We start from the raw sequence: 57319 nt of genomic DNA on the forward strand, positions 1-57319 counted from the left end.
TCGCCGAGGCCTTTCGGGCCGACCCAAACACGCCGATTTTTCCACTTTAAGGCGGCTCAAGTTTTGGGAGGTGGTCAAGAAGGATTGGAATAGAACAGTGGTGGACCAACGGAAGCGGGCTGTTGTTCACCGTAGCTATTTGCCTGTTCACTAGTGGAGGACTATTGCTACTTAAGGCGCGGCGGTTCGGTCGAGCGGCGTACATCTCAGGATTCGCGGCGCTGTATGTTGCAGGTTATTTTATTGATTTGATCAACGCTGCGGAATATTCTGGTAAAAGCTATCTATATGACCTCCTTTTTGCAGTTTTGCAAGTTGCTGCTCTGAGTGCATATTTGTTCTTAAACCAGCGCGTGAAAAAGTTCCTGGTCGACTAGGAACTTGTTTAAAAGCAAATGAGTCATCTACTCCCAAGTGTAGATGCACGAATTGGCTGTCCTTCTATGGTGGTGGTGACCCACCCCCGAAAACAGCAGATGTGGTCGATCGGACCGGAGAGGTTGTAGGCGACTTGGATGATGTGAAGTCCAAGTGATGTGCCAAATTGGATGTCGGGCCGGAAGGCCAGTGTGCCTCTGACGATGAGCAGGTGAAATATACCGTCTTTTGAACGTTCTCGTGCCACCTTGCGTATTGCTGATGACTTACTCGTACCAGACAAAGTCAGCCGGATGCTGGGGAGTGAACCCACTGATTCTCAGCAAAAGGGTGATGAGATTCTTGGGCGGTCTAGCGGTCAAGTACGGATTGCCAGAACGGGCATGTGGAGGCTAGAGGCGCAGACTCGCGAACCAGAAGATCTGTGTGGGCAGATCGATGAGATCTTGGGCAAATTGACGAATGACCGGGATGTGTGGGCGGACATTCGTCGGAGTTTCAGCGTAGATCTCTTCTGTGGACTCTTTATGGGATCAGGTAATGATGGGATATCTCTGCCGCCGGAGCGCCTGCAGGCTCTAGGCGAGCGTGGCATCGAGCTGGCACTGAACATTTACGACTCGACAGACTGATAAATTGGCATCACTGGTTCAACGCCAAGAGCACATGACATCGGGCTATCGGAGCAGAGAAACGCCCGCCTTGTGCTGGCGTTATTCTTTGAATGAGCGGTTAGATCGGCTTAGCCAGCACAGCCTTGATCGCCGCGTCATCGCGCGACGACAGCGCTTCCGCCTCGTTCTGCGCGTCGATGTAGGCCGAGCGCAACCGCTCGATCTCCTTCTCGCTGCCGACGCCGTGCTTGGGTGATGGTGAAGAAGGCACTTAGGCATAGGCTTCTGCTCGGTACATGGTGCTGCCTGGCGGTCGCCGCTGTTGTCTCTCTCGGCGTAAAGATGGAGCATGCTGCAAAAGTACCTGCGCCTGGAGAGCCAGGAAGGTCACAGCTCGAATCCATTTACGATACTGCAGCAACCGCGATCGGCAGGAGCCCACTGAATCGTCGATCATACTTCCCTCGCGGCGGGGCGGTCGGTTTGGATGGATACGTCTTGGTTGAATCGAAGGCCTCCGCTTTTAAAATACTGACGAAGCAGTTTGTCGACGAACAGTGGGAAGTAAAAGACAACCAGCAGAGAGATGGCGGGACTGTCTACGTGAAGCTCTGTAAGGGTGGCATTGCCACTGTGCTTGATGGGCGGGGCAGCGTTGGCGCTGATTCGCTTTATCTGGGCGTGATTTGGGCGCGCAATTCGAAGCATGTCGCCTGGTGCGAAAAATAAGGGAAAGGGCATGCGCGTATAGGCGAATGGTGAGTTTGCTACGCGTTGCCGTAGCTTGCCCCTCGCTGCTGTGTTACTGATTTACAAATGTCAGTGGACTACCCGCGTTCAATTTCATTTCTTGCGATCAACGGAAGATTAGGTTGGAAAAATCAAAGAATGCCTGGCTACTTGCAGCCTTAGGGGTATTGATGGCTGTCGTTGCTTACGCGCATGTACACGGCTGGCTTATCGACGATACGAAGGGTGTTGTTCCGGGAGGTCGGTTGGCCTCCGAGTGGTCGGCTATTGCGAAGAGACCTGGTGACAGCATGGTGGAAAGCCCCAGGATCTTCGACAAGTTATCGTTGGCCGGAGCAGGCGCGAGTTTTGACTCGTCGGCAACGGATGAGGAAATCTTTGCTTTTTATACCGCCGAGCTGCGCACGTTAGGGTAGTCGCTAAAGCTTAAAATTTCCGTGCGCCGCGAGATTCAATTTTGCAAGGATGGGATTGGAGCCATCGTGCAAATTCAAGAGAATCCGCGGAAGACGTATTACTTCGGTCTGGAATCCGGTAACCAAAAAAAGGTCTTTGAATTACTGCTGGGAGCCAGGCGGTTGAGGAATGTCACGGCTTGACGCGTCATGGCTCAGCGGGGAGATCGAAGGCTTACCCACCCGCCGGACTTCGGCAGTAATCATTGGTCCGGCATATGAGGGCAGGTCATGTGCGCTACATCTTCCATGGCTAGACAACCCGCACGTCATCAGTAAACGTGGTTCGGTCGCGACCGTACCAAACGCTGCACGGATCGCCGTCGCGCACGCGTTTGCGCGTCGCCAGGCCCAGCCAGCCGAAGCCCACGCCCATCGCGATGGCGACGAGGTCGACGCCCAGGACACCATAGCGACCTTCGGCCAGGCTCCGCAGCAGGCGGTCGCCATGCAACGTGATGTCGAGCACGCCGACCGCGGCGCTGGCGAGGGCCGTGGCGAACAGCAGGTCGACGGCCGCGCGTGCCGGGCGGCGTAGGAAGGTCCACACCACCGCGCCGGCCAGCACGATGAAGAACACGGGCTGCACGAAGGCCGTCGGTTCGCTGCCGACGAGGGGGCCCAGCACGTTGGCGACGAAAGCCGCCGAGATCGCAAGGCAGGTGCCGATGCAGATGCCCACCGTGGCCGTCGCCATCGCACGCACCTTCAACGGCTGGTCGGCCTGGCGGCGCTTGCGGCGGGATTCGATGTAGAGCAGGTTGCCCGAATAGAACAGGAAGGCGCCGGCGAGGCCGAGTATGAAGTACAGCCAGCGCAGCGAGACGTTGCCGAAGGTGCCGAAGTGCAGGCCGAAGATGGCCGAGTACGTGGCGTGGTTGGCATCGCGTGCCCCACTCACCTGCACTCGCAGCACGTGGCCGTCCACCGCGTCAAGCGCCACCATCCCGTATTCGCCGAGCGTCTTTGTGGACGTGCCACGTACCTCCGCGGCGGCGCCCCGGTGGCCGTAATGCACGTAGCGCATGTAGTCGGGCTCGAAATCGGCGGCGCCGGCGCCCATGGCGGCACGGCGCGCGCGCGCGCCCAGTTCGGCGGGCGAGAGCATCGCGGCGGTGCCGCCCTTGTCTTGCGTGGACGGCAACGCGCTGGTCATGCGATCGAAGGCGCCCATGAGCTTGCCGTCGAAGGCGACGGTGTTGAACGCCAGCAAGGCCACCGTGGTGAGGCATAGCAATGCCCCGGTCACAGCGAACACGATGTGGAACGGCAGGCTGAGGATGCCGATGACGTTGTGCGCGTCCTGCCACAGGCGCTTGAGGTTGTGCCCGGGGCGCAGCGCGAAGAGGTCGCGCACGAGATGCGGCAGGTGGATCAGCAGGCCGGTGAGCAGGGCCAGGCCGTAGATGACGCTGACGATGCCCATCACGTAGATGCCGATCTCGGGGATGCCGAGGTCGTAGTGCAGTTCGTAGACGAAGTCGGCGAGGCCGTGCTCGTGGTCTTCGGCGTCGTGAGGTGCGCTCTGCGCGAGCGTCTGTGTTTTCCAGCCGTCGCTGTCGAGCCAGTAGGCGGTCACCTGTTGCGATGGGGCCTTGGGTGCGGGATACGTCACGCCGACCTGTTCGCGCGCGGCCGGATGCGCGGCCACGATGCCGTCGAGCATGAGCGCCGCGCGTCGCATGGTGTCGTCGTGCGCGGCTTCCGCCTTCGGCAACGCCCAGGTGTCGATCTCGTCGTGGAACATCGTGAGCGCGCCGGCGTAGAACGCCACGAACAACGCGAAGCCGGCGAGCAGGCCCGTCCAGGTGTGCACGGTGTTGAAGGTGCGGAGGGTGGCGGCTTTCATCGTCACAATCCCGGCAGCAGCTGCTTGGCGGCGAACAGTGCGGCGAATGCCCACGCGTTGGCGGCGGCGAGCCAGGCCCAGGCGCGCGCGCCGTTGCGGAACAGGTAGGTCGCCGCCATGACCGCGACCCACAGCGGGAAGAACGCCACATAGAAGGGCATGACCACCGCCTCGCTCGACCCCGGCCAGATCCAGATGGCCAGCGATATCACGGCCAGCGACAGCGGCAAGCCGAGCACGATGCCGGCGAAGGTCTTGGCGAGCATCAGCGGGGTTTCCGTTGGCCGGCCGGACGGAACAGCCAGAGCAGGTAAGGGAAAATCACTGCGCCAAGCATCAGCGCGCTCAGCGTTGAGAAAATGCCGGGAAGCGTGGTCTCGCTGGCGATCCAGGCGGTGAGTGCGAGAACCGCGAAAAGGCTCGCTCCTACCCTGGCGCCACGCCCCATCGGCCGCGCCAGGGCGCGCTGGTTAGGCGAGGCGAGGTAGACGAGCAGCATGGCAGTAATCGCCGCCACGCAACCGAGGACGTTCATGGGCACGACCGATCAAGGGCTGATTGATAATTGTTATCATTTGCGCCCGTCCGGTCAAATCGAATTGACGTCAGCGACCATTGCCCCGGAGGATCACCTGCATGGTTCGCGATGACACACCTTCGGCGTGCGGGCCGTCGACATAAGCCGGATCCGGCGGTGGCGAACGGTCGCCACCGTCGGCCGCTCCCTGCTCGCGTTCCGCCTTGCGTCGCTTCCAGGCGGCGAACTCCGCGTCGCTCATGTCGGCCGACTTGTAGATGACGGGCTCCGCGGCCTCGGGTCGGGTCACCGCTGGCGGCGTATCGGGCTTGTGCCGCTCGGTACGCTTCCTTGCGACCACGCGCGGTGATTCGGCCACGGGCTTCGTGGCCACGGGCTTCGTGCCGATGGGCGCGGCGGCGGGTTCTGGCGCCTGCACGACCGGTGCGGTCGATGTCGACGAGGTCAGGCGTGCCACGGCATAGCCAATGCCCCCTGCCAAGGCGAGCAAGCACGCCGCCAGGGCCAAGCGATGGCTGCGCCGAGCCACCGGCTTCGAGACCACGGACACGTGGGGTGCGCTGGACACGGATGGTCTGGGCGGCGGCGACGATGGCGCCGTCTCGATATAACGCGGGGCTGGAACCGATGCGATCTTTGGAAAGCGTTCGTGAAAGGCTTCCGAATCGATGCCAAGCTCGGCGCGCAACCGGCGGCTGTCAATCAGCGTCAGGGCACTGTCCGCCGCGATCTCGGACGCCTTTCGGCTGAACCAGCTCGTTGTGATCAGGATGCCTTGATCGACACCGGCCTGGCGCCTGACCACATTGGCGAACTCGTCGACATCTTTCCGCTCCACCGGATGCCTGTTCCATGCTTTGCACTGCACAGCAACCGTTGGCGCATGCGGATCGTCTTCGCGGCGGATGAACAGGTCGATGCCGCCGTCGCCCCGGCGTCCGTCGCCTTGCTGGGAACCGGTGATCGTGACCAGATAGCCACGTTCGCGGTAGGCATGGGCTACTTCTTCCTCGAAGGCCCGTCCCAGCTTGATCCGTCGCTCGCGCTCCGCAGTGAACGTGCCCCTGTCGAACCCCATGGCGATCCCTGCATATGTGGCAAAGGGCGAATCGTAATGGCTTTCGGTGGCCGGCAGGACACCAAAACGGCTGAGCAAGAATTAATCACTGCTCAAGTTTTGACCAACCCGTCCGCTAACTGAATATGGGGGCTGGGTGAAACTGGTGTTAAGGGCCCTCGTTAAATTAGGATTAACACCCCTGTGTGATCATCGACGTGCATCGCTGTCGTGCGCGCCGCCGCAGGAAAAGCCCGTAAGCCGTTGAAGTCGCAATCATGTTGACCAGCCTTCTCATCGCCGCTGTCGTTTCCGCCGCTGCCCTCGCCGCCGCGTCGTTACGCCGGGTGCCCGAGGGCCAGGTCTACAGCGTGCGCCGGGTCGGTCGGGCCCCCGTGCTGCTCACGGCCGGCACCCATCTCGTGCTTCCGCTCCTGGACCGGGTCACCCACAAGATCGACCTCGGTGGGCAGGTGCTGCGCTTTGAGGGCGGCACGATCTACTGGCAGGTACTCGAGCCCGAAGCGGTCGACGCCGTGATCGACGAGGCGCCGGAGCTGATCCGCCGCAACGTCGTGGCCGCCCTGCGAGACACCGCCACGGCGCATTCGGCCGATCGACGTGCGGTGGGCACGCAGCTCAAGCACGCCGTCAACGGTTCGCTGCGCAGCCGGGGCATGCTGGTCACCCGCGTCGAGCTCGACGCCGCCTGAGTCGGTCGTGCTGGCGCCGACGCGCCGGCACTTTCATACTTTGCGGCCCCCACCCGTTACCAGGTGCCGCATGACCGCGCGCGAAGCCCTCCGTGACCAGCTTGAACGCGGTATCGCCGACCTTCGCCTTACCCTGCCCGACGAGGCGGTGGCGCGCCTGCTCGACTATCGCGAGCTGCTGGAGCGCTGGAACGCCGCCTACAATCTCACCGCGATCCGCGACGACCGCGAGATGGTCGCCCGGCACCTGCTCGACTCGCTGACGATCGTGCCCTACGTGCGGGGCCGCTCCCTCGCCGATCTCGGTACCGGGCCAGGGTTGCCCGGCATCCCGCTGGCGATCGCGGAGCCGGCGCGCGAGGTGCTGATGGTGGATTCCAACGGCAAGAAGGTCCGCTTCCTGCGGGAGGCCATCCGCTCGCTGAAGCTCGGCAATGCCAGGGCGCTGCAATGTCGCGTGGAGGAGGTCGAAGGCACCTTCGAATGCATCACGGCGCGGGCCTTCGCCTCGCTGGCCGACATGCTCCGCTGGGGCGGGCACCTGCTGGCGCCGGACGGCGTGTGGCTGGCGATGAAGGGCAAGCATCCCGATGACGAGCTGTCCGGCGTGCCCGAAGGGTTCCGCGTGGAGGCGATCCACACCCTGGCGGTGCCCGGGGTCGAGGGCGAGCGGCACCTGGTGGTCGTGCGCCGCGCCGCGTAGACCGCCCCGCCGCTTCCGTGACCCGAAGCCATCGGTCGACGGATCGCCCGCCGGTAAGCGGGATGCTACGCTAGCGCCCTTTCCGCGCACGGCAGCTATCCACCCTCCATGGCCCGCATCATCGCAGTCGCCAACCAGAAAGGCGGCGTCGGCAAGACCACCACCTCCGTGAACCTCGCCGCGGCCCTCGCCGCGGCGAAGCGCAAGGTGCTGCTCGTCGACTTCGACCCGCAGGGCAACGCCACGATGGCCTCGGGCGTGGACAAGCACGAGGCCAAGCCCAACGGCTGCGAAGTGCTGCTCGACGAGGCGACGATCGACGAGGTGCTGGTGCGCACCGAGGCGGGGTTCGACCTCATGCCGGGCAACGGTGACCTGACCGCGGCCGAACTCAAGCTCATGGACGGCATGGCGCGCGAGCAGCGCCTGAAGGAGCAGCTGGCGACCGTCGCCGAGCGCTACGACACCATCCTCATCGACTGCCCGCCGTCGCTGCACCTGTTGACGCTCAATGCACTGACGGCCGCCGACGGGGTGCTGATCCCGGTGCAGTGCGAATACTTCGCGCTCGAGGGTCTGTCGAGCCTGCTCGATACCATCCAGGCGGTGCGCCAGCGGCTCAACCCGAAGCTAGAGGTCGAAGGCCTGCTGCGGACCATGTACGACGTGCGCAACAACCTCGGCAACGAGGTGTCCGCCCAGCTGACCCAGCATTTCGGCGACCAGGTGCTGCGCTCGATCATCCCGCGCAACGTCCGCCTCGCCGAGGCGCCCAGCCACGGGCAACCGATCCACCTCTACGACCGCGGCTCGCGCGGGGCGATCGCCTACATCGGCCTGGCCGGCGAGATCATCCGCCGTGACCGCGCCCGGACCCAGGGCCCGGGCGACGACGCCGGCGTGGACACCGCGGCGAGCCACGCCGACGACGCGGCACCGACGACGCCTTAAGGAGCACCCATGGCAGCACCGAAGAAACGTGGTCTCGGCCGTGGCCTCGACGCCCTCCTCGGCGGTGGCGCGGGCCCCGACGCTCCGCCCTCGGTGATCGAACAGGAAGGCGAGCTGCGCACCCTGCCGATCCATCACATCCAGGCCGGCAAATACCAGCCGCGCCGCCACTGGAACGACGAGGCGCTCGACGAACTGGCTGCGTCGATCAAGGCCCAGGGCCTGATCCAGCCCGTGGTGGTGCGCGCCATCGGCAAGAACAGCTACGAACTCATCGCGGGCGAGCGCCGCTGGCGCGCCGCCCAGCGCGCCTCGATGAGCGAGATCCCCGCGCTGGTGAAGGACGTGCCCGAGCAGTCCGTGCTGGCGATGGCGCTGATTGAAAACATCCAGCGCCAGGAACTCACCCCGCTGGAAGAGGCCCAGGCGCTGCAGCGGCTGATCGACGAGTTTGATCTCACCCACCAGCAGGCGGCCGACGCCGTCGGCCGGTCGCGCGCGGCGGTGTCCAACCTCCTTCGACTGATGGAGCTGCCGGCGTCCATCAAGCAGCTGCTCGACGAGAGCAAGCTGGAGATGGGCCATGCCCGCGCCCTGCTCACGCTGCCCGCGACGGTGGCCGAGCCGCTGGCGCTGGAAGCCGCCCGACATGGCTGGACGGTGCGCGAACTCGAAGAGGCCGCGCGCAAGGCGCAGATGGCCCCCAAGGGCAAGGCGAAGTCGGCGCTGCCGGCCGATCCCAACATCGCCAATCTCGAGCGTGAGCTGGCCGAGCGCCTCGCGGCGCGGGTGGAGGTCGCCCACGGTCGCGGCGGCAAGGGCAAGCTCGTCATCCATTACCACAGCACCGACGAGCTGGACGGCATCCTCAGCAAGATCCGTTGACGGCTTTGGTGTAAGGAAAGACCGATGGCGCCGGTCCAAGGGAACGTGAACCCGAAACAGCGCCAGTACGAAGCCATGGTGCGCGCCCATTCGGCCGACCTTTACCGGTTCGCCTACTGGTTGTCGCGCTCGGAGACGATCGCCCAGGATCTTGTCCAGGAAACCTTCCTGCGCGCCTGGAAGAATCTCGACGCTCTGCGCGACGCGGACATGGCGCGGCCGTGGCTCGTGACCATCCTGCGCCGGGAACACGCCCGGCTCTACGAGCGCAAACGTTTCGATACCGTGGAATTGGACGACACCGTGCCCGAGGACGCCGCGTTTGCGAGCCCGGAGCGAAGCGGCGACGCCGCCCAGGTGCGCGAGGCCATGCGGCAGCTTCCCGACAAATACCGCGAACCGCTGGCCATGCAGGTGCTCGGTGGCATGAGCTGCGACGAGATCGCCGAGGCCACGGGCCAGCAGCCGGGCGCCGTGATGACGCAGTTGTTTCGCGCGCGCCAGCGCCTCAAGCAGATGCTCGGTGGTGGCCGGGCCAGCGCGGAGGGAGCGCGCCGATGAATTGCCTCGACTTCCGTCGCCGGATCGGCGCCGAACCACGCACCCGCGACGAGCGGTTCATGGCCCACCGTGACGCCTGCGCCGAGGGGTGCGCCGCCTTCTGGCAGCGTGCCCAGCGTTTCGAAGACGACCTCGATGCCGCCCTCGCCGTGCCCGTGCCCGACGGCCTGGCCGATCGCATCCTGCTGGCGCAGGCCACCGCAGAGCGCCGTGGCCAGGTCGGTCGCCGGCGCGCGTGGATGGCGATGGCGGCGTCCGTGCTGATCGCCGTGACGGCGGGTGGCATGTTCTGGCGCCATGTCGACCGCGCGTCGCTGCCCGCCCTCGCGGTGGCGCACATGCCCGTGGAAATGGATTCGCTGGCGATGACCGCCCCGATGAGCGACGCCGCGGTGGCGGCCGGGTTCGCCGGTCGCGCCGCGCCGTTGAAGGGCCCCGCGCCCGCGGGCGTCACCTACGTGCACGATTGCATGGTGGGCCCCTATCCCGCGGTGCATGTCGTCACCCGCATGAACGACGAACCGGTGGTGGCCCTCTATCTGCCGGGCACGATGAGCGACGCCGATGCGAGCTTCCGCCGTGACGGTTGGGAGGGGCGTGAACTGGCCCTGCGCGGGGGCACGCTGGTCGTGATGGCGCAGGACGGCGCAAATCGCCACGCGATGGACGCGGTGGCTCGCGCGTGGCGTTCGGCCATCGAAGGCCCGCTACCCCGCGAGGTCGGCCAGATCTGAACACGCCGGCCAGGCGGCAGCCCCATCCGCCGCCGGTTGGGCGATAATGCCGCCCTTCACCTTACGCCCCGGAACCGCGATGACCGACCTCGCCGTGGTCGTGCCCGTCTTCAACGAGCGCGACAACATCCCGCCCCTCCTCGCCGAGATCGCCTCGGCCCTGCGCGGTCGGATCGACTTCGAGATCATCTACGTCGACGACGACAGCACCGACGACAGCGTCGCGGTGCTCACCGCCGCCCGGGCGACCTATCCCGAACTGCGCATCATTCGCCACGTGACCCGCAGCGGGCAGAGCACGGCGGTGTGGAATGGCGTGCGCGCCGCGCGCGCGCCCTGGGTGGCCACGCTCGACGGCGATGGCCAGAACGACCCCGCCGATATTCCCAAGCTGCTCGCCGCCCGCGACGGCGCGGCGCCCGACCTGAAGCTCTTCGCCGGCTGGCGGGTCACGCGCCGCGACAGCTTCAACAAGCGCATCTCGTCGAAGGTGGCCAACGAGGTGCGCTCGCGCATGCTGCGCGACGACACCCCGGACACCGGCTGTGGCCTGAAGCTGTTCGAACGGGACACGTTCCTTCGCCTGCCCTACTTCGACCACATGCACCGCTACCTGCCAGCGCTGGTCAAGCGCGCGGGTTTCGCCAGCCAGAGCGTGCCCGTGGGCCATCGTCCACGCACGGCCGGCACGTCGAAGTACGGCATGCTCGACCGCCTCTGGGTCGGCCTGGCCGATCTTCGCGGCGTCGCGTGGCTGATGCGCCGGGCCAAGGTGACGCGCACCGAAGAAATCTGAGGCCATCCGCCTCCCCCGATGCCGTTCACGGCGTGGTCCGCGCTGCGCGCCCGAAGGTTCGCGGGCACGATCCGTCGGCAGGAGCCCGACCCGCGGGCGATCAAAGGGCCTGGAGCCGATCGTATCGGCGATTCAGCGCACGGGCAGCGCGCGAGGCTCCCACCGGGCCAGCGCTTCTTCGGTCTTCTCCCGGCCCAGCGCGATCAGTTCGCGGGCCCGGTAGAACTCGTACACCGTCGACACGTTGCGTGGCAGTTCGATGAGCAGATCGGGCTGGTACGCGGCCAGGCGCAGCCGAGACAGGTTGGCCTGCATGAGGTCCATCGCCTGGGTCATGAGCTCGAACGCGCCCGGGTCGCGCACCTTCGGCGCACCCTGGGGCAGTACCTTGCCGATCAGCCGCCCCAGCCGCGACACGTAGCCGGCGTCGGGTACCGCCGTGACGTCTTTCTCCGGCGCCTTCTGCAACTCGGCCGCACCGTCCACGCTCACCGCCATCACGTAGTCGGCGTCTTCGCGCATCAACGGCAACACGGGCAGCGGATTGAGCAGCGCGCCGTCGACGAGACGGCGGCCTTCATGCGCATAGGGGCGAAAGAGCGTCGGAATGGCAATCGACGCCCGGATCGCGTCGAAGAGCGGCCCGCGGGTGAGCCACACCTCGCGCTCGCGGTCGAGGTCGGTGGCCACGGCCGTATAGGGAATCGACAGCCCCTCGATGTTCACCTCGCCGATGAGTTCGCGCAGCGCCGCCATGATGCGGTCGCCCTTGATGAACCCGCCGCCGGAGAAGCTCCAGTCCACCAGGCGCAGCACGTCGAAACGGGCCAGCGTGGAAACCCAGTCGCGATAGACGTCCAGCTTGCCCATGGCGTAGATACCGCCGATGAGCGCCCCCATCGAGGTGCCGGCGACGGCGACGATGTCGAAGCCGCGCTCCTCCAGCACTTCGATCGCGCCGATATGGGCCAGGCCCTTCGCGGCGCCGGCGCCGAGCGCCAGGGCGACACGGGGCTTGCGCGGAAGCGCACGGATGGCCGGGACCGCGCCCGGGTCGGCGATGTCGAAATCACTCATCGAACGGTCAATGCGAGGGGCCAGCCCCGTTCTGGTAACCGGAAAGCGCCAGCTGGAGCAGGATCTTCATCTCTTCGCGCAGGGGTAGCGGCGAGACGATTTCGGCATCGGGGCCGTACTTGAGGACGTCCATCAACAGCTCGCGCGAGTTGGAGTACGGCACCTTCAGTTCATAGCGGCCGTCGGGCATCCACTCGCCCTTCTGCTGCGAATGCCAGTGCTCGTCGGCGACCCAGCGCGCGGCGTGCGACGAGAACCGGATGACCGCCCAGGCCTTGGGCTTGCCGGCGAAGATGCCGTAGCTGGAGGCGAGCAGATCGTTGAGCTCGGCGTCGTCGACGTCGCGTGCCGGCGTGTCCAGTGCCCGCGGCTCGGCGATGCGGTCGACGGCGAAACTGCGCAGCGCCTCGCGGTCGTGGTCCCAGACGTCGAGGTACCAGTTGTCGCGGTAATGGGTCAGGCGTTGCGGCGACACGGTGCGCTTGCTGTCGGCGTTGGTCGTGCGGGCGCGATAGCGGAAGGTCAGCTGCTTGCGTTCGAGCGTGGCGCCGGCCACCACCCGGAACACCTGCTGGTCCATCCGCCGCGCACCCCAGGAAATCACCCGGATGCGATCGACCGGCAACGACTTGCCGCTGCCGTGGTCGGACAGCAGCCGCTCGATGCGCGCCTTGAACGGGGCGAGCGCCCCGGCGAGCACGCCGGGATCGGAGCGGCCGATGAGCTCGTTCAGGGCCATCAGCGCGGCCAGCTCGTCGCTGGTCAGCCACAGGCCCGGCAACTCGAAGCTGTCGCCCTCGCCCGCCTCGTAGCGAAACGAGGCCTGCTCGCCCGCCACGCTCTGCACCGGCGCGCCCAGGGCGTCGCGCAGGAAGGCCACGTCGCGGTAGAGCGTGGCGCGCGAGCACTCCAGCTCGTCCATCAGGCGGGACAGCGGCACCGGGTAATGGGCCGACTTCAGCAGGCGGTGCAGGGTGAGAATGCGCTCGTAGCGGTCCATGGGTGTCGCCGGCAGGTGGAGCGGGGAAGGATGCGCTGAACAGTGTGACCGAATCGGGTGTGACGCGATTATCTACGAGGGGCAAGCATGGCGGCGGCCGGGGTCGTCCGCAAGGGCGTGGGACGACATAGGTTTGCGCCCGGGGCCGATCGGCGCAAAAATGCTGCTTTGCGATTCGTCCAAGGCCAGCCCCGACCATGGCGGAACCGAACGAAGCGTCGTCCGCCGAATTCGACCGGCACGATATCCACGTCGACGCCAGCCACGCCCAAAGCCTGTTTTCCGTTCCGGTGGCCATCGTGCAGACGGCCACGGCCGCCGGTTACGGCCTGTGGATGGTGCTGGGCGCGTCGCTGGCGCTGGCGCTCTATCCCGACGGTCGCGGCGAGGTACTGGTGCCGCTGGCGATCGGTCTGGTGCTGGCGAGCACGGGACTGCTGGCCACCTGCCTGCGCCTGCGCTTCGCGCCGGCGTGGCACGGCTGGAACCCCGTCAAACGGATGATGCCCACGCGGGAAGGCCTGGTCGCGATGGGCAATTACCTGCCGATGCTGGCCCTGGCCGGGCTGGCGCGCGGGGGGAACGACTTCTGGGCCACGCGCCTGGCCGGCGGGGTGCTTACCCTGTGCAGCCTGGCTACATTGGTCTACACCGCGCGCGCGGCGATGAGGCCGTTGACGCCGGCGCTGGCGGTCATCGCCAACGTGACGCCGCTGGGCCGGACGGTGTCCGCGGCGCTGGCCGGTGGGTTGTGGTTCTGGCTGTGCCTGGCCACCCAGGCGCCTGCCGCGTTGGGCGATCCCTGGCGGATGGTCCTGCTGGGCGTGGCGCTGGCGGCGGGCGTCGCCGAGGGCGCCCGCTGGCGTGCCCTTCGCCGGGTCGCCGCCGAGCGCGGCGTCGAGGCGCGGGTGGTCGGCGGGCGGTGGGGACTGTCGCTGCTGGGCAGCCGCTTCGGCATAGCCGCCCTGTCGGTGGGCCTGCCCTGCGTGCTGCTGGTGGCCCATGGCCAGCACGACCTGCCCTGGCTCCTGGCCGGCGTAGGCACGTTAAGCTGCGCCGTCGGTCAGTGCCTCGAGCAGCGGCTGTATGGCATGGCCTACCTCGCCGTCGCGGCGGAGTAGGCGAAGATGCGGCGCGGAGCGCGCCATCGTTGGCCGTATGGACGGCCGCACGACAATCGGTTTCAAACACACTTCGGGTAGACGATGAAAACACTGCTTATCGCCACGCTCGTCCTCGCCGCGCTGCCGCTCGCCGCGCACGCCCAGGACGCCACCACCACCACCACCGCGCCGGCGCAGGATGCCAACACCAACCCCGCGCAGAACGGGGGCTGGACCGGCTCGGGCGAATTCGGTTTCGCCTCCGCGCGCGGCAACTCGCGTTCGGAAAACGCCAACGCCAAGCTGGGCCTGAGCCAGGAAAACGAGGTCTGGAAGAACAATTTCTTCCTCAACGGCCTGCGGTCGAAGGGTGAGGTGGCGGTCACGGATGCCGCCGGCAACACCATCGACAAGTTCAGCACCACGGCCAACCGGTACGACACGGGTGCCTCGGTCGGTTACAAGTTCGATCCGCGCAGTTACGTGGTGACCGCGGCGCGTTACGAACACGATGATTTCGGCGCCAACCTGTGGCAGGGCATCGTCTCGGTGGGCTACGGTTATATCGCGCTCAAGAACGAGCGCGCCGAGCTTTCGTTCGAAATCGGTCCCGGTTTCAAGCGCTACCAGCCGGCCAAGTCGGACCGCGCCGTGCTCAATCCGGACGGCTCGCCGGTGCTCGACGCCGAGGGCAAGCCGGTGAGCGAGCGCTACACGCCCAACGCGGAAAGCGAGGTGGTGGGTCGTGGCCTTGTCAACGGCAAATACCGCCTGACCGACAACACCGCGCTGGAAGACACGCTGCTGGTCGAAGCCGGCTCGAAGAACCAGTATTACCAGAACGACATCGGCGTCTCGGTGAGCATGACCAAGAAGATGGCGCTGAAGGTCGGTTACCAGATCCGCTACAACAGCGACACGCAGCCGGGCACGGTAAGCACCGACAAGCTGATGACGACGAACCTCGTCTACAACTTCTGAGCCGGTGGCGACGGGCGAGTGAGGCCGCCGCCGTGATGGCGCGGCTGGCAGCCTCACTCGTCCTACGCCGGCTGTCGCCGGATCGCCGATCCGATGGGTGGAGGCGCCCCTCGCACGCGAATCCTCAACGTTGCGGCTTGAGATACGCCCCGGCGCCCTGCGCGAACAGCAACGCCGCCACTTCATGGCCCAGCGCCACCGGCCGGTCGCCCTCGATGGACGCCTGGGCGCGGATCAGGCTGCCGCTCGCCGCGTCGCCCACGAGGCCGTGCAGCGTCAGCCCCCGCTCGCCCAGGACGCACAGCGCGCCGATCGCCACGGCGCAGCTGCCGCCGAGCTGCTCGTTGAGCGCGCGTTCGGCGTCGATCGCGATCTTCGTATGCGCGTCGTCCAGCGCCTTGAGCAGGTCGATGGTGCGCGTATCGCCCACGCGTGCCTCCACGGCGATGGCCCCTTGCCCGGGCGCCGGCAGCCATTCGGGGCTGGCGAGGCGGGTGCGGATGCGATGGCCGAGGCCGAGGCGTTCGACGCCGGCGCAGGCCAGGATGATGGCTTCGTACTGACCGTCGTCGAGCTTGGCCAGGCGCGTGTTCACGTTGCCGCGCAGGTCGAGCAGCTGAAGGTCGGGGCGCAGCGCGCGCACCTGCGCCTGGCGGCGCAGCGACGAGGTGCCCACGCGGGCGCCTTGCGGCAGGTCGGACAGCTTCGCGTACTCGTTGCTGATGAAGGCGTCGGCGGCATCGGCCCGCTCGAGGATCGCGGCGAGGGTGAAGCCCGGCTCCAGCTCCGCGGGCACGTCCTTGAGCGAGTGCACGGCGATGTCCGCGCGGCCCTCCTGCATCGCGACCTCGAGCTCTTTGAGGAACAACCCCTTGCCGCCAATGGTCGCGAGCGATCGATCGAGAATCTCATCGCCCCGGGTGGACAGCGGCACCAGCTCGACCGCGAGTTCCGGATGGGCCTGCCCCAGCAGCCGGGCGACGTGTTCGGCTTGCCAGAGGGCCAGCGCGCTCTTGCGCGTGGCGATGCGAAGCGGTGCGGTCATGGGGGTCCTGAAGTGGCGCGTCGGTGTCGCGCTATTGTCCCCCAATCGTCCCCGCCGCGCCTCCGCCGCGAAGCAGTTGGCGTATCGCGGGCAGGTTGCGCCGGCTCACCTCGGGGGTGACCTCGCTGCCGTCGAGGCGGGCCAGCACCCGGCCGTCCGGCAACGTCTTCAGGCCGAGCAGGCGCTGGCGCGGCACCAGGCAATTGCGGTGCAGGCGCACCAGCCGGTCGCCGTGCGCGGTCTCGAGCTGGCGCAGCGAGTCGTCGATGAGGTGGGTTCCCCCGGCATGGTGCACTTCGACGTATTTCTCGTCGGCCAACAGGTAGACCACGTCGGCCAGCGCGATGCGCCACTCGCCGTTGCCGCTGCGCGCGCGCAACCACGCGTCCGGCGACGCGGCCGGCGCGGTCCGCGCGGCGACACGACGCAGGGCTTCGTCCAGGCGCTCGGCGCGCACCGGCTTGAGCAGGTAATCGGTGGCGCCCAGGTCGAAGGCGCGCAGCGCGTGCTGCTCGTATGCGGTGCAGAACACCACCTGCGGCCGCGTGGGCAGCGCGGCCAGCCGCTGCGCCGCGTCGGTACCGCTAAGGCCCGGCATCTCGATGTCCAGCAGCACGAGGTCGGGTCGCAGCGTGGTACAGGCCGACAGCACCGCCTCGCCGTCCGCGACGCTGCCGATCACCTCCACGTCGGCATGGCGGGCGAGCAGCGCGGCCAGCCGCGTGCGCGCGAGCGGTTCGTCATCGGCGATCAGGACGCGCATGGGCAAGATCCGGCAGGAAGACGGTGACGACGAAGCGTTGGTCGCGCACGTCGTCGCGCACCTCGGCGCGATCGCCGTAGTGGTAGCGCACCCGCTCGCGTACGTTGCGCAGGCCATGGCCGGTACCCGACGGGGCGGGCGACGGCGGCAGCGGGTTGTCGACGCACAACTGGGCACCCCCGGGAACACGGCGCGCGACGATGCGCAGCAGTCCGCCGTCCACCCGCGGCTGGATGCCGTGACGGATCGCGTTCTCGACCAGGGGCTGAAGCAGCAGGTGCGGCAAGGGCAGGGTTTCCGCCACGTCGAGGTGGCGCTCCACCCGCAGGCGGTCCCCCAGGCGAAGCGCCTCGATCTCGAGGTAGCGCTCGACCAGCCGCCACTCGTCGCCGAGCGTGCCCATGCCCTCGCGCTCGTCGCCCAGCGCCGCGCGGAACAGTTCGGCGAGGTTCTCCACGGTGCGCTCGGCCGCGACCGGATCGACGGCGATCAGCGCGGCCACCGTGTTCATGCTGTTGAAGAGGAAGTGCGGACGGATGCGCGCCTGCAAGGCGGCCACCTGCGCCTGGGCCTCGGCGGCCACGCGGGCCTGCCACTGGGCCACCACGTAGAAGTAGCGCAACAGGCACGCCCCGAGCAGCCCGGCGGCGAGGCTGGCCTGGAGCGTGAACCGGGACGGATCCGCCGGGCCGACGCCCAGGGCGAGCCCCACGTCGAGCCAGCCCAGCAAGGCCGTCGCGAACGCGGTGAGCGCCACCAGCAGCAGCCACACGGCCGCGTAAGGCCAATGACCCGGCAAGCGCTGCATGGACGCGCGCAGCTTGCACAACGCGACGGTGAGCAGGATCGCCAGCCAGCTGGTGAACAGCACGCCCGCGCTGTAGGCGCTCCAGCCGCCGGAGGCCTCCGGCCCCAGGCGCATCAGCGTTACCGTGAGCGCGCCGACGACGAGCAACGCGAACAGCACGGGCAGGCTGCAGAAATCGGGCAGGGGCGTGGACGGGCGCGGCGCGGCGGGCATGCGGCGAGTATGCCGGATGCCCGCCGCGCCGGGGATCACGCGGTGGTGAAGCGCGCCGTGAGCCAGGCCTTGATGTCGTGGATCTCCGGCAGGCTCACCTGGTGGGCCATCGGGTAGGTGTGCCAGTCGATACGGTACCCCAGCGATTCGAGCCGTTCGCGCGACTGCTGGCCCAGCGCGAGCGGCACCACGGGGTCGGCCGTGCCGTGGCCCCAGAACAGCGGCGTGTCGTGGTTCGCGACGTGGCGTTCGGCGTCGATCGTGTCGTGCAGGGGCAGGTAGGCCGAAAGCACGAGCAGGCCGGCCAGCGCCTCGCGATGGCGTAGCCCGGCCGACAGCGTCATCGCGCCGCCCTGCGAGAACCCGGCCAGCACGATGTGCGACGTGGGCACGCCGCGCGCGTTTTCCTGTGCGATGAGCGCGTCGACCTCGGCGATGGAGGCGCGGATGCCTTCCGCGTCCTGCTTGTCGGCCAGCGCGATGCCCTTGATGTCGTACCACGCACGCATCGGCACGCCGTTGTTGATCGTCACCGGCCGCACGGGGGCATTCGGAAAGACGAAGCGCACGCCGGGCCACGACGGATCGACGAGCTCGGGCACGATCGGCACGAAGTCGTTGCCGTCGGCGCCGAGGCCGTGCAGCCAGATCACCGACCAGGTGGGCGAGGCGTGGGTTTCGTGTTCGACGCTGGGCAGGGGCATGGCGTTTCGTCCGGTGGGCGGCAACCTGCCATCCTAGCGGAACCGGTGCGGCACGAAGCAGCTCGTGTTGCGGGTGATGCGGTCGTCGTCTTCGCGCATGCCGATGCCCGCCGGCGTGTCGCCGACGACCCACGAACCGACGAGGGCATGTCGACCGTCGAACACCGGCAGCGGCGCGAGGGCCTGGTAGATGCGCTGCGGTGCCAGCACGGCCCCCTGGCGCGCATCGAGGATGGCGATGCCCTCGCCTTCGCGTCCCCAATACGGCTTCGCCACGGCAGCGCCGTCGATGTCCTCGCGGCGCCGGCTGGCCGGCAGCAGGTTCGGGTGCCCGGGGAAGAACTCCCACAATAGGGGAAGGATGGCCTTGTTCGAGAGCAGCATCTTCCATGGCGGTTCGACCCAGCGCGTGCCCGCACCGGGAAGATGCGCGGCGAACGGCTCGGCGAGCAGCCATTCCCAAGGGTAGAGCTTGAACAGGCGGTCGATCGGGCGATCGGCGAGGTCGATGAAATCGCGGCCGGACCAGCCGATCTCCTCGATGTCGAGCGCCTGCACGTCATGACCGGCCTGCATGCAGGTATCGAGCAGGTAGTCGGTGGTGGTGCCGTCTTCGGGGTTGTCGTAGCACGCGGCGAAATGCACGCGTTGGCCACCGCCGACGAGACGCCAGCGCTCGACCAGCTGTTCGTGGATCGCGTTGAACTGGTCGTCGCCCGGGTAGCACGCCTCGAGCCAGTACCACTGCACCACCGACGCCTCGAACAGCGAGGTGGGCGTGTCCGCGTTGTATTCGAGCAGCTTCGGTGGCGAGGTGCCGTCCCAGGAGAGGTCCATCCGTCCGTAGAGCGCGGGATCGCGGTTCCACCAACTGCGTTCGACGAGATGGGCGGCCCGGGCGTCGATGCCGAGGTCCTCGTAGCGACCTGCCCGCACGATGCGATCGACCGCCTCCAGGCACAGCGCATGCACCTCGGCGGTAGCGGCCTCCACGGCGTCGATCGCCGCCGCGTCGAACACATAGCAGGCGTCTTCGCGCCAGTAGGGCCGGCCGTCGAGGGTGTGGAAGCCGAAACCGAGCGCCTCGACCTCGCGCTCCCAGTTCGGGCGCGGCGCGATGGCCTCACGGCGCATCAACTGCCCCTCGCCGACACGCGGCCGGTCGAGCCGAAGCCGCCGCGCGAACCGAAGTCGAATCCGGTCGGCCCCCGGCTGTTGACGCCGCCCGTGGTCGCGCCGCTCGCGAAGGTCCGCCCCGGACCGGGATCGCCCTTCATCGGGTTCGAGCGCCAATCGCTGCGATACCACGGTCCGTAGTAGTGATAGCCGGTATATCCCACGCCGCTGCCGCCAGTGGACGGCGCATAGGTACATTGCCCCGTGGCGTAATCGTGCTCGCAGTCTTCCTTGCTGGCGTAGCTGTTGCGCTGCACGTCGGTGTCCGGCCACACGAGGTAACCAAACAGGCCGATGACGCCCACGGCAACGGCGGCCGAGCGCATGCGCTTGCCGCGTGCCGGTGACGGGGATCCCGGCGAGAACGACGGGTGCCGGTAACCCGTGGGCAGGTTGAAACGGGCGTCGGGCCGCGCGCCGCCTGGATCGTTGCGGGAGAGTCGCTTGTCGTCCTTGTCCATCGCGAGCCCCTCAGTACGTCATGGCGGCGGCGTTGATCGCGCCGACGCAGGCGGCGATCACCGCGACGAAGACGGCCACCGAACGCACGTCGGCTTCGATCCGGCCAAGCAGGTCGCGCACCAGCAGACGCAGCGCCAGATGCGTGAGCAGTTGCACCGCCCACGCCACCCCGCCCCACAGGGCGAGATCGACGAGGCTGACGCTGTGCGCGATGGCGCTCGCCAAGGGCAGCACGAAGCCGATGGCCGCGCCGCCGAGGCTGATGGCCGCGGCGAGGTTGCCCTCGCGAATCAGAGCCATCTCCCGTTGCGGCGTGATCCAGATGTAGCTGATCACGAACGCCACGAAATAGACCAGGCCCAGGCCGAGGTAGGCCACGAACGCGGGCAGGGTGAAGAGGTCCGGTACGCTCACGATGTTTTCCTCGCCTGGATCAGGTCCCAACCGTTGCCATAGAGATCGTCGAAGACGGCCACCGTACCGTAGGGCTCGTGGCGGGGTGCCTCGCGGAAATGCACGCCGTGCGCGAGCATGTGCGCGTGGTCGGCGGCGAAGTCGTCGGTGTGCAGAAACAGGAACACGCGTCCGCCGCCTTGCTGGCCCACGTGCGCGCGCTGGGTGTCGTTGGCCGCCCTCGCCAGCAGGAGGCGTGCGCCTGCTTGCGGGCCGCGGGGTGCGACGGTGACCCAGCGCTTGCCGTCCCCCTGCGGCACGTCCTCGATCAGGTCGAAGCGCAGCGCACGGGTGAAGAAGGCGATGGCCTCGTCGTAGTCGTGGACCAGGAAGGTGATGGCGCCGAGAGAGGCCATGGCGGGCGTTCCTTGGGATGCTCAGTCGAGGCCGATCACTGGCCCAGCCCGAGTTCGGTGGCGAAGAAGGTCATCGACAGCGCCGCGTTGCCCACCCGCTGGCTGAAGGGGGCGCCGATGCCATGACCGGCGTTCATGCGGGTCAGCAGCAGCACGGGATACCCCGAGGTGGTGGCGCTCTGCAGGGCGGCGGCGAACTTGCGCGACTGCCACGGCGCGACGCGGGGATCGTTCGCGCCGGTGGTGAGCAGCACGGCCGGGTACGCCGTGCCTGGCTTGACGTTGTAGAGCGGCGAGTAGGCAAGCATGGCCTTCGCGATGGCCGGGTCGTTCACCGAACCGTATTCGCTGCGGTTGTACGGACCGTTCGCGAACGCGGTTTCGTGGCGCGGCAGGTCATAGATGCCGACCATCGCGACGACGGCGCGAAATTGCTGCGGATGCTGCACGAGGGAGGCACCCATCAGCAGGCCGCCGTTGCTGCCACCGAGGATGCCCAGGTGCCGCGTGTCGGTCCACCGGTGGTCGATCAGCGCCTGCGAGGCCGCGTAGAAGTCGTCGAAGACGTTTTGTTTGTGCGTTTTCTGGCCCTGCGCATGCCATGCCTCGCCGTACTCGTTGCCGCCGCGCAGGTTGGCATAGGCGAGCACGCCGCCGCGTTCGATCCATGCGAGGTTCGGGCCGATGAACGACGGCGTCACCGGTATGTCGAAACCGCCATAGCTGTACAGGATGGTCGGGCGTCGTCCGTTCGGGGTGACGCCATCCATCGAGATGACGGTGACGGGAATACGGGTGCCGTCTTTCGAGGTACCGTCGATCCGTGTGACACGCACCTTCGAGTAATCCGCCGCGGGTTTCACCTCGAACACGGTCTTGAGCGAGCCGGTGTCGCCGTCGTACTCGGCCCAGTGGGTGGGCACCGTCCAGCCGGTATAGGTGATGAGCGCCTTGGCCTGGCCCTTCTCGGCGGCGACGCCGCCGATGACGATGCCCGTGCGCGGCAGCGGCACGCGACGCACGAAGCCCGCCTTGCCGTCGTACTGGTCGGCCCACCAGTCGGGGCCGGCGCTGCGCACCACGAGAAAGCCGTCGCCGAGCGCGGTGACATGCTGGATCGCGCCGTCGCCCTCGGGCAACACGTCGCTGCGCGTGCCCTTGGCGTCGAACGCGACCAGCTTCCCGCGCGGTGCGCCGGCGAACGTCACGACGAACAGCCGGTCACCGACCCACTCGGCCGAGCGCACGTCGGCGTCGTGGCCAAGCACCTTGCGGAAGGGACCGTCGCCGCTGCGCAGGAACACCTCGGCGGGGCCGCCGTCGCCTTCGTTGGCGAGCAGCGCGGTGGTCTTTCCACCGTTGCCGGTGTGCAGGATGTACTCGGCGATGTCGGAGTATCCCTTGCCGAAGACCACGGTGTCCTTCGACTGCGGCTGGCCCAGCGCGTGGTGGGCCAGGTAGGCGTCGAACTCACGCAGGGGGGTGTCCCGCGTGGGGGTCGCGAAGCGGGCATAGGTGACGCCCTTTTCGTCGGCGTCCCAGGCAAGCGCCTGCGGCGTGGTGCCGCCGCCGGCCCAGGCCAGCTGGTCGGGAAGCGGCTTGCCCGTGGTGGTGTCGAGCACGTGGATGGTGGTCAGTTCGCTGCCGCCTTCGGCCGTGCCGTAGGCGAGGTAGCGCCCGCTGGGCGAAGGCCAGTATTCGGTGATGGCGGTGTTGCCGTCCCCCTGGTTGAGGTCGACCAGCGTGCGCACGGGGCCGTCGGGCCAGGCCTTGGCGACCAGCACCGGCTGGGGCTGGGGCGGCGTGTTTTCGAAGTAGAACAGGGTGCCGCCGGCCAGCGTGGGGGACGAGCGCGTGGTGGAGGTGATGGCCAGTTCGCGGATGCGTGCGCTCAGATCCTTCGCCAGGGGCATCTTGCCGATGGTGGCTTCGGTATAGGCGTTCTGCGCGTCGATCCACTGCGTGACGCCGGGCGCGTCCGGGTTTTCCAGCCACCGGTACGGATCGTTCACCCTCGTGCCGGCGAGCGTGTCCGACACGTCGTGCCGGGGCGTCGGCGGCGGACCGTCGGTGGCATGCGCCGTGCAGGCGATGAGCAGGCTGGCGGCGAGCAGGCGCGGAACGATGGCGCGCATGGCGTGTCCTTGGGAACGAAAGCCAGAGCCTAACAAAGCCATGACCTTCGGCACCCCTGCCGCCAGTAACGGGCACGGGAGTGCACGCATCGCCCATACCCTCCGGTCGACGCATGCGAACGGCGCCGCGCCCCTGTGGGAGCGGATCGTATCCGCGAACCCCTCAGGCCGGGTTCGTGCGAGCGAGGCCGTGACGTGACCGTGCGAGGTCGACACGTCATCCGCCGGCAGCCGATCGCACCAGCGATTCCCGCTATCCTCACCCCTTTGTCGTTCGCGGAATGCCCTGGATGCGCGTACTCGCCGCTGTTCTTCTTACCGCCCTGGCCGCCGCGCCGGCCATCGCCGCCCCGCCGCTGGACATGGAAACGATCATGGCCGATCCCGACTGGATCGGGGCCGCGGTGGAAACGCCTTACTGGAGCGTCGACGGCCATGCGGTCTACTACTCGCTCAAGCGCGATGGCAGCCCCGTGCGCGACCTCTACCGCGTCAGCGCGGGGGGCGGTACCCCCGAGCGGCTGGACCCGGGCGCGGTGGCGGCCGCGGACGGCTCGTCGCCGGTGTTCGACCGGGCGCATCGTCATGCCGCGTTCCTGCGCCATGGCGACGTCTTCGTGCGCGACCTCGCCAGCGGCGCCACCGTGCAGGTCACCCGCAGCACCGCGACCGAGCGCGACCCGCGGTTTTCGCTTGACGGGCGCTGGCTTACCTACCGCAGCGGCAACGACTGGTCGGTGTGGAACGTCGCCGGCGGCGCCGCCGCTCCGGCGGCCCTGCTGAAGGCCGAAGACGATCCGAAGGTGCGCAAGGACGACGACCTCAAGGACGACCAGCAGCAACTGTTCACGACCCTGCGCCAACTGCGTGCCGACCAGGACGCGATGCGCGCCGATGCCGACGCGCTGGCGGCGGCCGACGCGGGCCGTGCGCCGGAGCCGTTCTACCTGGGCAAGAACGTCACGGTGGTGGACACCTCCCTCTCGCCCGACGCCCACTGGATGCTGGTGGTCACGCAGGCCCGGGACGCCGATGTCGGCAAGGTCGCCGACCTTACCCATTACGTGACCGACTCCGGCTATGCGGAAACCGAGGCGACCCGCCCCTACGTCGGCCGCAACGACCCGGCGCCGCAGTCGCTGCGCCTGCTCGACCTGCGCCGGCACCTGAGCTTCGACCTCGACACCTCGACCCTGCCCGGCATCGGCGACGATCCGCTCGCCGCGATCCGCGCGCGGACCGTGGCCGCCCTGCGCAAGGCAGGCAAGGCCGATCAGGCCGATGCGCTCGCCGCGCCGAAGAAGCGCCCGGTGATCGTCAACGGTGAATACAGCCCGGGCATCGTGTGGAGCGACGACGGCGCCAATGTGGCCGTGCAGTTGCGTGCGATCGACAACAAGGATCGCTGGATCGCCACGGTGGACATGGACCGCCACGTGCTGGTGAGCCGTCATCGCCTGACCGACCCGGCCTGGATCAACTGGGACGACAACGACTTCGGCTGGCTGCACGATAACCGCACGCTCTGGTACCTCAGCGAGGAAAGCGGCTTCTCGCAGCTCTACGCACGCCCCCTCGACGGTAGCGCGAAAGCCCTGACACGCGGCCGCTTCGAGGTCGACCACCCGGTGCTCTCGCCCGACGGCAGCACGTTCTTCGTGCGCAGCAACAAGGTGGCTCCGTACAGCTACGACGTGTACCGTGTGCCATCCTCTGGCGGCGAGCTCGCGCGCGTCACCCGTTATGAAGGGATGGACGATTTCACCCTCTCGCCCGACGGCCGGGCGCTGGCCGTGCTGCACTCGTCGCCGTACGTGCCGCCGCAGCTGGCCGTGATCGGCAGCGACGGCGACGGCGCCCACGATCTCACCGACACCCGCAAGCCGGCCTACAAGGCGCGCGAATGGATCGCGCCGCGTATCGTCGCCATCCCGTCCAGCCACGGCGCCGGCACGATCTACGCCAAGCTCTACGCCCGCGGTGACGCCGCCGGCCGTCCCGCCGTGCTGTTCGTGCACGGCGCGGGTTACCTGCAGAACGTGCACCTCTCCTACCCCGCGTATTTCCGCGAGCAGATGTTCCACAACCTGCTGGTGGAGCGCGGTTACGTGGTGCTCGACATGGACTACCGCGCGTCCAAGGGCTACGGCCGCGATTGGCGCACGGCGATCTACCGGAACATGGGCCACCCCGAGCTGGAAGACCTGCTCGACGGCAAAGCCTGGCTGGTGACGCAACATGGCGTGGACCCGCGGCGCGTAGGCATCTACGGCGGCAGCTACGGCGGCTTCATGACCCTGATGGCCCTGCTGCGCGCGCCGGGCGAGTTCGCCGCCGGCGCGGCCCTGCGCCCGGTCAGCGACTGGACCAGCTACAACCACGATTACACCTCGAACATCCTCAACGACCCCCAGCTCGACCCGGAGGCGTACGCCACCAGTTCGCCGATCCGTTATGCCCAGGCGCTGGCCGATCCCCTGCTGATCGAACACGGCCTCATCGACGACAACGTGCTGGCCAGCGATTCGATCCGCCTGTACCAGCGCTTCATCGAACTGCACAAGACGAATTTCTGGATGTCGCTCTACCCGATGGAGCGGCATGGCTTCGTGCACCCGGACTCCTGGTACGACGAATACCGCCGTATCGACGATCTCTTCCGGGAGCGGCTGGAGCGCCGCTGACCGCCCGTTCGCCGGCCCGCGCCAAGGCGGGCCGGCGCCCTTGCGCTGGAAAATTTACGCAAACGTTACGGCCGGCCTTTCCCTGCGATACGCCGTAAATATCCACGACATCGAAAAATACGCGCCGTTATCCCCGACGGACCGCACCCGTGGAATTCCTGTACGTCCTACTCGTCGTCGTGCTCACCGCCGTGACGATCGGCTTCCTCATGATCTGCGACCGTCTGGGTCGTCGCTGAGGACACTGCCATGACTTTAATTTATACCGTGGCCACGGTGATCGCCGTGGCGCTCGCGGGCTACCTGTGCGTGGCCCTGCTCAAGCCGGAGTGGTTCGAATGACCGCGAACGACTTCTTCCAGATCGGCCTGTTCGTCGCCGTGCTCCTGGTTACCGTCAAACCCCTGGGGGCCTACATGGCCCTGGTGTTCGCCGAGACACCCAATCGCGTCACCCGTTTCGGCGCCCGCGCCGAAGGCCTGCTCTACCGCCTGGCCGGCGTCCGCGCCGACGAGGACATGGGCTGGAAGCGCTACGCCATCGCCATGCTGGCGTTCAACGTGGCCGGCCTGGCCCTGGTTTACCTCCTGCAGCGTACCCAACAGTGGTTGCCGCTGAATCCGCAGCACTTCGGTGCCGTGGAGCCGGGCCTGGCGATGAACACCGCCATCAGCTTCGCCAGCAACACGAACTGGCAGGCCTACGGTGGCGAATCGACCATGAGTTACTTCACCCAGGCCACCGGCCTGGCGGTGCAGAACTTCCTCTCGGCCGCCACTGGTATCGCCGTGCTGGTGGCCCTGGTGCGCGGCTTCGTGCGTCGCGGCGCCGACGCGGTCGGCAATTTCTGGGTCGACATGACCCGGGCCACGCTCTACGTGCTGCTGCCGCTTTCGCTCGTGGTCGCCTTGCTGCTGGTGTCCCAGGGCGTGGTGCAGAACGTGTCGGCCTACCTCGACGTCGCCACGGTGCAGCAGGGCACGCAGACCCTGCCGATGGGGCCGGCCGCGTCGCAGATCGCGATCAAGATGCTCGGCACCAACGGCGGCGGCTTCTTCAACGCCAACTCGGCGCACCCGTTCGAGAACCCGACGCCGTTCTCCAACTTCATCGAGATGCTCTCGATCTTCGTCATCCCGGCGGCGCTTTGCTACACCTTCGGCAGCATGGTCGGCGACCGCCGCCAGGGCTGGGCGATCCTGGCCACCATGCTGCTCATTTTCCTGCCTCTCACCGTCGGCCTCGTCGCCGCCGAGCAGGCCGGCAACCCGGCGCTGCACGGCCTGGCCGTCGACGCCCAGGCGTCGGCGCTGCAGAGCGGCGGCAACATGGAAGGCAAGGAAACCCGCTTCGGCATCGCCTCGTCCGGCCTGTTCGCCGCGATCACCACGGCGGCCTCGTGCGGCGCGGTCAACGCGATGCACGACTCGCTCACGCCGCTGGGCGGCCTCGTGCCGATGTGGCTGATGCAACTGGGCGAGGTGATCTTCGGCGGCGTGGGCTCGGGCCTTTACGGCATGCTCGCCTTCGCCGTGGTGGCGGTATTCATCGCCGGGCTCATGGTGGGACGGACGCCGGAATACCTCGGCAAGAAGATCGAGGCGCACGAGATGAAGATGGCGAGCCTGGCCGTACTCATTCCCTGCGCGCTGGTGGTGATCGGCACGGCCGTCGCCGTGATGTCGCCGGCCGGCGTGGCGGGTGTCGCCAACCCCGGCGCCCACGGCTTCAGCGAGATGCTCTACGCCGTGAGTTCGGCCGCCAACAACAACGGCAGCGCGTTCGGCGGACTCTCGGCCAACACGCCGTTCTGGAATGTGCTGCTCGGCATCTGCATGTTCCTGGCGCGGTTCCCGCTGGCCATCGCCATGCTCGCCATGGCCGGTTCGCTCGCGGCGAAGCGCCACGTGCCGCCGTCGGCGGGCACGCTGCCCACGCACACGCCGTTGTTTGTCACCCTGCTCGCCTGCGTCGTCATCGTCGTCGGCGCGCTCACCTTCCTCCCGGCGCTGGCCCTAGGACCGATCGCCGAACAGCTGATGTCCATTTCGGGGCACTGATCCATGACCACCCATGCCCAAACCCCGCGCGGCTTCGACCGCGCGCTGGTGACCCGCGCCCTGCGCGACGCCTTCGTCAAGCTCTCGCCGCGGCTGCAGTTCCGCAATCCGGTGATGTTCGTCGTCTTCGTGTGCAGCGTGCTCACCACGCTGCTCTGGGTGCAGGCCCTCACCGGCCACGGCGAGGCACCCACGACGTTCATCTTCTGGGTCAGCCTGTGGCTGTGGTTCACCCTGTTGTTCGCCAACTTCGCCGAAGCCCTCGCCGAAGGCCGCGGCAAGGCCCAGGCCGACGCCCTGCGCGGTTCGCGCCGTGATGTCGCGGCGAAGAAGCTGCCCTCGGCCGATCGCGACGCCGCCGTGGTGTTCACGCCGTCGAGCGAGCTGCGCGCGGGTCACTTTGTGCTGGTCGAGGCGGGCGACATCGTGCCGGGTGACGGCGAGGTGGTGGTCGGTGCCGCCAGCGTCGACGAAAGCGCGATCACCGGCGAATCCGCGCCGGTGATCCGTGAGTCCGGTGGCGACCGCAGCGCGGTCACCGGCGGTACCCGCGTGCTTTCCGACTGGCTCGTGGTGCGCATCACCAGCAACCCGGGCGAGAGCTTCCTCGACCGGATGATCTCGATGGTGGAAGGTGCCTCGCGGCGCAAGACGCCGAACGAGATCGCGTTGACCATCCTGCTGGCGAAGTTCACCCTGATCTTCCTGCTCGCCTGCGCCACGCTGCTGCCGTATTCGATCTACAGCGTGCAGGCCGCGGGCTCCGGCAACCCGATCACCCTGACGGTGCTCATCGCGCTGCTGGTATGCCTGATCCCGACGACCATCGGTGCCCTGCTTTCGGCCATTGGCATCGCCGGCATGGATCGCATGATCCGCGCCAACGTCATCGCCACCTCGGGCCGCGCGGTGGAGGCGGCGGGTGACGTCGACGTGCTGCTGCTGGACAAGACCGGCACCATCACCCTGGGCAACCGCCAGGCCGTAGCCTTCCATCCCGCACCAGGTATCGAAGAGCGTGAACTGGCCGAAGCCGCCGAACTGGCCTCGCGCGCCGACGAGACGCCGGAAGGCCGCAGCATCGTGGTACTCGCGTCGAAGGCGTTCGGTGGGGAAAGCCGCCGCGGCGACGACCGTCGCGCCGTGTTCGTCCCGTTCACCGCGCAGACGCGCATGAGCGGCGTGGACGTCGGTACGCGGCACATCCGCAAGGGCGCGATGGATGCCGTGGAGCGCTACCTCGATTCGCAGGACAGCCACATGCCGCCGCTGGTCAAGCGCATGGCCGAAGACGTGGCCCGCCGCGGCGCCACGCCGCTGGTGGTGGTCGACGGTGCGCTGACGCTCGGTGTCGTCGAGCTGAAGGACATCGTCAAGGATGGCATCAAGGAGCGCTTCGCCGAGATGCGCCGCATGGGCATCCGCACGGTGATGATCACCGGCGACAACCCGCTCACCGCGGCGGCGATCGCGGCCGAGGCCGGCGTGGACGATTTCCTCGCCGAAGCCACGCCCGAAGCCAAGCTGAAGCTCATCCGCGACATACAGGCCGAAAACCGGCTGGTGGCGATGTGTGGCGACGGCACCAACGACGCGCCGGCGCTCGCCCAGGCGGACGTCGCCGTGGCGATGAACAGCGGCACGCAGGCGGCGAAGGAAGCCGGCAACATGGTCGACCTGGATTCCAACCCGACCAAGCTGATCGAGGTGGTGGGCATCGGCAAGCAGATGCTCATCACCCGCGGCGCGCTGACCACGTTCTCCATCGCCAACGACATCGCCAAGTATTTCGCGATCATCCCCGCGGCGTTCGCCAGCACCTACCCGGCGCTGAACACGCTCAACGTGATGCACCTGGCGACGCCGCAGAGCGCGATTCTGTCCGCGGTGATCTTCAACGCGCTGATCATCATTTTCCTGATTCCGCTGGCGTTGAAGGGCGTGGCTTACCGCGCGCTCGGCGCGGCCGCCCTGCTCCGTCGCAACCTGCTCGTCTACGGACTGGGCGGCGTGGTGGTGCCGTTCATCGGCATCAAGCTCATCGACCTGTTGCTGGTCCTGGTCGGACTGGCCTGACCCGAGGTGTTCCCATGCAGTGCGTCAAGCTCACACTTTTCGTCGAAGAGGGTTCGGACCTCGACATGGAAGTCCATGTCGTGAACGCTGAACAGGCGATGCCGGCCACGCAGGCGGTCCCGTCGCCGGTCACCGCGATGCGCCCCCGGGCCGTAGCCTCCCCCGGCATCGACGACGAGTACGCCCTCGGTGGCTACGCCGGCATCTGACCGGCGTCCTACCTTCTTCTCCCTCGATTTTCCAAAGAAAAGGACGGCCCGCCGCGGCCGCTTTCAGGTACACCCGCATGATGTTCAAGAAGATGCTCCCGTTCGCCCTCTCGCTGCTCCTGCTCCCGGTGGGTAGCGCGGTTGCGGCCGAACTCGCCCCGGTCGCCCATGTGGACGTGTCCGCCACCGACCTGGCCGACACGCCCAGTGGTGCCCTGGTGGCCGCCAGCGGCGACTGCTCGCGCGGGTTTGTCTCCCGCCTCGCGGCGGCGTATCGCGAAGACGCGCAGCCGGCGTCGCCGGATGCCCCTGTCGCCGCACGTCGTGGCATGGATTCGCCGTTCTCGTCGCCGCCGTTTCCCTCGGCGGAATGGCAACTGGGCGGCGTCGAATACCCGGTGGGCGTGCCCAACGAGAATGCACAATATCCGCTGGAGAAGGCGCTGTCGTGCACGAGCCTGGGGCACTGGATGCAGGATAACCGCATCGAAACCTATGGCTGGATCAACCCGTCGATGAACCTCAGTTCGTCCGACCACACCAATTACCCGCTGTCGTACGCCACCCGCCCGAATCGCGTCGAGTTCGACCAGTTCCTGTTCCGCATCCAGCGGGTGCCGGATACGGTGCAGACCGATCACGTCGACTGGGGCTTCCACTTCGACGATCTCTACGGTTACGACTACCACTACACGACCATGAAGGGCGTCACGAGCGACCAGCTCCTGAACCATCCGCGCCCCAACAGCGCGCTCAACGGCAAGATCTACGGCAACGATCCGATGATCGCTTACGTCGACCTGTACATCCCCTGGGTCGCCAAGGGCATGGTGGTCACCGTCGGTCGCTACCTGTCGCTGCCGGACATCGAGGCGCAGTTCTCGCCGAACAACTACCTGTTGACGCATTCGATCCTCTACACCGTCGACGCGTACACCAACATGGGTGTGATCACCACGACCAAGCTCAACGACCAGTGGACGCTTCAGCTCGGCGTGCACGGCGGCGACGATTCGGCCGTCTGGGACGACACCAGCCGGTTGACCGCGCAGGCTTGCGTGCGCTGGGTGTCCAAGTCGAACAACGACATGCTCTATCCCTGCGTGGAGTCGTACAACCATTCACGGCAGACGTATAACAACCTCCAGGAATTCGTGCTGACCTGGGGCCACCGTTTCTCGCCTGACGTGCACATGCTCACGGAGGCCTATCGCATCTACGTGCGCGACCAGTCGCTCGCGACCGATCCGTCGCAGTCGCATGCGCCCACGGGGGTGCCCGGTTATCCCTTGGGTGAGGCGCCGGATTTCCCGCTGGGACACAATTCCGCGTTCGGCATCGTCAATTACCTGAACATCGAGGTGAATCCGACGAACATGCTGTCCATTCGCAACGAGTTCTACAACGACCAGCAAGGTCAGCGCACCGGTTTCGCCACGCGGTATTCCAGCCACACCATCGGCATGACGCACTGGGTCACCCAGGACCTGGAGATCCGTCCGGAACTGCGCTACGAGCACGCCTACGATTTCGCGGCCTACGACGCGGGACGGTCGCACCACCAGACGACGGCGTTGCTCGACGCCATCCTGCATTACTGAGGTGTCAGCCATGATCAAACTGATTCGCCAGGCACTCGTCATGCTGCTGCTGATGACGGCCATCGTCGGCGTCGCGTATCCGGCGGTCATCGGCGGCCTGGGCAACCTGCTGTTTCCGCAGCAGGCCGCCGGAAGCCTCGTGCAACGCGACGGCAAGCCGGTCGGTTCGGCCCTCATTGGCCAGGCCTTCACCGCACCGGGCTATTTCTGGGGCCGTCCGTCGGCGACCACGCCGGGCCCGTACAACGGGGCGTCGTCCACCGGCTCCAACGTCGGCCCGACCAACCCGGCGCTGGCCGACGCGGCGAAGCAGCGCATCGCCGCGTTGCGCGCGGCCGACCCGGGCAACACCGCGCCGGTGCCGGTGGAGCTGGTGACGGCCTCCGGCAGCGGCCTGGACCCCGAGATCAGTCCCGCCGCCGCCGACTTCCAGGTGAGCCGTGTCGCCAGGGCCCGCGGGATGGACCCGGGCAAGGTGCGCGAACTCGTCGCGGCGAACACCCAGGGGCGCCAGTTTGGCGTGCTGGGCGAGCCCCGGGTGAACGTGCTGGCGCTGAACCTCGCGCTGGATCGCTCCCGCTGACCGGTAGGAGCACGCCCTGCGCGCGATGGAGCCCCCATCGCGCGCAGGGCGTGCTCCTACCTGTAATCTCTATGCCGACACGCTTTGGGCAAGCCCGATGAACGACTCCCGAGATGCCCGCGCCGACGCGCTGCTCCATGCCGTGACGCATGACGCCGGACAGCGCCTGAAAGTCTTCCTCGGCGCCGCGCCCGGTGTGGGCAAGACCTTCGCGATGCTTTCCGCCGCGCGCGACCTGCGCCGCCAGGGCATCGACGTCGTGGTCGGGCTGGTCGAGACCCACGGCCGCGCGGAAACCGCCGCCCTGCTCGAAGGCATGGACGTGCTGCCCACCCGCCCGGTGCACTACGCCGGCCGCGATTTCCGCGAGTTCGACCTCGAGGCGGCCCTGGCGCGCAAGCCGGCGGTGATCCTCGTCGACGAACTGGCCCACACCAACCTCCCTGGCGGCCGCCACGCGCGACGCTGGCAGGACATCGCCGAGCTGCTCGACGCGGGTATCGAGGTCTACACCGCGCTTAACGTGCAGCACCTGGAAAGCCTCAACGACCAGGTCCGCCGGATCACCAACGTCGCCGTGCGCGAGACGGTGCCCGACGCCTTCCTCGACCGCGCGCGCGACATCGTGCTGGTCGACCTGCCGCCGCGCGAGCTGATCGGCCGCCTGAAGCAGGGCAAGGTCTACGTACCGGAAACGGCGGCGGTGGCGCTCGACGCTTTCTTCTCGCCGACCAACCTTGCCGCGTTGCGCGAGCTGGCGGTGGAAACCGTGGCCGCGCACGTCGACAGCGACCTGCGCGAACACATGCTCGCCCGCGGCGGCGCGATGCCGGTGCGACGCCGCTGCATGGCCGCCATCGACGGCCATACGCAGAGCGAATATCTCGTACGCATCGCCCGGCGCATCGCCGAACGTCGCGGTGCGCCATGGAGCGTGGTGTTCGTGGACCGCGGCAGCGTCGACGCCGAACGCCGCGAGCGCGTGGATGCCGCCATGCGCCTGGCCCGGCGGCTCGGGGGCGAGTCGGTGATCCTGCGCGGCCACGCGGTGGCCGACGAACTGCTCGCCTGGGCCGATCGTGAAGGCGTGGGCCAGATCATCGTCGGGCGCACCCGCGAACGACCGATCGCGCGCCGCCTGGGCTATTCGCTCACCCAGCAGTTGCTGCGTCGTGGCGCGCACCTGGAACTGACCATCGTCGCCACGCCCGCCGAGCGCGCACGGGCACGGCGACGCCTGCGCGTGGCCGAGCAGGCCGGCGCCAAGCGCGATTACCTCTTCGCCACCGGCGCCACCGTCGTCGCGATGGCCCTGTCGTTCGTCGCCGACCGTTTTCTCTCGGTGGCCAACCTCTCCCTGATTTTCCTCACCGCCGTGCTCGCCGTCGCGGTACGCACGCGCATGGCCGTGGCGGTGTACACCGCCGTGCTGTGCTTCCTTGGTTACAACTTCTTCTTCGCGCCGCCGCGCTACACCCTGGCGATCGCCAACGCCGACGACGTGCTCGCGGTGGTGCTGTTCCTCGCCGCGGCGCTCGTCTGCAGCCGCCTGGCGACGCGCCTCGCGGGGCAGGTGACCTCGCTGCGCGCGGCGCAGGTGCGAGGGCGCGCGCTCATCGCCCTCGGTCAACAGCTGGCGACCAGCGCCGATGCCGATGCCATCCGCGTGGCCGGTGCGCGTGCGCTGGCCCGCACCCTCGACGCGGAGGTGGCCGTACTCGCGCGCGACGCGGCCGGACAACTCGCCGTGGTCGCCTCGGTGCCCGCCGGGCTCACGCTCGCCACGCCCGATCGCGCGGCCGCCGACTGGAGCGAAGTCCACGCCGAGCCGGCGGGGCGCCACACCGACACCCTCAACGGCGCCTCGTTCTGGATGGTGCCGCTGGGCAGCGAGCAGCAGCGCCTCGGGCTCGCGGCGTTGCGGTTTCCGGCGGAGGTGCGCGAGCCGGACGTCGAGCGGCGCGGGCTCGCGCTGGCGATGGTGCAGGACATCGGCCAGGCCCTGGAGCGCGCCCGCCTCGCCGATGCCCTGGAAAGTGCCCGCGTGCAGGGCGAGACCGAACGGCTGCGCAACGCGTTGCTGTCGTCGGTGTCGCACGACCTGCGTTCGCCGCTGGCCTCGATGATCGGCTCGGCGGGCACCCTGCTCAGCTACGAGACACAACTGCCGGCGGACGAGCGCCACGAACTGTTGCAGGCGATCCTCGGCGAAGGGCAGCGCCTGGACCGTTACATCCAGAACCTGCTCGACATGACGCGCCTGGGCCACGGCACGCTCACGCTGCATCGCGACTGGGTCGACGCGGGCGAGATCGTCGCCGCGGCCACCTCGCGCATGCGCAAGCTGTTTCCCGATACGCGGGTGGACGTCACCCTGCCGCGCGATACGGTGCTGCTGCACGTGCACCCGGCGCTCATCGAACAGGCGCTGTTCAACATCCTGGAGAACGCGGCGCGTTTCTCCCCGCCCCACGACGCGGTGCGGGTCATCGTGCGCACCGAGGCCGGCCGCCTGCTCGTCGACGTGGCCGACCGCGGCCCCGGCATCCCCGAGGACGAACGGGCGCGGATCTTCGACATGTTCTATTCGGTGTCGCGTGGCGACAGCGGCAAGCAGGGCACCGGCCTGGGCCTGGCGATCTGCCGGGGGATGATCGGCGCGCACGGCGGCAGCGTGGAGGCCTTGCCGAACGTCGGCGGGGGCACGACCATTCGAGTCTCCCTGCCCCTGCCGCCGCCACCCGACGAGACGCCATGACATCCACCGCCCCGCGCGTGCTGGTGATCGACGACGAAGCCCAGATCCGCCGCTTTCTCGACATCGGCCTGCGCGCCGAGGGCTACCAGGTGCTCCTGGCGGCCACGGGCGAGGAAGGTCTCGGTCTGGCCGCCACCCAGTCGCCCGACGTGGTGATCCTCGACATCGGCCTGCCCGATCGCGAGGGTCACGAGGTGCTGCGCGAGATCCGCGGATGGAGCGCGGTGCCCGTGCTGATGCTCTCGGTGCGCGACGCCGAGAGCGAAAAGGTGAAGGCGCTCGATGCGGGCGCGAACGATTACGTCACCAAGCCGTTCGGTATCCAGGAGCTCATGGCGCGCTTGCGCGTGCTGTTGCGCCAGGGCGCCCGCGGCGGCGAGCCCGACGCCCCGGTGCGCTACGCCGACGAGCGGCTGAGCGTCGACCTGGCCCGCCGCGAGGTGTCGCTCGATGGCGAGCCCGTGCCGCTCACCCGCAAGGAGTTCGCCGTGCTGTCGCTGCTCGTGCGCCATCCCGGCCGCGTGGTGAGCCAGCAGCAGATCCTGCGCGAGGTCTGGGGCGCCACCCACGTGCAGGACACGCACTACCTGCGCATCGTGATGGGCAAGCTGCGCCAGAAGCTTGGCGACGACCCCGCCGTGCCCCGCTGGCTGAAGACCGAACCCGGCGTGGGCTACCGTTTTCCGGCATGAACCGACCCTGCGGGTGTGAACGCCATCACGGCGCGCGTGGCCTTCACGAACTTTCAGATTGATCTGATTCCCGGTCGCCGGTCTGGTCGCCAAGCTCCGTGTCCGTTACGGGGAATCCAGAAGAGGCGCAGACGGTGGAATCGCATCACGACTCGTTCCGGCGCATGCCGAGGCTCACGGGCCTGATCGTCTCGGCGTGCCTGTTCACACCCGCGTTCGCGGCGGTGATCGACTGCGGCGAAGAGCACTTCGTCAGCGGTTCGCAGCGCATGCCCACCTACGCCGAGGCGATGGCCCAGTGCCGCGCCGAGGAGGCGGCCATGACCCACCCGCAGAACGGTGCGTACCACCGCGCACGCTCGTGCTACGACGCCGGCTCGCCGGGAGCGTACGGCGCGTGGACGCACGGCCGCGTGGCCGTCGATGTGGTGGAGCGCGACACGGGCCGGGCGGCGACGTTCGAGTCGCTATGGATGTGCAAGCCGACGATGGCCCGTGCGGGCGGCGGCACCGCCATGGAGTGATTCCTCGCGGCACGACGCTTTCGACGGCCCGGTTGGCCGTCGCGGCACCGACGGTACATGACGGCCGGCGGTGCCGCTTTTTCTGCTCAGGTCGCGGCCTGTCGGGCGAGGTAACGGCCCGGGGAGTCGCCGAAGGCCTTGCGGAACATCGCCACGAAGGCGCTCGGCGACGCATAGCCCAGGCCATCGGCCACGGCGGCCACCGGCTCGCCCGTGGCGAGGCGTTCCAGTGCCCGGGTCAAGCGCGCCTGCTGGCGCCACTGCGCCACGCTCCAGCGCGTCTCCTCGCGGAACAGCCGGGTGAGGTTGCGCGTGGACATACCGGCCCAGCTGGCCCACTCGTCGATGCTGCGCGTGTCTTCGGGCGACTCGGCCATGGCCATGGCCACCCGGCGCAGGCGGCGATCCACGGGCATCGGCAGGTGCAGTTCTTCCTCCGGCGCCCGACGCATCTCGTCGAGCAGCACGTCGAGCAGGCGTTGCCGCTCCGGCGTGGGCTCGCTGTCGAGTGGCCAGCTCGCCGCGCGTTTGAGGAGTTCGCGAAGCAGGTCGTCCACGCCGAACACGCATGGCTTGTCCGGAAGCATGTGCGCGATGCAGGGCGCGACGAACACGGCCATCGCCAGGCTGGGGCCGGCGATGCTGACGGTGTGCATCTCGCCCGGCGGCATCCAGCCGGCGCGCCGGGGCGGCAGCAGCCACGACCCTCGCTCCGTCCGGGTCACGAACACGCCTTCTTCGACGTAGTGGAACTGGCCCCGCACATGGCTGTGCCACTCGGTTTCCTTGAGGGGAAGCTCGCCCTTGGCCCGGTAGCAGATGACCGGCGGACCGTCGGCGCTTTCCACCATACGATGCAGTCTCTCATCCCACATTTGGCTCATTCTCGACATAGGTTGGCCCAATAACGTTATCAGGCCTTTAGCTTCCATGGCTAACATTTGCTTCCCCAAGTAAACGCATGCCGCTGCGGTCCCCGCGGGACGCCACGGATGCACCGACGCCGGAGGTCCCCATGATCCGCCTCGTCACCACCGATCATTCCCGCTACGCCGAAGACCACGAAGCGGGCGATGCCCTCGTCACGTTCGTGGCCTGTGCGCACGCGATGCTCGACCCGACCACCCCGGAGGAGCAGGTCCGGCGCCTTGAGCCGCGTCTTCTGGCACAGCTGCCGACCCTGCGCGCGTTGGGCCTGTTCGAACTGTTCGAGGTCCGCGACCCGGCGATGGCCGCCTTGCTCGCCGACGAGGCCTGAATACCTTCGACATCTGAACTATTGATGGTCCGTATATTTGCCTTGACAACTATTATTGGGGCAATAGAATATGCGGCATGAACTCCTTCTGTTCCCCCTCGCCTGACGGCCAGGAAAGCCTGGGCGCGTTGATCGGCATGGTGCGCGGCGAGATCGTGCGCGCCATCGAGACGGACCTCGCGTCGATCGGGGCGGACCTGAAGTTCACGCAGTTCCACGTGCTCAAGCGGCTGGCCGCCAACGGCCCCATGACCGCCACGGAGCTGGCCCGCGCCGTCGACCTGGACGGCGGCGCGATGACCCGCCAGCTCGACCAGCTCGAAGCCAAGGGCTACCTGCGCCGCCAGCCGCACGAACAGGACCGGCGCGCGCTCCGTATCGAATTGACCGAGGCCGGGGAGGCGTTGTGGCGACATCTGAACGAGAGCAGCAGCGCCACGCTGGAGCGGGCGCAGCGGGGGCTTTCGCCGGTGGAGCGCGAGCGACTGCACGACTACCTGGCGCGCGTGCTCATCGCGTTGCGCGACAAAGACTGAACATCCACGTTTGAGGCAAAACGTATGCGTCTGCACACCCTCGTGGCGGCCGTCGGGGCCGCATTGGTCCTTTCCGGCTGCGTGACCAGCCGCGGGCTCGAACCACAAGGCAGGCTGACCGACCCGTCCACGCTCCACGCGGAGCGCAGCCTGGCCAACGTGTCCCCGGCCAACTGGCCGGCGGCCGACTGGTGGACCGGCCTGGGCGACAGCCAGCTCGCCGGGCTGATCGACGAAGCCCTGAAGAACAACCCCGATCTCGCCGCCGCCGACGCGCGCGTGCGTCAGGCGCAGGCGCAGATCGGCGCGGCCGACGCAGCGCGCGGACCCAACGCGAGCGTCGGGGCCGGCGTGGCCGGCGCGCACCTGCCGGGTTCGCTGTTCCCCGCACCGCTGGGCAACCACTTCAGCTGGACCAAGTACGGCTACGGCAACTTCAGCTGGGACCTCGACCTGTGGGGCGGCAAGCGTGACGCGTGGGAAGCCGCGGTCGGCGCCGAGCGTGCCGCCGAGATCGACGCACGCGCGGCCCGTATCGAACTGTCCAGCGACGTGGCCCGCGCCTACGTGCAACTGGGCTATGCGTTTACCCAGATGGACGTGGCCAAGGCCGAACTCGACCGCAGCCGCGCGTCGCGCGACCTCACCCGCCAACGTGTTGCCGCGGGTGTCGACAACCAGATCCAGGTCAAGCAGTCCGACAGCGAAGTCGCTTCGGCCGAGCGTGAGATGGCGGTGGCGCAACGGGCCATCGATGCCGCGCGCAGCCAGCTCAGCGTGCTGCTGGGCAAGGGCCCCGATCGTGGCCTCGACATCCAGCGTCCGACGACGCTGAGCCCGGCCGCCGTGGCGGTGCCGGCGAACCTTCCGGCCGACCTGCTCGGCCACCGCGCCGACCTGGTGGCCGCGCGCTGGCGCGTGGAGGCGGCGTCCAAGGACATCGCCTCGGCGAAGACCGACTTCCTGCCCAACGTCAGCCTCGGCATCCTCGCGGCCCAGGTCGCGGGCGGGTCCGCCAACCTGTTCAACTCGCGTGCCCGCTTCTGGCAGGTGCTGCCGGCGTTCAGCCTGCCGATCTTCGACGGCGGCCGTCTCCGCGCGAACCTGTCGAACAAGGACGCCGAGTACGACCTCGCCGTGGCCCAGTACAACAAGGTGCTGGTCGGCGCGCTCAACGAGGTGGCCGATGAACTCTCGGCGCTGGACACGCTCGGCGCGCAGTTGCAGGCGCAGCAGCGTGCCCGTGACGCCGCGCAGCAGGCGTACGACCTCGCCCAGCAGCGTTACAAGGCCGGTGTCGGCAGCTACCTCGACTCACTCGTGGTGCGCCAGCAGCTGCTCGAATCCGAACAGCGCCTGGCCGCGCTGCAGGCCCAGCAGGTCGACACCTCCGTGCAACTGATCCAGGCGCTCGGCGGCGGCTTCCGCCCCGAGGCGGGCGACTCGCCGGTCGCCTCGGCCACCCCGGACACCCACTGATTCCCGTTATCCAAGGCAGCTAACGATGTCTCAAGAAAACACCGCCCCCGCCGGCGCCGTCGTCGCGCCGCCCCCGAAGAGCCGTCGCGGGTTCTTCCTCAAGCTCCTCGTCGTGGTGATCGTGCTGGCCGCGATCGCGTGGACCGTCTGGTATGTCGTCGACGGCCGCTGGTACGAAGACACCGACGATGCCTACGTCAACGGCAATGTCGTGCAGATCACGCCGCAGATCGCCGCCACCGTGCTCTCGATCACCGCCGACGACGGCGACCTCGTGCACCAGGGCGACGTGCTGGTGAAGCTCGACGACGCCGATGCCAGGATCCAGGTCGAAAGCGCCCGCGCCGAACTGGCCAACACCGTGCGTCGCGTGCGTGGCCTCTACAACAACGTCAGTTCGGCCCAGGCGGACGTCGCCGTGCGCCAGACCGCGGTCGATCGCGCCCGCGCCGACTACAACCGCCGCCGCGACCTCGCCAAGACCGGCGCCATCTCGGCCGAAGAGCTGTCGCACGCCCTGGACACCCTGACCTCGGCCGAAAGCAGTCTTGCCTCCGCGAAGCAGAGCTACAGCACCAGCAAGGTGCTGGTCGACGATACGGTGGTGGCATCGCACCCGGATGTGCGTGCGGCCGCCGCAAAGCTGCGCAACGCCATGCTCGAGGAAGCGCGTACGTCGATCCTCGCGCCGGTGGACGGCTACGTCGCCAAGCGCAGCGTGCAGCTGGGCCAGCGCGTGCAGCCGGGCGCGGCGCTGATGGCCGTGGTGCCGCTGCATGAAGTGTGGGTCGACGCCAACTTCAAGGAGACGCAGATGCAGCACATGCGCATCGGCCAGCCGGTGGACGTCACGGCCGACGTCTACGGAGACAGCATCACCTACAAGGCGAAGATCCGCAGCCTGGGCATCGGCAGCGGCAGCGCGTTCTCGATCCTGCCCGCGCAGAACGCCACCGGCAACTGGATCAAGATCGTCCAGCGCGTGCCGGTGCGCGTGGTGTTCACCGACCCCAAGCAGCTCGACGACAAACCGCTGCGACTGGGCCTGTCGACCAAGGTGACGGTGTCGCTGCACGACCAGAACGGCCCGCTGCTCGCGCAGCAGCCGCCGGCCAAGCCGGAGTTTTCCACTGACGTGTACGCCAACCGTCTCGCCGGCGCCGACGCCGAGATCGCCAAGGTGATCCACGACAATGCCTCGTCCGGCGGCGACGGCGAGCAGGAAAAAGCGCCCAAGTAAGCGCGCGACCGGGGCGCGGCACGTGCCGCGCCCCGTCGCTCTTCCGACACGCCCTTCCATCACCGGGTTTTTCCATGAGCACCGAATTTCGACCGCCCAATCTGGCGCTGTCCACGGTCGGACTGTCGCTCGCGACCTTCATGCAGGTGCTGGACACCACGATCGCGAACGTCTCCCTGCCGACCATCGCGGGCAACCTCGGCGTCAGCTCCAACCAGAGCACGTGGGTCATCACCTCGTTCGCCGTGAGCAACGCGATCGCGCTGCCGCTGACCGGCTTCCTCACTCGCCGTTTCGGTGAAACCAAGCTGTTCGTCTGGGCGACGCTGCTGTTCTCGCTCGCGTCGTTCCTGTGCGGCATCGCGCAGAGCATGAGCATGCTGATCCTGTTCCGCGCCATCCAGGGCGCGGTCGCGGGCCCGATGTACCCGATCACGCAGTCGCTGCTGATCTCGATCTACCCACCGGCCAAACGCGGCATGGCGCTCGCCCTGCTCGCGATGGTCACCGTCGTGGCGCCGATCGCCGGTCCCATCCTGGGCGGCTGGATCACCGACAACTACACGTGGCCGTGGATCTTCTTCATCAACGTGCCCATCGGCATCTTCGCCAGCATGGTGGTCAGCAACCAGATGAAGGGACGCCCGGAAGTCACCGAAAAGCCGCGCGTGGACTACGTCGGCCTGATCACCCTCGTGATCGGCGTGGGCGCCCTGCAGGTCGTGCTCGACAAGGGCAACGACGAAGACTGGTTCAATTCGCCCTTCATCATCGTGACGGCGATCGTCGCGGCGATCGGCCTGGCCGTGTTCCTGATCTGGGAACTCACCGACAAAGACCCGATCGTCAACCTGAAGCTCTTCCGCCACCGCAACTTCGCCATGGGCACGTTGTGCCTGGTGCTGGCGTACGCGGCGTTCTTCGCCATCGGCCTGCTCGTGCCGCAGTGGCTGCAGCGCAACGTGGGCTACACCTCCACGTGGGCGGGTTTCGCGGCGGCGCCGTTAGGCATCCTGCCGGTGATCCTCACGCCCTTCGTTGGCCGCTACGCGCACAAGTTCGACCTGCGCATCCTGGCCTCGGGCGCGTTCATCGTGATGGGAGCCACCTGTTTCATGCGCTCGGACTTCTACCTCGACGTGGATTTCTACCACGTGGCCGGCGTGCAGCTGATCCAGGGCCTGGGCGTGGCGTTGTTCTTCATGCCGGTGCTTTCGATCCTGTTGTCCGACCTGCAACCGCGCGAGATCGCCGCAGGCTCCGGCCTGGCGACGTTTCTGCGTACGCTCGGCGGCAGCTTCGCGGCCTCCCTCACCACGTTCCTGTGGGATCGGCGTGCCATCGTGCACCACGAGCGCCTCGCCGAGAACATCACGCCGTTCAATCCCGATGCGCAACAGGCGCTGACGGTGATGGGGCACGGTGATCCGACCTACGCCGCCGCGGCCATCAACCAGCAGATCACGCAGCAGGGTTACCAGATCTCGTTCAACGAGGTGTTCCACCTGCTCGGTTTCGTCTTCATGGCGCTGATCTTCGTGGTGTGGCTGGCAAAGCCGCCGTTTGCGGCCAAGGCCGGGCCGGCCGCGTCAGGCCACTGACACGACCCGATGCGCGAAGCGAACGCCCGGTGACCTCACCGGGCGTTTTTTTTAAGGAACGGCCGCTTCCTTGTGCGGAACGCGCCTCAAGGGTGGACACCAGGGTCTTCCTGCGACACCGCCCAGGTGCACCGCGCTCTGGCACTACAAGGTCGCGACAGCGCCACGGCTCGGGATCGAACCATCCACCGGGCTATACGGTCGATGGCTGGGATGGCGCGCGCTCATCCGTGAAAACTATTTCTGGGCCGCCGCACGCCGCGCGTGCCATCGCTTCGCCAGCCAGGCGCCGCCGAAGGCCAGGCCGACCGCCAGCGTCGAGTTGAGCACCATCAGGAGGACAGAGGCGGTGGTCCAGGCGAAGGACGGCGCATCGACGGCCGGGCGCAGCGACGGCGCGACCAGCAGCGGCACGCTCGTCAGCCACTGCACCGCGGTCATCGGTAGCGACGCCGGGCACGGGCCATAGGGGCAGGCCGTGCGTCGGGCCAGCACCATCAGGGCGGCGTCGAGGTGGAGCAGCACCGCGAGGACGAAAAGAAACGCCCAGGCGAACCGGGCATGCCAGCGATCGGCGCGGAGGGCGTCCATGGCGGTCGTGTCCTTGAAAAGCACACAACGTATCCGCCGGGACGCCGCCTACGGAATGGGAAAATTCTGAAAAACAAGGACGACATGCGTCGCCGGAAACGACGAAGCCCGGCCGCGAGGACCGGGCTTCGTCAGGCGCAGCGATCGATCAGATGTCGAAGCCGACGCCGACCAGCGCCATCGTCTCGCCGCGGTTCGGCTCCTGGAAACTGCCGTTGGAGATGTGGCGGATCTGGAAGCTCACGTTCTTCCATTGATACCCGAGCGTGCTCACGAACTCGTAGCCGCTGGACAGGGCCTGCGTGCGCCCACCCGCGGTGCCCGCGACCTGGAAGCTGAAGAACAGCGGCCGATACCAGTCGCCTTCGTTGCCGTAATGGAATCGCGCGCCCAGGGCGCCCACCCAGACGTTGTTGGTGACGCCAGGATGGGAGTCGCGATAACGGCCCACGTCGCGCCCCTTGATATAGCCGATCGACACGTCCGGCGACCAAGTGAAGCGGCTCTGTCCCATGGGCTGCGGATCGAACACCGATTCAACGAAAAAGGCCGGCGTGCCGTAGTCGTCCATGTAGCTGCGGCCACCCTGGAATTCCAGGTGAGCGGCGGCGGCAGGCGCGGCCGTGGCAGCGAGCGAAAGGGCGGCAAGGGCGCCGAAGGCGAGGCGGGACGAGCGCATGGGAGCGGGAATCCTTGAGGGAGGGTTTTTATGAACTGAATCGTTCGGTAAATGGTGTTCAGCCCGCGTGAATAAAGGGGGGCTTTCAGAAAATTCTTGTCATGTTAGGTGTGAGCCCGCGGGTGTCTTGGCCAGGGCGTGCGTGGACGGGGGTTCAGCCGCAGTCGTTTCTGCCGTTAACGATCCACGGGTACCTGCGTCGAGGTCGGCGTGGGCGTGGGAAGACGCGGGTGTCACGGGGTCGACGCGACGGTGGGAGCGGGCAAGCCAGAAGGAGCACGAAACGCCCGCGCCCGGCAGATCCGTCTGGCGGCGTGGGGTGTGTCGGCCATCGTCTCGATCGGAGTGATCGCTCTCGTGGCGGTGCTCCAGGTCGATGGCTATCGGCGCATGGTCGCCGTGCAGCGCAAGCAGATCAGCGCCGCAGCCAACGCGCTGGTGCGCGTGGTCGACCAGCAGATCGACTCCAGCCTGGGCCCCCTGCTGGCCCTGCGTAACGTGGTGGACGACCCGGCCCCGGACGTTCTCCGCCAGCGCCTGGCCGAGGTGCAGGCGCGCCATCCCGAGTTGCCCGGATTCGTCGCCCTCGACGCGCGCGGGGGCGTGCTCGCCGCCGTCGGCACCGCCGGTGCCAACTGGGCACCGGCCATGCGCGCCCCGCCGCTTTCCCTGCTGGGCGCGACGGTCCGGGTGGCGATCGGCACCACCACGCCACCGAGCATGCGCGTGCTCGTGGCGACGCGGGCCGCCGAGCCCGCGGCGATCGGCACCCTGATCGACGCCGACGGGGTGCGCGACGGCATGACCCACATGATGCTGGCGCGGGGAACACTCGCGGTGTTTTCGCCCGAGGGACGGTTGTTCGTCGCCAACCGCGAGGGCATCAGCCCGCACTGGCACGACGCCTGGAACAACGAAGGCCACGCGCCGGCCGACGAGGATTCAGACCACTTCCATGCCCGGGTCGCTTCGGCGCGCTACCCCTTCGTGGTGGTGGTGACGGTCGATCGGGCAGGGGTGTTCGAGGAATGGATGCGACAGGCCCAGCCCTCGATGCTGGGCGGTCTCGCGCTGATCGTGCTGCTCAACGTCGGCGCGGGGGTGTTCACCCGCGCCTACCGTCACCAGGTCCGCCTGGTGGAGGCGCTCAGCCGCACCACCCGCCACCTCGGCGACGTGCAGCGAACGGGGCACATCGGGCTATGGGAAGCCGACCTGAGCACCGGCACCATCGCGTGGTCGGGCCACGTGCACGAGATCACCGGCTTTCCGCCCGAGCGCATGGAAGGGCGTCAGGGCACGTACTTCAAGCTGATCCATCCCGAGGACCAGCCGGGGATGGTCGCGTGGCTGAGGCGCTTCGAGCAGGGCGACGGCCCCTACGACGTCGAACACCGCCTTTGCCGCCCCGACGGGCGCGAGGTGCAGGTGGTGCTGCGCGGCGCGCGCATCACCGACGAGGGAGGGGCGTCGATCCTCACCGGTACGATCACCGAGATCACGGCCCTGCACGAGACGCGGCTACGCCTGCGCGACAGCGACCGCGACCTGGCCGCGAGCGAGGCGGCCTACCGCCAGCTGCTGGCCCGCGTCCCGCTGCCGCTGGTGATCGTGCGCGACGGTCTCATCGAATACGCCAACCTGTTCGCCGAACGCCGCCTGGGTCGCGAGGACCGCAGCCTGCTGGGCCGTGACGCCGCCGACTTCCTCGACAGTGAAACCCTGGAGGCGATCGGCCGCGGGGGCGAGAGCGGCAACATCACCGCGTGGCTGGAGCCCGAAGAGGGCATGCCGTTCGAAGCCGAACTGGCGCTGTCGCAGGTGCGTGACGGCAGCCGCGGCACGCTGGTGATCATGCGCGACGTGACCGAACAGCGGCGCTATGAAGAACGGCTCAACCACCAGGCCACCCACGACGAGCTCACCGGCCTGCCGAACCGCCGCTCGCTCCGCGAGACCCTGCAACGGCTGATCGCCCGCACGGCCCTCGACGATTCCGGGCTGATGGTGCTGTTCATCGACCTCGACCACTTCAAGGTCATCAACGACGCCCTGGGCCACGCGCTCGGCGACCAGGTGCTGCGCGACATCACGCTGCGCCTGGGTGATGCGCTCTTCGGCGAGGGGCATGTCGGCCGGTTCGGCGGCGACGAGTTCGTGGCGATGCTGCCCTTCACCGGGCCGGTAGCCCAGGCCCTCCAGGTGCTGCCGCGCATCCAGGCGGCCATCGAGGAACCGCTGGAAGTCGGCGGCACGGTGCAGCGCCTTCGCTGCAGCATCGGCGTGGCCTTCGCGACCCGGGACGGCGCCGACGCCGATACCCTGATCCGCAACGCCGACACGGCCATGTACGACGCCAAGCGCTCGGGGCGGCACACCTGGAAACGCTACTCGCCCGATATGCACGCCGTCGCGATGGCGCGGCTCACCGTGCTCAGCCGCCTGTCCGGCGCCCACCTGGACGACGAGCTTGCGCTGGTCTGGCAGACGCAGCACGCCGGCGACGACGGCCGGGTGATCGGTGTCGAGGCCCTGCTGCGCTGGCCGTCGGCGCCCGGTGACCTCGACATGCCCGATCGCCTGGTGCCGCTCCTGGAAGAAACTGGCGCCATCGTGCAGATCGGCCAGTGGGTGCTGCGCGAGGCCTGCCGGCAGCAGCGGCGCATCGCCGAGCTGCTCGGCCCCGACTGCCGTATCGCGGTGAATATTTCCGCGCAGCAACTGGTGAACGCGGACCTCGTCGCCGAGGTGCGCCGTGCGCTGGAGGAAACCGGGGCCCCCGCCTCGTCGCTCGAGCTGGAACTGACCGAGAGCGCGTTCATGCAGGAGCCGGAACGGGCCATCCAGACCCTGCACGAACTGCGCGCGATGGGCGTGAGCATTGCCCTGGACGACTTCGGCACGGGCTATTCCAACCTCATGTACCTGTCGCGCCTGCCCCTGGACAAGGTCAAGATCGACCGGCACTTCACCTCCGCCCTGCTGCAGGAGGACGTGGATGCCTCGATCTGCCGCTCGATCGTGTTCCTTGCCCGCAACCTTCGCCTGGAGGTGGTCGCCGAAGGCGTGGAGACGCCCTGGCAGCGGCGCTGGCTGATGGCCGAGGGCTGCACCGCCATGCAGGGATGGCTGTTCTCCCGGCCGGTGCCGCTGGACGAACTGGGCGCCCAGGTGGCGCCCGCCGATCCCGTGGCGTCCTGAGGTCAGCCGGCCCGTGACGCGGACGGCGCCGGTGCCGTGACCGCGACGGGATCGCGCTGCCGCGCCAGTTGCGCCAGTTGCACGCGCAGCCGGTCGAACTGGCGCCGCGTGCGACGGACGTCGTAGCGCCGGCTCACCCCGTTCAGCGGCAGCCTGTTCGTCGGGCCGAAGCCGTCGACGATCACCAGGCGCGGCCCACCGGCCGAGTCGGTGCCATGCACGACGTTCTCCGCGCGCAGGTCGCTCACGATCACGTAGTGCCGAAGCACCTCATCGAACAGGCGGTTGATCAGCGATGCGATGGCCGGCGTCATCCCCTGCTCGCGGACCATCGCCGCGAGCGACGGTGCAAGGCCACCGTCGCGGCCCACCACGCGTTCGGCGACCAGGCCCAGGCCGATATCCGTATCCACCAGGCCCACGATACGGACCAGCGGCGATGGCTCCTTCGCATAGCGCCGCGACGCCAGGCATTCGGTGAACTCGCGCATGTAGGTCGCGTAGGGGCCCGTGCGCGCGAGGCGGCGATACCATGGCGCGTGGTACCAGTGACGTGGCCGGTTGTCGGCGCGCATCACCTTGATCAGCAGGCCCGGATCGTCCGGGTGCTGGTAGACGTGGCGACGATGCCCCACGGCGATCGGCGCAGCTCCCTGGAGGGAGATGATCATGGCGGTGTTCCTCGTCCCTCCCGACCCGCTGGGACAAAGGCGGGACGGGTATCCCGGCACGCACGTAAGCGATTCCTAAGATTCTCATGCGGGTTTTCGCGGCGCAAGATACTGCGGATGGTCATTGTTCCCGTCGTGCACCGATCCGTTCGCCCCGTGGCGATTTCATGCACGGGGACGAACACCTAGATTGGGCGTGTCCCCCACGGTGCCTTCCCATGACCCGCGCGCCCGCGATCTTCGTCTCCCACGGTGCTCCCACCTTCGCCCTCGAACCCGGCCTGCTGGGTTCGAGGCTGACGGCGTTGGGCGAAACACGCCTCGCCGACGCCACGGCCATCGTCGTGGTGTCGCCCCACTGGCAGACCTGCGGCGTGCGGGTCACCGGTGCCGCGCGCCCCGCGACGATCCACGACTTCGGCGGCTTCCCGCCGCCGCTTTATGCGTTGACCTACCCCGCCCCGGGTGCCCCGGCACTGGCTGCGGAAGCGGTGTCGCTGTTGATCGACCGCGGATTCGCGGCCATGGTGGACGACGAGCGAGGCCTCGATCATGGCGCGTGGGTGCCGCTGCGTTATCTGCGGCCCGAGGCGGACGTGCCGGTGATCCAGGTGTCGATGCCGCACAACCTCGATACGGCCGGTGCGCTGCGCCTGGGCCAGGCGCTCGCCGGCCTGCGCGAGCGCGGTGTCGCGGTGATCGGTTCCGGCTCGCTCACCCACAACCTCTACGAGATCCGCCGCGATGGCGGCCACGCCGACTACGCGGCCGCGTTCGCCGCGTGGAGCCGCGACGCCGTGCTGGCCGGAGACGTTGCCGCGCTGCTCGGCTACCGGCAGCGCGCACCCAGCGCGATTCGCGCCCATCCCACCGAAGAGCATTACCTGCCCTTGCTGGTGGCGGTGGGAGCGGCCGACGGTGACACGCCCCAGGTGATCGAGGGCGGGATCACCTACGGCGTGCTCGCGATGGACAGCTACGCCTGGGGCGCGCCCTAGCGTCATCGCGACGACATTTGATCCGGGTAGTATTGCGATCTCTATTTGACCCGGATAATATGCGCGCATGACGACCTATACCGCTTTCGACGGCCACCGCCGTATCGCCTCAGGGTCGCTCCCGCGCGTCGCCGAACAGTGCAAAGTGCTGCTCGACGCGCGACCGGGGGCGCAACCGATCATCTACGACGACACCACCGGTGCGCCGCGCGATCTGGATTACCGCGGCAGCGTGGACGACATGCTGGCGCGCCTGGATGACGTCCCCGCCCCGGAGCCCACCCGGCGCGGGCCGGGGCGCCCCCGGCTGGGCGTGGTCGCCCGCGAGGTAACGTTGCTGCCTCGCCATTGGGCCTGGCTCGCCGCGCAGCCGGGCGGCGCGTCCGTGGCGCTGCGCCGCCTGGTCGAGACGGCCAGCCGCGACGAGGCACCGGCCGATCGGCGGCGCCAGCGCCGCGAGGCGGTCGATCGAGTGATGTTTGCCCTTGCGGGCGACCTGCCCGGCTACGAGGACGCCTCGCGCGCCTTCCACCGTGACGATGCCGCCGGCTTCGCCGCGTGCATGGCCGACTGGCCCGCCGACGTGCGAGATTACGTCGCCCTTCTTGCCGCGCGCGTGGACGCCGCCGAATGAACCGCCCTGCCGACCATGCCCTCGTCGAGGGACCGATCACGCGCACCCTGCTGCTCTTCGCCCTGCCGATGCTGGGCACCAATGTCCTGCAGTCGCTCAACGCTTCGATCAACGTGATGTGGGTGGGCCGTTACCTCGGCGAAGCGGCGTTCGCCGCCACCGCCAACGCGACGCTGGTGCTGTTCTTCCTGCTCGGCCTGGTGCTGGGCATCGGCATCGCGACCACCATCCTCGTCGGGCAGGCGCTGGGCGCGCGCGATGTCGACGCGGCGCGCCGTATCGTCGGCACCGGGCTGAGCTTCTTCATGACGGTGTCCCTGGTGGTATCCGTCGCGGGGTATTTCGCCACGCCGGCGTTGCTCCACGCGATGGGCACGCCCGCCGATGCGCGTCCCTACGCCATCGACTACCTGCGCATCATCTTTCTCGCCCTGCCCTTCATGTACCTCTACACCTTCCTGATGATGGTGCTGCGTGGCGCGGGCGACTCGCGCACGCCGTTCGCCTTCATGATCGTGTCGGTGGTGCTCGACATCGCGCTCAACCCGCTCTTCATCTTCGGCGCGGGACCGGTGCCTTCGCTGGGCATCGCCGGCTCGGCGGTCGCGACCCTGATCGCGCAGGGCCTGTCGCTGGGCGGCCTCGTCGCGTGGATGTACGCCCGCAAGCACTTCCTCTGCCTGCGCGCGGCCGACGCGCGCCTGCTGCTGCCGGAGCCCGCCATCCTCAAGGCGCTGGTGCTCAAGGGCCTGCCGATGGGGGCGCAGATGCTGGTGATCACCTCGTCGGCGATCATCATGATGTCGCTGGTGAACGGCCACGGCTCGCAGACCACGGCGGCCTACGGGGCGGCCGTGCAATTGTGGAACTACATCCAGATGCCGGCTTTCGCGGTGGGCATGGCGGTCTCGTCGATGGTGGCGCAGAACGTCGGGGCGAAGCGCTGGGATCGCGTGGCGACCGTCGGCCGCGTCGGTATCCTCGCCAGCCTCGGCCTGACCGGCGTGCTGGTGCTGGTCGTCTACGCGTTCGCCGGCGGCGCCGCCGCGATCTTCCTGGGCTCGGACAGCACCGCGCTGGGCATCGCCCGCCATCTGAACGCCGTGGTGGTGTGGTCCTACCTGCTGTTCGGCGTGACGTTCGTGCTCTTCGGCGTGGTCCGCGCCACCGGCGCGGTGATGATGCCGCTGGTCGCGCTCGCGGTGTCGATGTGGGGCGTGCGCTATCCCTTCGCGCTGCTGCTCGAGCCGAGCTGGGGCGCGGACGCGATCTGGTGGAGCTTTCCCGTCAGCTCGGTCGTGTCGCTCGGCATCGCGGCGGTGTACTACCACAGCGGCCGCTGGAGGCGGGCGACGATGATGCCGGCCAGCGCGGCGGCGTGATGCGACAAGGGCACCCGCGGGTGCCCTTGTCGTCTTTAGCGTGGTTTCTTCGCGGCCTTGCGGATCGCCATCCAGCGCTTGTAGCGTCGGCGCAGCATGCGCCGGCGCTTGCGCCGGGCCTTGCGTTCCTTGCGGTCGTGGTTGAACAGGTAGATGGCCGGCGTGCTGAGCAGCGTCAGCAACTGCGACACGAGCAGGCCGCCGACGATCGCGATGCCCAGCGGCCGGCGCATCTCCGAGCCCACGCCGAAGCCGATCGCCAGCGGCAGTGCCGCGCCCATCGCGACCAGCGTCGTCATCGTGATCGGACGGAAGCGTACCAGCGCCGCCTGGCGGATCGCCTCCACGGGCGACATGCCGTGTTCGCGCTCGGCGACCAGCGCGAAGTCGACCATCAGGATCGCGTTCTTCTTCACGATGCCGATCAGCAGCAGCACCGAAATGATCGCCATGAGGGTGAGCTGGGTCTGCGTCACCAGCATCGCCAGGAACGCGCCGCAACCGGCGGCGGGCAGCGTGGAGAGAATGGTCAGCGGGTGGATCAGGCTCTCGTAAAGCACGCCCAGCACGATGTACACCGCGAGGATCGCACCGACCAGCAGCACCATGCCGTTGGACTGCGCGTCGCGGATGCGCTGGTTGGTGCCGGTGACGTCCATGCGGATGCCCGGGGGCAGGTGGATGGCGCGGATCGCTTCCTCCACCATCGGCGTGGCCTTGTCGGGAGTGATCTTCGGGGCGAGGTTGTAGGTGATGTCGGCCGATTCGAGCTGGTTCTGGTGGGTGACCGAGGTGGGCGCGGCGCGCGGCTGGATCTTCGCCACCGCCGACAGCGGCACCATCTTGCCCGTGCCGCTCTTGATGTAGGTGTTGAGCAGCGCATCGGCGCTGAGGGTTTCCGCGGCGGCGGCGGTGAGCACCACCCAGTACTGGTTGATGTCCGAATAGATCACCGAGATCTGGCTCTGCCCGAACGCGCCGTAAAGAGCGGTGTCGATCTGGCCCAGCGTCACGTGGAGACGGCCGGCGGCGTTGCGATCGACCTCGATCATCTGCTGCTTGCCGACCACGTCGAAGTCGCTGCCGACGTCGCGAAATGCTTTCAGGGAGCGCAAGTGGCGCACCAGTTTCAACGTCCAGGGCTGCAGGTCTTCGCCGCTGGTGCTGATGAGCTGGAACGAATACTGCCCGCGATTGGTGTTGCCGCCACCGCCACCGAGGAACTGGATGGGCGTCATGAACACCTGCACGTCGGGGAGCTTGTCGTACTCCTTGCCCAGCCGCTCGACGATCGACTTGAGCGACTCGCGGCGTTCGCCGGGCCCGCTGCCCTTGGGCTTGAGGTCGACGAACATGGTGCCCTGGCTGCCTACCGAGCCGCCGCTGTCGCCGCCCAGGATCGCCGTGACGTCGGCCACCGTGGCGTCATGCTGCATGATGTCGGCCACGCGCCGCAGGCGCGTGGTAAGCACCTGCGGCGAAATGTTCGCATCGGCGGTGACCTCCACCTGGAGCATGCCGGTGTCTTCGTCGGGCATGAAGTTGCCGCCGGCGGTCTTCACCACCGCGAAGCCGAGCACGAACGTGGCGATAAGCAGGATCAGCGGCTGCCAGCGCATCAGGCGGCGATGGCGCATGGCCCAGTCGAGGCCGCGCTGGTAGAGACGCAGGAAGCCCCGGTCGAAACGCTCCAGCCGCTGTTCCAGGCGGCCGGGCTGGCGATCGGGGGCGTCGTGCTTGAGGTAATACGCGCACAGCGCGGGGGTGAGGGTGAGCGACACCACGGCCGAGATCAGCACCGCGGCCGCGAGCGTCACCGAGAACTCACGCAGCAGCTTGGTGATGAGGCTGTTGCCGAAGAGCAGGGGCGCGAACACCGCCACCAGCGACAGGGTGATCGAGATCACGGTGAAGCCGATCTCGCGTACGCCTTCCAGCGAGGCCGGCATCGGGCCGCTGCCGTTCTCCATGTGGCGCACGATGTTTTCGATGACCACGATCGCATCGTCGACGACGAAGCCGATGCACAGCACCAGGGCCATCAGCGACAGCGTGTTGAGCGTGTAGCCGAGCGTCCACATCACCACGAAGGCACCGGCCAGCGACAGCGGCACGCTTAGCGTGGCGATGAGGGTGGGGCCCAGGCGGCGCAGGAACACGAGCATCACCAGCACGACCATCACGATGCTGATGAGCAGGGCGACCTTCACCTCGTGCAGAGCCGACTGCGTGGTCTGCGTGAGGTCGAAGATCGGGGTGATCTCCACGTCGGCCGGCAGCATGCCGTGGAAGCGCGGCAGCGCCGCCCGGATGGCCTCGGCCGTGGCGATCGCGTTCGCCTCGGGGCGGCGGCTCATCTGCATGGTGACCGAGCGTTGCCCCTGGAACCAGGCGGCCTGGTATTGATCCTGCTGGCCGCTGTACACCCTGGCGATGTCCGACAGCCGCACCGGCGTGCCGCTCTTGGACGCGACGAGGATGCGGGCGAACTCCTCCGGCGTGTGCAGGCTGTCGTTGGCGATGACGGTCATTTGCGTGCGGCCGTCGCTCAGCACGCCCTGGGGCGAGGTGACGTTGGCCGCGCGCAGCGCGTTGCCGACGTCGTTGGCGGTCAGCCCCTTGGCGGCCAGCGCGCGGGTGTCCAGCTCGATGCGAACGGCGTGCGGCGTGCCGCCGAACACCTGCACACGGGCCACACCGGGAATCTGCGCCACCGCGGGCTTGATTTGCGTGTCGACCAGGTCGAACAACCGGTCGGGGGGCATCGTCTTCGACGTGAGCGTCACCAGCAGCACGGGAATCTGGCTGGTGTCGAACTTGAAGTATTGCGGCGGCGCCGGCATCGGTGGCAGATCGGCCAACGAGGCGTTGATGGCGGCCTGCACGTCGCGGGCGGCGGCGTCGGTGTTGCGGTCCATGCTGAATCGCACGCGCACGAAGCCGCTGGAATCGTTGCTGCTGGAGTACATCTGGTCCACGCCGGGGATGCGCCCGAGGTGGCGTTCCAGGGGGGCGATGACCGTGGACGCCATCGTCTGCGCGTTGGCGCCCGGCAACTGCGCGAACACCGCCACGGCCGGCACGTCGATCGACGGCAGCGCGGCCACGCCGAGCAGGCGATAGGCCAGCGCGCCGGCCAGCAGCAGCCCCGCTGCCAGCAGCGAGGTGCCGATCGGCCGGCGGATGAAGGGGGCGAAGAGGTTCACGTGACTCCCTGTGATCGCGGGGAACCGTCCCCGCGTCGGGGGATTTTATGCCCTCCGGCGCCCTCGTCCCGCGTGTGCCTATGGTCAGGCCCCTGCCGGAAGGCAGGGGGCTGACCCGTCGCGCGGGGACTACCTGGCCGTGGGGGTGAAGCGGACGGTCAGGTAGTAGGTGCGGCCAAGCTGGTTGTAGTAGGCGGCGGTCTCGTAGCGCTTGTCGGCGAGGTTGGCGACGCGGCCCTGCACGCTCCAGGCGCTGTCCAGGTGCCAGGTGCCACGCAGGTCGGCGGTGGCGTAGCCGCCCAGGCGCGTCGTGTTGGCCGCGTCGTCGTAGCTGTAGCCTGCCGCGTAGACCGAACCGCCGAGGGTGAACGCCCCCAGGTCCTTGTCGATGTCCACGCGGGCGGTCCGCTCGGGGCGACGGGCCAGCAGGTTGTCGTGTTGCACGCCGGCGTCGCGGTTCTTCGGCTGCTGCAGGGTCGCGTAGCCGCGCAGGTGCCAGCCGTCCACGTCCGCGCCGACCTGGCCTTCGAGGCCGCGGATGCGTGCCTGGCTGACGTTGACCGGCAGGAACGCGGCATCGAACGCGATCAGGTCGTCGACCTTGGTCTGGTACGCGTTGACCGCCCAGTGCCATATCCCCTGGTGGGCCGACAGGCCGATCTCCGCGGTGCGCGAGGTTTCCGGCTTGAGATCGACCGGTGCGCCATAGGGGTAATACTCGTCGTTGAAGGTCGGCGCGTGGAAGGCGCTGCCGTACGAGGCCGTGACCTTCAGGCCCTGGCCGAACGCAAACCCATAGGCGGCGGAGCCGGTGGTGTGGTTGCCGAACTGGTCGTTGTGGTCGTGGCGGGCCGACAGCTGGATCTCATGCGGGCCGAACACGCCCTGGTAGAGTGCGAACACGCCCGTGTTGTCACGCCGGTCCTTCAGGTAATCGGTGTCGCTGCGCAGGCGCTCCTGCTGCAGGTCGACGCCGGCGCTGAGGGTCTGGCCCGGGGCGAGCGCGACGTCGTTCTGCCACGAGGCCTGATTGCGCCGCGAGTAGAGGTAACCGACGCGATACCTGTCCGGGTCGGTGACGATCGGCGCGAACGTCACCGGATCGCGCACCGTCTTGCCCAGGCCGTTGAGGTAATTGTCGGCCCGGTCCTGGTTCTGGCCCAGGGCCAGCGACATGCGCCAGCCGGCCATCACGTCGACGCCGAGCTTCGCACCGGCCACCTGTTGCGACCGCCGGGTGAGGTTCTGGAAATCGCCGTCGTATTCGATGGTGCCCTTGCTGCGCATCCAGGTGCCGGTCAGTTCCGTGCCGTCGTCCCAGCGATAGCCGCCGGCCAGCGCGCCGTTATAGGTGCGGTAGGCGTCGTCGTCCGGTTCGTCGGTGAAGCAGCCCTTGGACCCCTGCGCCGCGCCGATGCGGCACGCGTTGATGCCGGCCGTGTACTGGCCGCCGAGGCTGGCGTTGTACCAGCCGTGCGTGGTGCCCCCGGAGACGCCGACCTGGCCCTGGGTGTATCCGTGGCTACCCGTGCCGACCGACACGGTCGGTGCCGGCGGCTGCCCCGCCTCGCCGTGACGGGTGAAGATCTGGATCACGCCGCCGATCGCATCCGAGCCGTAGAGGCTCGAGCGCGGGCCACGCACGATTTCGATGTGGTCGATCTGTTCCACCGGGAGCTGTTCGTAGGCGGGCAGGCCGGCGCCGACGGTGCCCACACGGACGCCGTCGACCAGCACCAGGGTGTGCGCGCTGTTGGTGCCGCGCATGAAGAGCGACGTCTGCTGGCCGATACCGCCCGTGTTCGCCATGACCACGCCGGGCAGGCCGGTGAGCAGGTCCTGGACGCTGGTCGGTTGCAGGCGGTCGATGTCCTCGCGCGAGATCACGGTCACCGGGGCGAGCACCTCGTCGAGCGGGGTGGGCGCGCGATTGGCGGTCACCACGACCGGATCGAGCCGGTCGCCGGCGACGCCGTCGGCCGCGTGCGCGGAGGCGATGGACGACAGCAGGGCCGTCGCGAGCAGGGTCTTCTTCATGAAACGGGTCCTCGTCACGCTGCGATGGACGTCGCGACGGGAAGACGAACGACGCGCACGACCGGGGCCGCGGGCGGTCCGGATCCGCCCGCCGCGAATCGTCCGAATAAGAAAACGGCCGCATCTGAGAGGCTTCTCAGGCGGACGTTCGCGCGGGCCGGTCTCCGGACTCGCGCCGGCCATCGACGATGGCTCGCCGCCGGCACCTTCCCATCCTCAAGGACAGTGGCGTCGGCCGGCGGCGGAGGACCCAGGGGACCTCGCGGCGCATACCGTTGCGGGGGCAGTGCCGGCCTTGCCGCATTGGCGGCGCACCGGCTTCCCGTTTCATCCCGTCGGCCGAACGCCGGCCGGGACACCCGAACGGGCGCCACTTTAGCCACGGACGGGCGCCAAGTCACGAATTTCTAACGATCGCTTGACATTCGCAATCTTTTGCGGGTAGTTGGTCATCGATGTCGCCGGGCGCAAGTTCTTGCGCCGACAGGGGGCGGTCGACCCGGGGGATCCGGTCGGGCGTGGCGACATCGCGTTTGAACGTTGGGCCCGGCCGAGCCGCGGACGGGCCCTTTGGCGGTTCAATTCGGGGAGACACCACACCATGCAGATGTGCCATTCCGGCGGCCGCGCGCCGCGTCGCTCCACCCTGTGCCTCGCGCTGGCCCTGTGCTTCGCCAGCGGGTCGGTCATGGCCCAGTCCAATGCGTCCGGCGTCGTTTTCGGCCGCGTCGCGCAACCGGAGGGCGCCACGGTGCGCCTGGAAAACCTCGACACCGGCTTCGCCCGCGATACCGGCGTGGACGCCGAGGGTCGCTACCGCGTGCCGTCGTTGCCGATCGGCCGCTACAAGGTGACGCTGCAACGCGGCGGCCAGGTCGTGGAGAGCCGCGACAACGTGCAGGTGAACATCGGCGGCGGCATCGACGTCTCGTTCGCGGGCGCGGCCGCCGGCAGCGCCCAGGCGCAGACGCTCGAAGGCGTGCAGGTCACCGGCAACGCGCTGCCGGCGATCGACGTCTCGTCCGTCGACTCGCGTACGGTGCTCACCTCGCAGCAACTTCAGAAGATTCCCCTCGCCCGCGACGTCACCGCCGCGGCGCTGCTTGCCCCGGGCGTGGTATCGGGCGATTCGCGCTATGGCAACGTGGCCTCGTTCGGCGGTTCGTCGGCGTCGGAAAACCAGTACTACATCAACGGCTATTCGGTCACCAACGCGCTGACCGGCCTGGGTTTCACCAGCCTGCCGTTCGATGCGATCGACCAGCAGCAGATCTACACCGGCGGCTACGGCGCCGAATACGGCCGCTCCACCGGCGGCGTGATCAACATCGTGACCAAGCGCGGCGGCAACGAATGGAA

The 57319-nt window shown here is 68.1% G+C and carries 54 protein-coding genes, 1 pseudogene and 1 riboswitch (1 of these 56 cut by a window edge); of the genes and pseudogenes, 33 read left to right on the plus strand and 22 right to left on the minus strand.

All coding sequences use genetic code 11. The features are described 5' to 3' along the window. Positions 1-122: 122 nt before the first annotated feature. Both PI246_RS15510 and PI246_RS15515 read left to right on the plus strand, forming a co-directional pair. Entirely contained in the window at positions 123-377 is a 255-nt protein-coding gene (locus PI246_RS15510; protein WP_320552221.1) for a hypothetical protein, read from the plus strand. Positions 378-626: 249 nt separating this feature from the next. After that, positions 627-1010 (plus strand): DUF4279 domain-containing protein, encoded by a 384-nt coding sequence (locus PI246_RS15515; protein ID WP_320552222.1) that lies wholly within the window; start codon positions 627-629, stop codon positions 1008-1010. A gap of 100 nt (positions 1011-1110) precedes the next feature. Here the strand turns inward: PI246_RS15515 and PI246_RS15520 are convergent, their stop codons facing one another. Beyond that, complete coding sequence (locus tag PI246_RS15520; RefSeq protein ID WP_320552223.1) at positions 1111-1263, minus strand: hypothetical protein; 153 nt, start codon at positions 1261-1263, stop codon at positions 1111-1113. Positions 1264-1490: 227 nt separating this feature from the next. Between PI246_RS15520 and PI246_RS15525 the strand changes: the two genes are divergently transcribed. Together PI246_RS15525 and PI246_RS15530 are read left to right on the plus strand one after the other, a co-directional pair. Continuing rightward, positions 1491-1721, plus strand: coding sequence for a hypothetical protein (locus PI246_RS15525; protein WP_320552224.1), 231 nt, complete (start codon positions 1491-1493; stop codon positions 1719-1721). A 143-nt stretch (positions 1722-1864) separates the two neighbouring features. Beyond that, positions 1865-2158 (plus strand): BAR domain-containing protein, encoded by a 294-nt coding sequence (locus PI246_RS15530; protein ID WP_320552225.1) that lies wholly within the window; start codon positions 1865-1867, stop codon positions 2156-2158. Positions 2159-2450: 292 nt separating this feature from the next. Here the strand turns inward: PI246_RS15530 and PI246_RS15535 are convergent, their stop codons facing one another. From PI246_RS15535 to PI246_RS15550, 4 genes are all read right to left on the minus strand, one after another. Next, positions 2451-4046 (minus strand): PepSY-associated TM helix domain-containing protein, encoded by a 1596-nt coding sequence (locus tag PI246_RS15535; RefSeq protein ID WP_320552226.1) that lies wholly within the window; start codon positions 4044-4046, stop codon positions 2451-2453. 2 nt (positions 4047-4048) lie between these two features. Further along, entirely contained in the window at positions 4049-4312 is a 264-nt protein-coding gene (locus PI246_RS15540; RefSeq protein ID WP_320552227.1) for a hypothetical protein, read from the minus strand. Then, a complete protein-coding gene (locus tag PI246_RS15545) occupies positions 4312-4581 on the minus strand; it encodes a hypothetical protein (protein ID WP_320552228.1) in 270 nt (89 codons plus the stop codon). Before PI246_RS15545 ends, PI246_RS15540 begins: the two co-directional genes overlap by 1 nt. Before the next feature lie 70 nt (positions 4582-4651). After that, positions 4652-5740, minus strand: a complete 1089-nt coding sequence (locus tag PI246_RS15550; protein ID WP_320552229.1) for a restriction endonuclease — start codon at positions 5738-5740, stop codon at positions 4652-4654. A gap of 179 nt (positions 5741-5919) precedes the next feature. On the opposite strand from PI246_RS15550, the gene PI246_RS15555 reads away from it, so the two are divergent. The 7 genes and pseudogenes from PI246_RS15555 to PI246_RS15585 all read left to right on the plus strand — a co-directional run bounded on the left by PI246_RS15555 (position 5920) and on the right by PI246_RS15585 (position 10984). Further along, complete coding sequence (locus PI246_RS15555) at positions 5920-6354, plus strand: hypothetical protein (RefSeq protein ID WP_320552230.1); 435 nt, start codon at positions 5920-5922, stop codon at positions 6352-6354. Between the two features lie 70 nt (positions 6355-6424). After that, positions 6425-7057, plus strand: coding sequence for a 16S rRNA (guanine(527)-N(7))-methyltransferase RsmG (gene rsmG, locus PI246_RS15560; RefSeq protein WP_320552231.1), 633 nt, complete (start codon positions 6425-6427; stop codon positions 7055-7057). A 108-nt stretch (positions 7058-7165) separates the two neighbouring features. Next, positions 7166-8008, plus strand: a complete 843-nt coding sequence (locus PI246_RS15565) for a ParA family protein (protein ID WP_320552232.1) — start codon at positions 7166-7168, stop codon at positions 8006-8008. 9 nt (positions 8009-8017) lie between these two features. Continuing rightward, positions 8018-8893, plus strand: coding sequence for a ParB/RepB/Spo0J family partition protein (locus tag PI246_RS15570; protein ID WP_320552233.1), 876 nt, complete (start codon positions 8018-8020; stop codon positions 8891-8893). Positions 8894-8911: 18 nt separating this feature from the next. Further along, positions 8912-9454, plus strand: a pseudogene (locus PI246_RS15575) (sigma-70 family RNA polymerase sigma factor); the annotation flags it as partial. Further along, the gene (locus PI246_RS15580; RefSeq protein WP_320552234.1) at positions 9451-10188 is read left to right on the plus strand and encodes a DUF3379 family protein; all 738 of its coding nucleotides are present in this window, start codon (positions 9451-9453) and stop codon (positions 10186-10188) included. The pseudogene PI246_RS15575 and the gene PI246_RS15580, both read left to right, overlap by 4 nt. A gap of 79 nt (positions 10189-10267) precedes the next feature. Further along, positions 10268-10984, plus strand: coding sequence for a glycosyltransferase (locus PI246_RS15585; RefSeq protein ID WP_320552235.1), 717 nt, complete (start codon positions 10268-10270; stop codon positions 10982-10984). 132 nt (positions 10985-11116) lie between these two features. Here PI246_RS15585 and PI246_RS15590 read toward each other — a convergent pair whose 3' ends face one another. Further along, positions 11117-12061 carry a patatin-like phospholipase family protein gene (locus PI246_RS15590; RefSeq protein ID WP_320552236.1) on the minus strand — a complete coding sequence of 315 codons (945 nt, stop codon included), beginning with the start codon at positions 12059-12061 and terminating at the stop codon, positions 11117-11119. 7 nt (positions 12062-12068) lie between these two features. Continuing rightward, positions 12069-13061 carry a helix-turn-helix transcriptional regulator gene (locus PI246_RS15595; protein WP_320552237.1) on the minus strand — a complete coding sequence of 331 codons (993 nt, stop codon included), beginning with the start codon at positions 13059-13061 and terminating at the stop codon, positions 12069-12071. A gap of 197 nt (positions 13062-13258) precedes the next feature. Between PI246_RS15595 and PI246_RS15600 the strand changes: the two genes are divergently transcribed. Both PI246_RS15600 and PI246_RS15605 read left to right on the plus strand, forming a co-directional pair. Further along, positions 13259-14182 (plus strand): hypothetical protein, encoded by a 924-nt coding sequence (locus tag PI246_RS15600; RefSeq protein ID WP_320552238.1) that lies wholly within the window; start codon positions 13259-13261, stop codon positions 14180-14182. Positions 14183-14266: 84 nt separating this feature from the next. Then, on the plus strand, positions 14267-15145 hold the full coding sequence (locus PI246_RS15605; protein ID WP_320552239.1) for a DUF481 domain-containing protein: 879 nt from the start codon (positions 14267-14269) through the stop codon (positions 15143-15145). 124 nt (positions 15146-15269) lie between these two features. Here PI246_RS15605 and hemC read toward each other — a convergent pair whose 3' ends face one another. From hemC to PI246_RS15650, 9 genes are read right to left on the minus strand one after another with little or no spacing between them, the layout of a single operon-like run. Further along, complete coding sequence (hemC, locus tag PI246_RS15610) at positions 15270-16190, minus strand: hydroxymethylbilane synthase (RefSeq protein WP_320552240.1); 921 nt, start codon at positions 16188-16190, stop codon at positions 15270-15272. A 31-nt stretch (positions 16191-16221) separates the two neighbouring features. Continuing rightward, on the minus strand, positions 16222-16953 hold the full coding sequence (locus tag PI246_RS15615) for a LytR/AlgR family response regulator transcription factor (RefSeq protein ID WP_320552241.1): 732 nt from the start codon (positions 16951-16953) through the stop codon (positions 16222-16224). Further along, positions 16931-17974: a sensor histidine kinase gene (locus PI246_RS15620; protein ID WP_320552242.1), complete on the minus strand. Its 1044-nt coding sequence runs from the start codon at positions 17972-17974 to the stop codon at positions 16931-16933. Before PI246_RS15620 ends, PI246_RS15615 begins: the two co-directional genes overlap by 23 nt. Positions 17975-18009: 35 nt before the next feature. Next, positions 18010-18678 (minus strand): alpha/beta hydrolase, encoded by a 669-nt coding sequence (locus PI246_RS15625; protein ID WP_320552243.1) that lies wholly within the window; start codon positions 18676-18678, stop codon positions 18010-18012. A gap of 33 nt (positions 18679-18711) precedes the next feature. Beyond that, a complete protein-coding gene (locus PI246_RS15630) occupies positions 18712-19812 on the minus strand; it encodes a glutathionylspermidine synthase family protein (protein ID WP_320552244.1) in 1101 nt (366 codons plus the stop codon). Then, on the minus strand, positions 19812-20315 hold the full coding sequence (locus PI246_RS15635) for a hypothetical protein (protein ID WP_320552245.1): 504 nt from the start codon (positions 20313-20315) through the stop codon (positions 19812-19814). Before PI246_RS15635 ends, PI246_RS15630 begins: the two co-directional genes overlap by 1 nt. Positions 20316-20325: 10 nt before the next feature. Continuing rightward, positions 20326-20730 (minus strand): DUF350 domain-containing protein, encoded by a 405-nt coding sequence (locus PI246_RS15640; protein WP_320552246.1) that lies wholly within the window; start codon positions 20728-20730, stop codon positions 20326-20328. Then, positions 20727-21125, minus strand: a complete 399-nt coding sequence (locus PI246_RS15645) for a VOC family protein (protein WP_320552247.1) — start codon at positions 21123-21125, stop codon at positions 20727-20729. The genes PI246_RS15640 and PI246_RS15645 overlap by 4 nt, the downstream gene beginning before the upstream one ends. Before the next feature lie 35 nt (positions 21126-21160). Then, positions 21161-23260 (minus strand): prolyl oligopeptidase family serine peptidase, encoded by a 2100-nt coding sequence (locus PI246_RS15650; protein WP_320552248.1) that lies wholly within the window; start codon positions 23258-23260, stop codon positions 21161-21163. A 290-nt stretch (positions 23261-23550) separates the two neighbouring features. Between PI246_RS15650 and PI246_RS15655 the strand changes: the two genes are divergently transcribed. From PI246_RS15655 to PI246_RS15700, 10 genes are all read left to right on the plus strand, one after another. After that, positions 23551-25944: a S9 family peptidase gene (locus PI246_RS15655; RefSeq protein ID WP_320552249.1), complete on the plus strand. Its 2394-nt coding sequence runs from the start codon at positions 23551-23553 to the stop codon at positions 25942-25944. Positions 25945-26193: 249 nt separating this feature from the next. Continuing rightward, on the plus strand, positions 26194-26286 hold the full coding sequence (gene kdpF / locus PI246_RS15660) for a K(+)-transporting ATPase subunit F (protein WP_320552250.1): 93 nt from the start codon (positions 26194-26196) through the stop codon (positions 26284-26286). Continuing rightward, entirely contained in the window at positions 26283-28004 is a 1722-nt protein-coding gene (gene kdpA / locus PI246_RS15665; protein WP_320552251.1) for a potassium-transporting ATPase subunit KdpA, read from the plus strand. Before kdpF ends, kdpA begins: the two co-directional genes overlap by 4 nt. Positions 28005-28007: 3 nt before the next feature. Then, on the plus strand, positions 28008-30080 hold the full coding sequence (kdpB, locus tag PI246_RS15670; protein WP_320552252.1) for a potassium-transporting ATPase subunit KdpB: 2073 nt from the start codon (positions 28008-28010) through the stop codon (positions 30078-30080). Between the two features lie 14 nt (positions 30081-30094). Then, positions 30095-30289: a hypothetical protein gene (locus tag PI246_RS15675; RefSeq protein WP_320552253.1), complete on the plus strand. Its 195-nt coding sequence runs from the start codon at positions 30095-30097 to the stop codon at positions 30287-30289. A 77-nt stretch (positions 30290-30366) separates the two neighbouring features. Continuing rightward, complete coding sequence (locus PI246_RS15680; protein WP_407069827.1) at positions 30367-31890, plus strand: outer membrane beta-barrel protein; 1524 nt, start codon at positions 30367-30369, stop codon at positions 31888-31890. A 10-nt stretch (positions 31891-31900) separates the two neighbouring features. Continuing rightward, a complete protein-coding gene (gene kdpC / locus PI246_RS15685; RefSeq protein WP_320552254.1) occupies positions 31901-32473 on the plus strand; it encodes a potassium-transporting ATPase subunit KdpC in 573 nt (190 codons plus the stop codon). 97 nt (positions 32474-32570) lie between these two features. Next, positions 32571-35231 (plus strand): sensor histidine kinase KdpD, encoded by a 2661-nt coding sequence (locus PI246_RS15690; RefSeq protein WP_320552255.1) that lies wholly within the window; start codon positions 32571-32573, stop codon positions 35229-35231. Continuing rightward, on the plus strand, positions 35228-35923 hold the full coding sequence (locus PI246_RS15695; RefSeq protein ID WP_320552256.1) for a response regulator: 696 nt from the start codon (positions 35228-35230) through the stop codon (positions 35921-35923). Before PI246_RS15690 ends, PI246_RS15695 begins: the two co-directional genes overlap by 4 nt. Before the next feature lie 134 nt (positions 35924-36057). Continuing rightward, the gene (locus tag PI246_RS15700; RefSeq protein WP_320552257.1) at positions 36058-36447 is read left to right on the plus strand and encodes a hypothetical protein; all 390 of its coding nucleotides are present in this window, start codon (positions 36058-36060) and stop codon (positions 36445-36447) included. 86 nt (positions 36448-36533) lie between these two features. Here PI246_RS15700 and PI246_RS15705 read toward each other — a convergent pair whose 3' ends face one another. Beyond that, positions 36534-37322 (minus strand): helix-turn-helix domain-containing protein, encoded by a 789-nt coding sequence (locus PI246_RS15705; protein ID WP_320552258.1) that lies wholly within the window; start codon positions 37320-37322, stop codon positions 36534-36536. Between the two features lie 140 nt (positions 37323-37462). Between PI246_RS15705 and PI246_RS15710 the strand changes: the two genes are divergently transcribed. The 5 genes from PI246_RS15710 to PI246_RS15730 all read left to right on the plus strand — a co-directional run bounded on the left by PI246_RS15710 (position 37463) and on the right by PI246_RS15730 (position 42561). Beyond that, positions 37463-37705, plus strand: a complete 243-nt coding sequence (locus tag PI246_RS15710; protein ID WP_320552259.1) for a hypothetical protein — start codon at positions 37463-37465, stop codon at positions 37703-37705. 77 nt (positions 37706-37782) lie between these two features. Next, on the plus strand, positions 37783-38241 hold the full coding sequence (locus PI246_RS15715) for a MarR family winged helix-turn-helix transcriptional regulator (protein ID WP_320552260.1): 459 nt from the start codon (positions 37783-37785) through the stop codon (positions 38239-38241). 24 nt (positions 38242-38265) lie between these two features. After that, positions 38266-39720 carry an efflux transporter outer membrane subunit gene (locus tag PI246_RS15720; protein WP_320552261.1) on the plus strand — a complete coding sequence of 485 codons (1455 nt, stop codon included), beginning with the start codon at positions 38266-38268 and terminating at the stop codon, positions 39718-39720. A gap of 25 nt (positions 39721-39745) precedes the next feature. Next, positions 39746-40960: an HlyD family efflux transporter periplasmic adaptor subunit gene (locus PI246_RS15725; protein ID WP_320552262.1), complete on the plus strand. Its 1215-nt coding sequence runs from the start codon at positions 39746-39748 to the stop codon at positions 40958-40960. Between the two features lie 74 nt (positions 40961-41034). Next, positions 41035-42561, plus strand: coding sequence for a DHA2 family efflux MFS transporter permease subunit (locus tag PI246_RS15730; RefSeq protein WP_320552263.1), 1527 nt, complete (start codon positions 41035-41037; stop codon positions 42559-42561). 237 nt (positions 42562-42798) lie between these two features. Here PI246_RS15730 and PI246_RS15735 read toward each other — a convergent pair whose 3' ends face one another. Further along, a complete protein-coding gene (locus tag PI246_RS15735; protein ID WP_320552264.1) occupies positions 42799-43152 on the minus strand; it encodes a hypothetical protein in 354 nt (117 codons plus the stop codon). Between the two features lie 148 nt (positions 43153-43300). Continuing rightward, positions 43301-43831: an acyloxyacyl hydrolase gene (locus tag PI246_RS15740; RefSeq protein ID WP_320552265.1), complete on the minus strand. Its 531-nt coding sequence runs from the start codon at positions 43829-43831 to the stop codon at positions 43301-43303. Positions 43832-44152: 321 nt separating this feature from the next. Between PI246_RS15740 and PI246_RS15745 the strand changes: the two genes are divergently transcribed. Then, on the plus strand, positions 44153-47032 hold the full coding sequence (locus PI246_RS15745) for an EAL domain-containing protein (protein ID WP_320552266.1): 2880 nt from the start codon (positions 44153-44155) through the stop codon (positions 47030-47032). A 2-nt stretch (positions 47033-47034) separates the two neighbouring features. Here the strand turns inward: PI246_RS15745 and PI246_RS15750 are convergent, their stop codons facing one another. Then, entirely contained in the window at positions 47035-47703 is a 669-nt protein-coding gene (locus tag PI246_RS15750) for a YrbL family protein (RefSeq protein ID WP_320552267.1), read from the minus strand. Between the two features lie 218 nt (positions 47704-47921). Between PI246_RS15750 and PI246_RS15755 the strand changes: the two genes are divergently transcribed. The 3 genes from PI246_RS15755 (at position 47922) to PI246_RS15765 (ending at position 50717) form a co-directional block, all read left to right on the plus strand. Beyond that, positions 47922-48701 carry a dioxygenase family protein gene (locus tag PI246_RS15755; protein ID WP_320552268.1) on the plus strand — a complete coding sequence of 260 codons (780 nt, stop codon included), beginning with the start codon at positions 47922-47924 and terminating at the stop codon, positions 48699-48701. Between the two features lie 67 nt (positions 48702-48768). After that, positions 48769-49335, plus strand: coding sequence for a DUF2239 family protein (locus PI246_RS15760; protein ID WP_320552269.1), 567 nt, complete (start codon positions 48769-48771; stop codon positions 49333-49335). Then, on the plus strand, positions 49332-50717 hold the full coding sequence (locus PI246_RS15765; RefSeq protein ID WP_320552270.1) for an MATE family efflux transporter: 1386 nt from the start codon (positions 49332-49334) through the stop codon (positions 50715-50717). Before PI246_RS15760 ends, PI246_RS15765 begins: the two co-directional genes overlap by 4 nt. 35 nt (positions 50718-50752) lie before the next feature. Here the strand turns inward: PI246_RS15765 and PI246_RS15770 are convergent, their stop codons facing one another. Together PI246_RS15770 and PI246_RS15775 are read right to left on the minus strand one after the other, a co-directional pair. After that, on the minus strand, positions 50753-53923 hold the full coding sequence (locus PI246_RS15770) for an efflux RND transporter permease subunit (protein ID WP_320552271.1): 3171 nt from the start codon (positions 53921-53923) through the stop codon (positions 50753-50755). Between the two features lie 129 nt (positions 53924-54052). Then, positions 54053-55960, minus strand: coding sequence for a TonB-dependent receptor domain-containing protein (locus PI246_RS15775; protein ID WP_320552272.1), 1908 nt, complete (start codon positions 55958-55960; stop codon positions 54053-54055). 138 nt (positions 55961-56098) lie between these two features. Beyond that, positions 56099-56338: riboswitch (cobalamin riboswitch) on the minus strand. Between the two features lie 223 nt (positions 56339-56561). On the opposite strand from PI246_RS15775, the gene PI246_RS15780 reads away from it, so the two are divergent. Beyond that, positions 56562-57319 carry the 5' portion of a TonB-dependent receptor gene (locus tag PI246_RS15780; RefSeq protein WP_320552273.1) on the plus strand. It continues 2269 nt past the right edge of the window, so only the first 758 of its 3027 coding nucleotides appear in the window; the start codon lies at positions 56562-56564; its stop codon lies off the right edge, out of view.

This window comes from Luteibacter sahnii, from assembly GCF_034063545.1.
Lineage (GTDB): Bacteria > Pseudomonadota > Gammaproteobacteria > Xanthomonadales > Rhodanobacteraceae > Luteibacter > Luteibacter sahnii.

Coding starts and splice junctions, on each gene's coding strand:
- PI246_RS15555 (WP_320552230.1), top strand. CDS start 5,920: ATGTTGACCAGCCTTCTCATCGCCGCTGTCGTTTCCGCCGCTGCCCTC.
- PI246_RS15750 (WP_320552267.1), bottom strand. CDS start 47,703: ATGATCATCTCCCTCCAGGGAGCTGCGCCGATCGCCGTGGGGCATCGT.
- PI246_RS15590 (WP_320552236.1), bottom strand. CDS start 12,061: ATGAGTGATTTCGACATCGCCGACCCGGGCGCGGTCCCGGCCATCCGT.
- PI246_RS15625 (WP_320552243.1), bottom strand. CDS start 18,678: ATGCCCCTGCCCAGCGTCGAACACGAAACCCACGCCTCGCCCACCTGG.
- PI246_RS15645 (WP_320552247.1), bottom strand. CDS start 21,125: ATGGCCTCTCTCGGCGCCATCACCTTCCTGGTCCACGACTACGACGAG.
- PI246_RS15580 (WP_320552234.1), top strand. CDS start 9,451: ATGAATTGCCTCGACTTCCGTCGCCGGATCGGCGCCGAACCACGCACC.
- PI246_RS15725 (WP_320552262.1), top strand. CDS start 39,746: ATGTCTCAAGAAAACACCGCCCCCGCCGGCGCCGTCGTCGCGCCGCCC.
- kdpF (WP_320552250.1), top strand. CDS start 26,194: ATGACTTTAATTTATACCGTGGCCACGGTGATCGCCGTGGCGCTCGCG.
- PI246_RS15605 (WP_320552239.1), top strand. CDS start 14,267: ATGAAAACACTGCTTATCGCCACGCTCGTCCTCGCCGCGCTGCCGCTC.
- PI246_RS15600 (WP_320552238.1), top strand. CDS start 13,259: ATGGCGGAACCGAACGAAGCGTCGTCCGCCGAATTCGACCGGCACGAT.
- PI246_RS15535 (WP_320552226.1), bottom strand. CDS start 4,046: ATGAAAGCCGCCACCCTCCGCACCTTCAACACCGTGCACACCTGGACG.
- PI246_RS15680 (WP_407069827.1), top strand. CDS start 30,367: ATGATGTTCAAGAAGATGCTCCCGTTCGCCCTCTCGCTGCTCCTGCTC.
- kdpC (WP_320552254.1), top strand. CDS start 31,901: ATGATCAAACTGATTCGCCAGGCACTCGTCATGCTGCTGCTGATGACG.
- PI246_RS15540 (WP_320552227.1), bottom strand. CDS start 4,312: ATGCTCGCCAAGACCTTCGCCGGCATCGTGCTCGGCTTGCCGCTGTCG.
- PI246_RS15715 (WP_320552260.1), top strand. CDS start 37,783: ATGAACTCCTTCTGTTCCCCCTCGCCTGACGGCCAGGAAAGCCTGGGC.
- PI246_RS15545 (WP_320552228.1), bottom strand. CDS start 4,581: ATGAACGTCCTCGGTTGCGTGGCGGCGATTACTGCCATGCTGCTCGTC.
- PI246_RS15740 (WP_320552265.1), bottom strand. CDS start 43,831: ATGCGCTCGTCCCGCCTCGCCTTCGGCGCCCTTGCCGCCCTTTCGCTC.
- PI246_RS15765 (WP_320552270.1), top strand. CDS start 49,332: ATGAACCGCCCTGCCGACCATGCCCTCGTCGAGGGACCGATCACGCGC.
- PI246_RS15565 (WP_320552232.1), top strand. CDS start 7,166: ATGGCCCGCATCATCGCAGTCGCCAACCAGAAAGGCGGCGTCGGCAAG.
- PI246_RS15690 (WP_320552255.1), top strand. CDS start 32,571: ATGAACGACTCCCGAGATGCCCGCGCCGACGCGCTGCTCCATGCCGTG.
- rsmG (WP_320552231.1), top strand. CDS start 6,425: ATGACCGCGCGCGAAGCCCTCCGTGACCAGCTTGAACGCGGTATCGCC.
- kdpB (WP_320552252.1), top strand. CDS start 28,008: ATGACCACCCATGCCCAAACCCCGCGCGGCTTCGACCGCGCGCTGGTG.
- PI246_RS15650 (WP_320552248.1), bottom strand. CDS start 23,260: ATGCGCGCCATCGTTCCGCGCCTGCTCGCCGCCAGCCTGCTCATCGCC.
- PI246_RS15710 (WP_320552259.1), top strand. CDS start 37,463: ATGATCCGCCTCGTCACCACCGATCATTCCCGCTACGCCGAAGACCAC.
- PI246_RS15775 (WP_320552272.1), bottom strand. CDS start 55,960: ATGAAGAAGACCCTGCTCGCGACGGCCCTGCTGTCGTCCATCGCCTCC.
- hemC (WP_320552240.1), bottom strand. CDS start 16,190: ATGACCGCACCGCTTCGCATCGCCACGCGCAAGAGCGCGCTGGCCCTC.
- PI246_RS15620 (WP_320552242.1), bottom strand. CDS start 17,974: ATGCCCGCCGCGCCGCGCCCGTCCACGCCCCTGCCCGATTTCTGCAGC.
- PI246_RS15735 (WP_320552264.1), bottom strand. CDS start 43,152: ATGGACGCCCTCCGCGCCGATCGCTGGCATGCCCGGTTCGCCTGGGCG.
- PI246_RS15655 (WP_320552249.1), top strand. CDS start 23,551: ATGCGCGTACTCGCCGCTGTTCTTCTTACCGCCCTGGCCGCCGCGCCG.
- PI246_RS15585 (WP_320552235.1), top strand. CDS start 10,268: ATGACCGACCTCGCCGTGGTCGTGCCCGTCTTCAACGAGCGCGACAAC.
- kdpA (WP_320552251.1), top strand. CDS start 26,283: ATGACCGCGAACGACTTCTTCCAGATCGGCCTGTTCGTCGCCGTGCTC.
- PI246_RS15615 (WP_320552241.1), bottom strand. CDS start 16,953: ATGCGCGTCCTGATCGCCGATGACGAACCGCTCGCGCGCACGCGGCTG.
- PI246_RS15675 (WP_320552253.1), top strand. CDS start 30,095: ATGCAGTGCGTCAAGCTCACACTTTTCGTCGAAGAGGGTTCGGACCTC.
- PI246_RS15755 (WP_320552268.1), top strand. CDS start 47,922: ATGACCCGCGCGCCCGCGATCTTCGTCTCCCACGGTGCTCCCACCTTC.
- PI246_RS15570 (WP_320552233.1), top strand. CDS start 8,018: ATGGCAGCACCGAAGAAACGTGGTCTCGGCCGTGGCCTCGACGCCCTC.
- PI246_RS15720 (WP_320552261.1), top strand. CDS start 38,266: ATGCGTCTGCACACCCTCGTGGCGGCCGTCGGGGCCGCATTGGTCCTT.
- PI246_RS15760 (WP_320552269.1), top strand. CDS start 48,769: ATGACGACCTATACCGCTTTCGACGGCCACCGCCGTATCGCCTCAGGG.
- PI246_RS15730 (WP_320552263.1), top strand. CDS start 41,035: ATGAGCACCGAATTTCGACCGCCCAATCTGGCGCTGTCCACGGTCGGA.
- PI246_RS15695 (WP_320552256.1), top strand. CDS start 35,228: ATGACATCCACCGCCCCGCGCGTGCTGGTGATCGACGACGAAGCCCAG.
- PI246_RS15630 (WP_320552244.1), bottom strand. CDS start 19,812: ATGCGCCGTGAGGCCATCGCGCCGCGCCCGAACTGGGAGCGCGAGGTC.
- PI246_RS15595 (WP_320552237.1), bottom strand. CDS start 13,061: ATGGACCGCTACGAGCGCATTCTCACCCTGCACCGCCTGCTGAAGTCG.
- PI246_RS15635 (WP_320552245.1), bottom strand. CDS start 20,315: ATGGACAAGGACGACAAGCGACTCTCCCGCAACGATCCAGGCGGCGCG.
- PI246_RS15705 (WP_320552258.1), bottom strand. CDS start 37,322: ATGTGGGATGAGAGACTGCATCGTATGGTGGAAAGCGCCGACGGTCCG.